Here is a 56216-nt window from a genome sequence, read left to right on the forward strand (position 1 = left end):
GTGTTCCCGTGGGCCGCATCGGGCCGCGCGATCGCGAACGGCCGCGACGAAGGCTTCACGAAGCTGATCTTCGACGAGGCAACCCATCGCGTGATCGGCGGCGGCATCGTCGGCCTGAACGCGGGCGACCTGATCAGCGAAGTGTGTCTCGCAGTCGAAATGGGCGCGGACGCGGAAGACATCGGCAAGACGATTCACCCGCACCCGACGCTCGGCGAATCGGTCGGCATGGCCGCCGAATTGTATGAAGGCGTCTGCACGGACTTGCCGCCGCAACGCAAGAAGTGACGCAGCCTTAACGACCGGCCTCGCGCCGGTCGCGAAAAAACGCCGCCGTCCGGTCGTACCGGGCGGCGGCGTTTTGTTTTGTTCTGTCTCGTGCGGGCGCAGCGTCACGCCAACGCCGAACGCGGGCACACGCGCGAATCCGCTGCCGAAAATGAAAAAGGCCGCGCACTGCGCGGCCTTTCCCGGAGCAGCTGACGCTTACGCGGCCGGCTTGCTCGAACGGCGCGATGCGGCGGCGGTCGCAGCCTTCGTCGCGACTGCAGCAGCGGCGTTGAAGTTCGTCTCGGCGATCTCGACGGCTTGCTTCGCAGCCTTCTGGACCGTTTCGTACGTGGTGTTCGCTGCGTTCAGCGCCGACTTCAGCGCGGCAACCGCGGTTTCCGAACCGGCCGGCGCGTTCTTCGCGACGTTGTCGACGAGCGCCTGGACCTTCTTGTTCTGCTCGTCGAATTGCGCTTCGGCAACCTTCGCGAACTCGGCTTGCGTAGCCGACGCGATTTCATACAGGTGACGGCTGTACGACAGCACCTTCTCGGCAACCGGCTGCGACAGGCTTGCCTGCAGCGCGATCAGCTCCTGCGCGTCCTTAACCGACAGCAGGCGCTGTGCGTTTTCCTGGCTTTCCGTCAGCGTCGACTTCACGACCTGCAGGTTCAGTTCGATCAGCTTTTCGACGCCTTCGAACGCCTTGGTCGTCAGACCGAACAGGCTTTCGAGATTGGCTTTCTGTGCGGCGGCGATTTGCTCGGGGGTCAGCAAGGACATGTCAAGCTCCTGAAAAGCGATCGCGTCGATCGCAGGGATAAAGGGCACTACGACGGGGAACTTCGTGTTGACGTGCTTTGTGCAACGCAACAATGAGTCCTATTTTAGGGCACAGAAAAGTCTTGTCAAGCACTTTTTGTGCATTGCACAATGGGGACAAATTATCTATAAAACAACGAGTTAACTCGCCCGTCCGGAACCGATTTCAGTCGCAATCCCACATGTTGCGCGGCCTGCCCCGGCAGCGCGCAGTGCACCATCGGCAAGCACAGGTAAACCTGACAGGCACCTGGAACGTTATGCTTCTGTTCCGGTCGAAAAGCGCGTCGTTTCGATGCGTACCATGGCGACGTGCCGCCGCCGTGGTTGAAACCGATGCCATTGGCCCGCCGAGCGCCGGATCCGTACTTTCCCCGCTTTAATTTGTCGCCAAAGTGACGTTATCTCAATTAACCGTGTGGTTATCGGGAGGCGGGTACTGTCGGGCAGCGCGGCCCATGAATTTTTTCGATGGGGGCGGGAGGATCGATCGACGCATCATGGTCGACCCTTACATTCCGGTTTAAAGACGATCGGTAAGTGCCTAATATTGCTCTTTTTTTCAGCTTTAACTACACTTGCGGAAACCTCCCGCCCGCTTTGTCCAGACCCCAATGAAAGCCGAATCGTTTTCACCGCGCAGATTGTTGCAGAGCATGACGCTCGGCACGGCTGTGTCGGTCGCCGTCGCGTTGCTCGCGACTGCCGCGACCGTCGCGCCCGCTGACGCCGTCGCCGCCACTGCGAAGACCCACCAGGCCGCCAAGAAAGCCGCTTCCGCTTCGTCCGCGAAGAAGAAGACGGTGAAGGCCGCCTCCGCCAAATCCGCGAACGTCGCGTCGGCCGAAGCGCCGCGCGCCACGCGCAAGCGGGCGACGCTCGCGGCCAACGTGCGCGGCCATCACGGCGCGGTGCGCAAGGTCGCGTTCCAGCCGCGCCGTCCGACGGTCGGCCAGGCATTCGGCCTGCACGACACGCCCGACGCGCTCGCGCTGCGCTCGAGCGTCGCGTACGTCGTCGACCAGAACACCGGCGAGCCGCTGTTCGACAAGAATTCGCACGCCGTCGTGCCGATCGCGTCGATCTCGAAGCTGATGACCGCGATGGTCGTGCTCGACTCGAAGGCGCCGATGACCGACCAGATCGAGGTCACCGACGAAGACCGCGACTACGAGAAGGGCACGGGCTCGCGCCTGTCGGTCGGCTCGGTCCTGTCGCGCGAGGACATGCTGCACATCGCGCTGATGGCATCGGAGAACCGTGCCGCCGCGGCGCTGTCGCGCTATTACCCGGGCGGCCGCCCGGCGTTCATCGCGGCGATGAACGCGAAGGCGAAGTCGCTCGGCATGAACGACACGCACTTCGAGAATTCGACGGGCCTGTCGAGCTCGAACGTGTCGAGCGCGCGCGACCTCGTCAAGATGGTCAACGCCGCGTACCAGTATCCGCTGATCCGCCAGTTCTCGACCGACCGTACGTACGACGTGAACACGGGCAAGCGCACGCTGGTCTACAACAGCACGAACGCGCTGATTCGCGGCAATGGCTCGTGGGACATCGGCCTGCAGAAGACGGGCTTCATCAACGAAGCCGGCGAGTGTCTGGTGATGCAGGCGACGATCCACGGCCGCCCGATGGTGATGGTGCTGCTCGATTCGTTCGGCAAGTATTCGCGCTTTGCCGACGCGTCGCGCCTGCGCAACTGGCTCGACGCCGGCGGCGGCGAGCGGCTCACGGCAGCCAATACGCCGAACGGCGGCACCTGATCGCGCTGCGGCGGCCGGCCCGCCGCACCGATGTCCCAACAACGAAAAAGCCCCGCGATGCAATCGCGGGGCTTTTTCGTTGCAGCCGTCGGCGCGGCGCGGATTACGCCTGCCGCTGCAGTCCTTCCGTCTCTTTCGCGGGCGCCGGGCGGTAGCCGAGCGCCTCGGAGATCGTCAGCGCGGTGCGGCTCAACTGGCCGAGCCACGCGTCCTGCAGGCGATCGGCCGGGGCCGACAGCGACAGGCCGGCCACCAGCTTGCCCGAGTCGTCGTAGATGCCCGCGGCGATGCAGCGCACGCCGAGTTCCAGCTCTTCGTTGTCGCGCGCGCACGATTGCTGGCGCACGATGGCCAGCTCGCGTTCGAGCTTCGCGATGTCGGTAATGCTGTTCTGCGTGTGGCCGGACAGCCCGGTGCGCGTCGCATAGGCGCGCACGCGCGCGGTTTCGTCGGCGGCGAGAAACAGCTTGCCGACCGACGTCAGGTGCAGCGGCGCGCGGCCGCCGATCGCGCGGACCACCTGCATCCCCGAGCGCTCCGAGTAGGCGCGCTCGATGTAGACGATTTCGTCGCCTTGGCGCACCGACAGGTTCACCGTCTGGCCGGTGAGGCGATGCAGCTCGCGCATCGGCATCAGCGCGGCGTCGCGTACCGACAGCCGCGCCTTCACCAGGTTGCCGAGCTCGAGCAGCCGCATGCCGAGCCGGTAGGTGCCGGGGTCGGAGCGGTCGACGAGGCGGCAGGTCACCATGTCGTTGAGAATGCGGTGCGCGGTCGACGGATGCAGTTCCGTGCGTTGCGCGAGTTCCTTCAGACTGACGGGGTCGCTGTGCGCGGCGAGCGCGTCCAGCAGCCGCATCATCCGTTCGATCACCTGGATCGAGGTTTTGGAATCCGGGGTGGGTTGGGTCATATCGGCGGAAAAATCGGCGGAGAATCGGTTGACGCATCAAGCGGGTTGCGTCGATTGTATCTCGTATCGTGAAAAAAGCGAACGCCGTTCGAGGAACCCCTCGTTTCCGGCGGGCCGGTTACGGCGTGCGCGCCGGCGTTGGTCTTGCCGGCCAAACGGCGGATAATGAGACCCGTTTTCTCGAAGGAGCACGTATGCGAGTCGGTTTGTTCGTGACCTGTCTGGTCGATCTGATGCGTCCGGAAGTCGGTTTTTCGGCGCTGAAACTGATTCGCGAAGCCGGCTACGAGGTGTTCGTGCCGCCTGCGCAAACCTGCTGCGGGCAGCCGGCGTACAACTCCGGCGACCGCGCGCTCGCGCGCGACCTCGCTGAGAAGACGCTGCGCGAGTTCGAGCAGTTCGATTACGTGGTCGCGCCGTCGGGTTCGTGCGGCGGAATGATCCGCGCGCATTACGGCGACCTGTTCCGCGACGATCCCGAACTGATGGCGCGCTACGGGCGACTCCAGCAGAAGGTCTACGAACTCACCGATTTTCTCGCGAACGTCGCGAAGGTCACGCTCGCGCCCGGCGAATTCACCGGCCCCGTCACCTATCACGACTCGTGCTCCGGCCTGCGCGAGCTCGGCGTCAAGGCGCAGCCGCGCGCGCTGCTCGCGCAGCGCGGCGTGGCGATCAACGAGATGAAGGACTGCGAGCACTGCTGCGGATTCGGCGGCACGTTCTCGGTCAAGTACGGCGACATTTCGGCGGCCATCGCGGACGAAAAATGCGCGAACGTGCGCGCGTCCGGCGCCGGCGCGGTCGTGCTCGGCGATCTCGGCTGCATGCTGAACATCGAAGGGCGGTTGCGCCGCACCGGCGACCGCGACACGCGCGTGCTGCACATCGCGCAAGTGCTGGCGGGCGACGTCTGACGCCCGGTTCCGCTCACTTTTTCCCGATCCCGCGATGCAAGTCCAATCGATGCATTTCAAGGCGCGCGCCGGCCAGAAACTCGCCGACCAGCGTCTGCAGCAGAACCTGAAGAAGCTGTCGACGAAATTCGTGTCGGCGCGCGCCGACGCGATGACCGCGATCGACTTCCCGGCCACGCGCGCCGCGCTGAAGGCGCGCCGCAACCGTGCGCTCGAGAATCTCGACGTGTGGCTCGAGGCGTTCGAGCGCGAGGCGACGCGGCGCGGCACGACGGTGCTGTACGCCGAAACGACCACGGACGCCGCGCGGCTCGTCGCCGACATCGCGCGCCGGCACGACGTCAAAAAGGTCATCAAGACGAAGTCGATGGTGTCCGAGGAGATGCGTCTGAACGCGGTGCTCGCCGAGATGGGCGTGCAGTCGATCGAGACGGATCTCGGCGAATACATCCTGCAGATCAACGACAACGAGCCGCCGAGCCACATCATCGCGCCCGTCGTGCACAAGGACAAGGACGAGATTGCCGACCTGTTCGCGCGCACGCACCAGCGCGAGCGGCTGACCGAGATCACCGACATGACGCGCGAGGCGCGCGACGTGCTGCGTCCGCATTTCATGTCGGCCGACATGGGCGTGACGGGCGGCAACTTCGTGATCGCCGAGACGGGTTCGGTCGCGGTCGTCACGAACGAAGGCAACGAAGGGATGTGTACGGTGATGCCGCGCGTGCACGTCGCGGTGACCGGCATCGAGAAGGTGCTCCCGACGCTCGAGGATCTCGCGACCGCGATGCGCCTGCTGCCGCGTTCGGCCACCGGGCAGAAGACCTCGAACTATTTCTCGCTGCTCACCGGCCCGCGCGGCCCCGGCGACGAGGACGGCCCCGAGCACAACTACGTGGTGCTCGTCGACGGCGGCCGCACGGGGCTGATCGGCGGCGAATTCCAGGAGATGCTGCGCTGCATCCGCTGCGGCGCGTGCATGAACCACTGTCCGGTCTACCAGAAGGTCGGCGGCCACGCGTACGGCTGGGTCTATCCGGGCCCGATGGGCTCGGTGCTGACGCCGAGCTACGTCGGCATCGATCGCGCGCTCGACCTGCCGCAGGCCGCGACGCTGTGCGGCGAATGCGACAGCGTGTGCCCGGCCGGCATCCCGCTGTCGCACCTGCTGCGCACGTTGCGCGAGAAGCAGGTGGAGCGCCATCTGCGGCCGTGGCGCGAGCGCGCGGGGCTCGCCGCGTGGGGCTTCTTCGCGCGGCGCCCGATGTTGTACGCGCTGACGACCAAGCTCGCGGTGCGCATCCTCGAGCGCCTGGGCGGCAGCGGCGGGACGCTGCGCCGCCTGCCGATGATGGGCGGCTGGATGGACACCCGCGACATGCCGACGCCGACCGGCCGCACGTTCCGCGAACTGTACGCCGCGTCGCAAAGCCATCTCGGCTGAGGACTGTTCATCGAGCGACAACAGTGCGTTCGCTATTCGCATATTTATCTTGATAGATGCGGTCTATAGAATCTTGCTTATCGTCACCGAAACCGGGTTTCGGGACATCAGGTCAAGGAGCCGCATCATGAGAAAGACAATATCGATGTACTGGCCGCTGGCAATCGTCGTTCCGCTCGCCGCGGCCGCCTATCTGCACGCAATGAGCGACGAACCGTCGCGGGGCCCGCTCGCCGTGCATCAGGCGTCGGCGGAACTCGCGCGCGCCGTGTCGTTCGGCCTGGTCGACGACGCCGCGAAGCCGATCTCGGGCGCGTCCGGCGACGCGATGCTCGCCGCGCCGAAGGCGCTGTAGGACAGGCGGCCGGCGCTTTGCGCCGCGGCGCGATTTCGTGCGCCTTTGTATAATGGCGCGTTCCTCTCCGACGCGGCTTGCCGCGGCTTTCCGATAGTGCGATGACCCGCGTTGCGATCTGTTTCGTTTGTCTGGGCAATATCTGCCGTTCGCCCACCGCGGAAGGCGTGATGCGTCATCAGATCGACGCGGCCGGGCTGGCCGATCGGATCGCGGTCGATTCGGCCGGCACCGGCGACTGGCACGTCGGCGAGCCGCCCGACACGCGCGCACAGGCGGCCGCCCGCACGCGCGGCTACGATCTTTCGGCATTGCGCGCGCGGCAGGTGAGCGCGGCCGACTTCGAAGCGTTCGACCTGCTGCTCGCGATGGACGAAGCCAATCTCGCGGAACTGCGCCGGCGCTGCCCGCCCCGGCATCGCGACAAGGTGCGGCTGCTGATGGAATTCGCGCCGGGCGCGACCGTCGCCGAAGTGGCCGATCCTTACTTCGGCGGCGCACACGGCTTCGAACAGGTGCTCGATCAGGTCGAACACGCCTGCGCGGGCCTGCTCGACACGCTGCGTCGCGACGTCGCACGCTGAAGCGCGACCCGTATTCAGCGTTCTGCGAATACCCTTTCGAAGACATGGATACTTGACTAAAAACGTCAAATATTTATACTTGACCAAAATCGTCAAGATTGCAGTCCCCTAGACACCATGAGACTCACCACCAAAGGCCGTTTCGCCGTCACGGCGATGATTGACTTGGCACTGCGCCAGGAGCAGGGCCCGGTGACGCTTGCAGGCATCAGCCAGCGCCAGCGGATTTCGCTCTCGTATCTCGAACAGCTGTTCGGCAAGCTGCGCAGGCATGAAATCGTCGAATCCGTGCGCGGCCCGGGCGGCGGCTACAACCTCGCGCGCCGCGCGCAGGACGTCACCGTCGCCGACATCATCATCGCGGTCGACGAACCGCTCGACGCGACGCAATGCGGCGGCAAGGGCGCGTGCGACGGCTCGAAGCAGCCCGACGGTCATTGCATGACGCACGAGCTGTGGTCGACGCTGAACCAGAAGATGGTCGAGTACCTCGATTCGGTTTCGCTGCAGGATCTCGTCGATCAGCAGCGCGCCCGCGAGGGCGCGCCGGCCGTGCTGCGTGACCGGCGTACGCCCGAGCCGGCCGCCGCGCCGGCCGAGCCGGTTCGCACGATGCCGCTCGGCCCGAATTCGGTGTTCAACATCGCGAGTTCGTGAGCGTCGTACACCACCGCGCACCCCGCACACCCATAACGCACATAGTCCCTGCACAGAATCCCCGGAGCGACAGATGACCCAACAGACCCTCCACCTGCCCATCTACATGGATTACAGCGCGACGACGCCGGTCGATCCGCGTGTGGTCGACAAGATGGTGCCGTACCTGCGCGAGCGGTTCGGCAACCCGGCGTCGCGCAGCCACGCCTACGGCTGGGACGCGGAGCACGCGGTCGAGGAAGCGCGCGAGCAGGTGGCTGCGCTCGTGAATGCGGACCCGCGCGAGATCATCTGGACGTCGGGCGCCACGGAGTCGGACAACCTCGCGATCAAGGGCGCCGCGCACTTCTACAAGGGCAAGGGCAAGCACATCATCACGGTGAAGACCGAGCACAAGGCCGTGCTCGACACCTGCCGCGAACTCGAGCGCGAGGGCTTCGAGGTCACCTATCTCGACGTGAAGGAAGACGGTCTGCTCGACCTCGACGTGTTCAAGGCCGCGCTGCGCCCGGACACGATCCTCGTGTCGGTGATGCACGTGAACAACGAGATCGGCGTGATCCAGGACATCGCGACGATCGGTGAGATCTGCCGCGAGAAGGGCATCGTGTTCCACGTCGACGCCGCGCAGTCGACCGGCAAGGTCGAGATCGACCTCGCGAAGCTGAAGGTCGACCTGATGTCGTTCTCGGCGCACAAGACCTACGGCCCGAAGGGCATCGGTGCGCTGTACGTGCGCCGCAAGCCGCGCGTGCGCATCGAAGCGCAGATGCACGGCGGCGGCCACGAGCGCGGCATGCGTTCGGGCACGCTGGCGACGCACCAGATCGTCGGCATGGGCGAAGCGTTCCGCATCGCGCGCGAAGAAATGGCGACCGAGAACGAGCGCATCCGGATGCTGCGCGACAAGCTGCTGCGCGGCCTGTCGCAGATCGAGGAAACCTACGTGAACGGCGACATGGAGCACCGTGTGCCGCACAACCTGAACATCAGCTTCAACTTCGTCGAAGGCGAGTCGCTGATCATGGCGATCAAGGACGTCGCGGTGTCGTCGGGCTCGGCGTGCACGTCGGCGTCGCTCGAGCCGTCGTACGTGCTGCGTGCGCTCGGCCGCAACGACGAACTCGCGCACAGCTCGATCCGCTTCACGGTCGGCCGCTTCACGACGGAAGAGGAAGTCGACTTCGTGATCGATCTGCTGAACGGCAAGATCGCGAAGCTGCGCGAGCTGTCGCCGCTCTGGGAAATGCACCAGGAAGGCATCGATCTGTCGACGATCGAATGGGCTGCACACTGAACACCGCATTGCATACATTCGCGCGCGGATTTACGCACGCAGACGTAACGAGTCAAGGAGTCTGAGTCATGTCATACAGCAACAAGGTTCTGGATCACTACGAAAACCCGCGTAACGTCGGTTCGTTCGCGAAAGACGACGACGCGGTCGGCACCGGCATGGTCGGCGCGCCCGCCTGCGGCGACGTGATGAAGCTGCAGATCCGCGTCGGCGCGGACGGCGTGATCGAAGACGCGAAGTTCAAGACCTACGGCTGCGGTTCGGCCATCGCATCGAGCTCGCTCGTGACCGAATGGGTGAAGGGCAAGACGCTCGACGAGGCGCTCTCGATCAAGAACACGCAGATCGCCGAAGAACTGGCGCTGCCGCCGGTGAAGATTCACTGCTCCATCCTCGCGGAAGACGCGATCAAGGCAGCCGTGGCCGACTACAAGAAGCGCCACGACACCAAGGAAGGCGATCAGGCAGCAGCCTGAGCGGCAACGAGCGGCTTGTGAAGGAACCGGGTGCGCGCTGGCCGCGCACCGCGGCAAGGACATCATGGCAATTACACTGACCGAAAAAGCAGCACAGCACGTCCAGAAATACCTCGTCCGGCGCGGCAAGGGTGTTGGCCTGCGGCTTGGCGTTCGCACGACCGGGTGCTCGGGGCTCGCGTACAAGCTCGAGTATGTCGACGAGCTGGCCCCCGAGGATCAGGTGTTCGAGAGCCATGGCGTGAAGGTCGTCGTCGATCCGAAGAGCCTCGCGTACATCGACGGCACCGAGCTCGACTTCGCGCGCGAAGGTCTGAACGAAGGGTTCAAGTTCAACAACCCGAACGTGAAGGACGAGTGCGGGTGCGGCGAATCGTTCCGCGTGTGACGACGCGGGTTTCCGCGCAATGCGGGCAAGAGGCGGCACGAGCCGCCTTTTTAATGTGCGGCGTTCGCCGCGCAACGAACCGGAATTGAACGCGACGATGGTTTCGCTGAAAGACAGCCACTTCGACCTGTTTCACCTGCCGGCGCAATTCGCGCTCGACGACGCGGCGCTCGACGACGCGTATCGCACGGTGCAGACGCAGGTGCATCCGGACCGCTTTGCAGCGGCGGGCGACGCGCAAAAGCGCATCGCGATGCAATGGGCGACCCGTGCGAACGAGGCGTACCGCACGCTGCGCGATCCGCTGCAGCGCGCGAGCTATCTGCTGTCGCTGCGCGGCGTCGACATCGGCGCGGAAAACAACACCGCGATGGAGCCCGCGTTCCTGATGCAGCAGATGGAATGGCGCGAAGGCATCGAGGATGCCGCGGCCGCGCGCAACGTCGACGCGCTCGACGCGCTGCTCGCCGAGCTGCGCGACGAAAAGCGCGTGCGCATCGAGCGCCTCGGCACGCTGCTCGACAGCGGCGCCGACCAGGCCGCCGCCGAGGCCGTGCGCCAGCTGATGTTCATCGAACGGGTCGCGTCGGAAGTCGGCGCGCAGATCGAGCGTCTCGAAACTTAACCGCGTGCCTCGCGGCACGCGCAGCAAACGGGCCGAGCGCCCGAACGAACCAAGATGGCTTTACTGCAAATTTCCGAACCGGGCATGGCGCCGGCGCCGCACCAGCGGCGGCTTGCCGTCGGCATCGATCTCGGCACGACGAATTCGCTCGTCGCCGCCGTGCGCAACAGCGTGCCCGAAGTGCTGCCGGACGAAGCGGGCCGCGTCCTGCTGCCGTCGGTGGTGCGCTACCTGGAGAAGGGCGGCCGCCGCATCGGCTACGAAGCGAAGGAGCAGGCCGCGACCGATCCGCGCAACACCATCGTGTCGGTCAAGCGCTTCATGGGCCGCGGCAAGGCCGAGGTCGAAGGCGGGGCGAACGCGCCGTATGAATTCGTCGACGCACCGGGGATGGTGCAGATCCGCACGATCGACGGCGTGAAGAGCCCGGTCGAAGTGTCGGCCGAGATTCTCGCGACGCTGCGCTACCGGGCCGAGGACACGCTCGGCGACGAGCTGGTCGGCGCGGTCATCACGGTGCCCGCGTATTTCGACGACGCGCAGCGCCAGGCGACCAAGGACGCCGCGCGCCTCGCCGGTCTGAACGTGCTGCGCCTGCTGAACGAACCGACCGCGGCCGCGATCGCCTACGGCCTCGACAATGGGTCGGAAGGCCTCTATGCGGTGTACGACCTGGGCGGCGGCACGTTCGACCTGTCGATCCTGAAGCTGACCAAGGGCGTGTTCGAAGTGCTCGCCGCGGGCGGCGATTCCGCGCTCGGCGGCGACGATTTCGATCACGCGCTGTTCGGCCACGTGCTCGCGCAGGCCGGCATCGACGCGCACACGCTCGCGCCCGAGGACGTGCGGCTGCTGCTCGATCGCGTGCGGGTGGTGAAGGAGGCGTTGTCGTCGGCGCCGCACGCGTCGCTCGATGTGACGCTGTCGAGCGGCGCGCATCTCGTGCAGACGATTTCGCACGACACGTTCGCCGCGCTGGTCGAGCCGCTGGTGCAGCGCACGCTGACGCCGACCCGCAAGGCGCTGCGCGACGCGCAGGTGAGCCCGGCCGACATCAAGGGCGTCGTGCTGGTCGGCGGCGCGACGCGCATGCCGGTGATCCGCGCGGCCGTGGAGCAGTTTTTCGGCCAGCCGCCGCTCGTCAACCTCGATCCCGATCAGGTCGTCGCGCTCGGCGCGGCGATTCAGGCCGATCTGCTGGCCGGCAATCGAGGCAACGGCGACGACTGGCTGCTGCTCGACGTGATCCCGCTGTCGCTCGGCGTCGAGACGATGGGCGGCCTCGTCGAGAAGATCATTCCGCGCAATTCGACGATTCCGATCGCGCGCGCGCAGGAATTCACGACCTTCAAGGACGGCCAGACCGCGATGGCGATCCACGTCGTGCAGGGCGAGCGCGAACTCGTCGCCGACTGCCGGTCGCTCGCGCGTTTCGAGCTGCGCGGCATCCCGCCGATGACGGCCGGTGCGGCGCGCATCCGCGTGACCTATCAGGTCGACGCGGACGGCCTGCTGTCGGTGTTCGCGCGCGAACAGCTGTCGGGCGTCGAGGCGTCGGTCGTCGTAAAGCCATCGTACGGCCTCGCCGACGACGATATCGCCAAGATGCTCGAGGACAGCTTCAAGACCGCCGAGATCGACATGCGTGCGCGCGCGCTGCGCGAAGCGCAGGTCGAGGCCGAGCGGATGATCGAGGCGACGCAGGCGGCGCTCGCGGCCGACGGCGAATTGCTCGACGCGGACGAGCGCGAGCAGGTCGACGCGCTCGTCGCGGCGCTGCGCACGATCGCCGCGGGCGACGACGCCCACGCGATCGAAACCGCGACCAAGGCGCTCGCCGACGGCACCGACGAATTCGCGGCGCGCCGCATGGACAAGAGCATCAAGCGTGCGCTGTCCGGCCGGCGGCTCGACGAGATCTGAACGAACCGCACCGGCCCGGCGACGGCCGGTGCGATATTGAACCGTGCGGCGCGAGCCGCCGCACCTTGACTGACGGAACCGACATGCCTCAACTGGTGGTGCTGCCTCACGTCGAACTGTGCCCGGACGGCGCGGTCATCGACGCGACGCCCGGCAAGAGTATTTGCGACAACCTGCTCGACAACGGGATCGAGATCGAGCATGCATGCGAGAAGTCGTGTGCATGCACGACCTGTCACGTGGTGATCCGCGAGGGCTTCAACGCGCTCGAGCCGTCCGACGAGGACGAGGACGACCTGCTCGACAAGGCCTGGGGCCTCGAGCCGACGTCGCGTCTGTCGTGCCAGGCGATCGTGACGGAAGATTCGGATCTGGTGGTCGAGATTCCGAAGTACTCGATCAACCACGCGAAGGAAAATCACTGACGCGTCGCCGCGGCAGCGCATACGGGAGGGCAGGCGATGAAATGGACCGATTCGCGCGAAATCGCAATCGCGCTGGCAGACAAGCATCCGGACGTCGATCCGCAGCGGATCAACTTCGTCGAGTTGCGCCAATGGGTGATCGAGCTCGACGGCTTCTCGGACGACCCGGCACACTCCGGCGAGAAGATTCTCGAAGCGATCCAGGCGCACTGGATCGACGAATCCGACTTCGACGACGAAGACTGAGTCGTTACACCGTAGCCCGCCCATGCAAAAAGGCTCGTGAATCCTCACGAGCCTTTTTTCGTTTCAGCGCGACGGCGCGGGTGACCGTGCCGCGTTACGTGCCGACGTTACGCGCCCACCAGCGTACCGTTCTCGATCCGCACGCGCTGGCCCTGGCCGAACGGCGGCGGGTTGTGGTACGTGAACGTGCGGGTCGCGCCGCTTTCCATCTGGACCTCGACCTGATAGTCGGTTTCCGCGCGCACCTGCTTCTCGACCTGGTTGCCGGCCAGGCCGCCGCCGAGCGCGCCGATGATGGTCATCGCGGTGCGGCCGTTGCCGCGGCCGAACTGGTTGCCGAGCAGGCCGCCGGCCGCTGCGCCGCCGACCGCGCCGATCCCCGAGCTCTGGCCCGGCGTACGCGTTTGCGTGATCGCGACGATCGTGCCGCAGCTCTGGCAATAGGCCGGCTGCGCGGGCGCGCCCGACTGCTGCGCATATTGCGGCGGCTGCGGCGCCGGGGCACGGCGGTGGTGCGTGGCCGCCGGGCGCGGAGCCGGCTTCGGCTCGGCCTGCGCGATGGCCTTTTGCTGCTCGGCCTTCTGCTGCGCCGCTTCCTGCTCGGCTTGCGCGGCACGCGCGGCGCTGGCCGCAGCGGCCGTGTCGACGGCCGGCTGCGACGCGATCAGCGCGGCCTGGGTCTGGCCGTTCTGCTCGTTGTTGCTGCTGGCCTTCGGGAAGATGCCCGTGATGGCGGCGGTGGCCGCCAGGCTGGCGACGATGACGGCGCCTGCGGCGGTCGCGATCAGCGGGTGCAGGCGTTGCTTTTGCGGCGTGGTCTGATTCTGGTTGTCCATTTTCTTCTCCGGTGTCGATTCGGCCGGCAATAGCGCGGCGGCCGGATCCCACGCTCGGGAGCGATCGGACGTGGCGTGCGATGCCGCGTTCCGGTCCCGTGGTCATGCGTGGTGACGCAACAGGAGTGTCGTCGACGCGCGCTGCGCGCACCGTATCAAGGTGTAACCAATTGAAGCAGCGCATTGGCGGCCGATCTCGGGAAAACCCGAGGCAAGCCGTCGCGGCGAGGAAATAAAACGGGGAGGGAGCGAATGCCGGCGAGCGCCGGCAGGCGGGATTTACGCGCGGTTACAAAGCCGCCGCGTGGGCACCGCGCGGCGTGCGGGCGCACACGCGGCGCGGCCGGTCAGTCTTCGCGGCGCAGATGGGGGAACAGCAGCACGTCGCGGATCGTCGGGCTGTCGGTCAGCAGCATCACGAGACGGTCGATGCCGATCCCGCAACCGCCGGTCGGCGGCATCCCGTGTTCGAGCGCGCGGATGTAGTCGGCGTCGAAGAACATTGCTTCCTCGTCGCCCGCGTCCTTTTGCTCGACCTGCTTCTTGAAGCGTGCAGCCTGATCTTCCGGATCGTTCAGCTCCGAGAAGCCGTTTGCGATCTCGCGGCCCGTCATGAACAGCTCGAAGCGCTCGGTGATGCCCGGCACCGTATCGGACGCGCGCGCGAGCGGCGACACTTCGACCGGGTAGTCGATGATGTAGGTCGGCTCCCACAGTTGCGACTCGGCGGTTTCCTCGAACAGCGCGAGCTGCAGCGCGCCGATGCCGGCGTTCAGGAAGGCCGGCTGCGACACGTCGACGCCGAGGCGCTTCAGTTCGGTGCGCAGGAATGCGTCGTCCGACAGCTGGCCGTCGGTGTACTGCGGCGCGTACTTCTGGATCGCCTGCGTGATCGTCAGACGATGGAACGGCTTCGCGAGATCGAGCTCGCGGCCTTGATACTGGATCGTCGCAGTGCCGAGCGCATCGATCGCCGCCTGGCGGATCAGCTGCTCGGTGAAGTCCATCAGCCAGCGGTAGTCGGTGTACGCGGCGTAGAACTCCATCATCGTGAATTCCGGGTTGTGGCGCGGCGACACACCTTCGTTCCGGAAGTTACGGTTGATCTCGAACACGCGCTCGAAGCCGCCGACGATCAGCCGCTTCAGATACAGCTCCGGCGCGATGCGCAGGAACATCTGCATGTCGAGCGCGTTGTGATGCGTGATGAACGGCTTGGCCGCCGCGCCGCCCGGGATCGGGTGCAGCATCGGCGTTTCGACTTCCATGAAGTCGGCGTTCTCCATGAAGCGGCGGATCGACGAGATCGTCTTGGTGCGCGCGCGGAACGTGTCGCGCGTCTCCGGCGTGACGATCAGGTCGACGTAGCGCTGGCGATAGCGCATTTCCTGGTCGGCGAGGCCGTGGAACTTGTCCGGCAGCGGGCGCAGCGCCTTCGCCAGCAAACGCAGCTCCTTGCACTGCACCGACAGCTCGCCCTTGTTGGTGCGGAACAGCACGCCGCGCGCGGCGACGATGTCGCCGAGGTCCCACTTCTTGAACGCGTCGTAGGTTTCCGCGCCGACGTCGTTCGGCGTCACGAAGAACTGGATCTGGCCCGAACCGTCCTGCACCGTCGCGAAGCTCGCCTTGCCCATCACGCGCTTGAGCATCATGCGGCCGGCGACCGACACCTCGACCGGGTTCGCTTCGAGCGCAGCCTTGTCCGAGTCGGCGTAGGTCGACTGGAGCTCGGCGGCGTGATGCGTCGGCCGGAAATCGTTCGGATACGCGACGCCTTGCTCGCGCAACGCGCGCAGCTTGTCGCGGCGCTCGGCAATGATCTGGTTTTCGTCCGCCGCGACGGCGGGCTGCGTTTGGGTCGGTTCGGTCATGATGGTCGGAATTCGGAATGGGTGCGGCAACGCAAACGGGAAGGGCGGCGCGACCGAGGGGCCGCGCCGCGGCGCTTACACGCCCTGTTTGAGGCTCGCGCTGATGAAGTCGTCGAGATCGCCATCGAGCACGGCTTTCGTGTTGCTCATTTCGACGTTCGTGCGGAGATCCTTCACGCGGCTTTGGTCGAGCACGTACGAACGGATCTGGTGGCCCCAGCCCACGTCGGTCTTGCTCGATTCGAGCTTGTCCTGCTCGGCCTGGCGCTTGCGCATCTCGGCTTCGTACAGGCGCGACTTCAGCATGGCCATCGCTTCGGCGCGGTTGCGGTGCTGCGAACGGTCGTTCTGGCACTGCACGACGATGCCGGTCGGCATGTGCGTGATCCGCACCGCGGAGTCGGTCTTGTTGATGTGCTGGCCGCCCGCGCCCGAGGCGCGGTAGGTGTCGATGCGCAGGTCGGCCGGGTTCACCTCGACTTCGATCGAGTCGTCGATTTCGGGATACACGAACACCGACGAGAACGACGTGTGGCGGCCGCCCGACGAGTCGAACGGCGACTTGCGCACGAGCCGGTGAATGCCGGTTTCGGTGCGCAGGAAGCCGTACGCGTATTCGCCCGACACCTTGATCGTCGCGTTCTTGATGCCGGCGACGTCGCCGTCGGATTCTTCGAGCACTTCGGCCTTGAAGCCCTTGCGCTCGCAGTAGCGCAGGTACTGGCGCAGCAGCATCGACGCCCAGTCGCACGCCTCGGTGCCGCCGGCGCCGGCCTGGATGTCGATGAAGCAGTTGTTCGGGTCGGCCGGGTTCGAGAACATCCGGCGGAATTCGATGTCGCCGACGCGCGCGGCGAGCTTGTTCGCGTCGTCTTCGGACGCGAGCAGCGTGTCTTCGTCGCCTTCTTCGCGGGCGAGCTCGAACAGGTCGAGCGCGTCGCGCAGGTCGCTATCGAGCGCGGTCAGCGTCGTGACGACGCCTTCGAGCAGCTTCTTCTCGCGGCCGAGCGCCTGGGCGTTCTTCGAATCGTTCCAGACGTTCGGGTCTTCCAGTTCCTTGTTGACTTCGGTCAGACGCGCAGCCTTGGCGTCGTAGTCAAAGATACCCCCGAAGCTCGCCCGCGCGGTTGCGCAGGTCGAGCAGGGAGCTTTCGATCGCGTTGAGACGTTCCGCTTCCATGATCGTTCGCTGTTTTTGCTTCGTAAAAAAGCGGAATTATAGCCGATCGGCGGGGTGTCCCGGTGACGCGGAGTGTGCTTGCATGCGTGCGGCGGCCCGTTGCCGCGCGCCGCACGCGCGGCCGGCGGGATGGCGCGCGGCCGCCGTTCAGCCGGCCGCGTGCTCGACGACGAGCTGCACGCGCGTTACGCCGTTCCACGTGTCGGCGACCAGCCGGTATGCGATCAGCGCGCTCGCCGGCAGCGGCTCGGTGTGGTTGAACCAGATCGCGTTGAAGCGCTGCCGGCCGCGCGCCAGCTGCAGCTTCAGGTGCTTTTCCTTCACGAGCGATTGCGACACGACGTCGAACTCGCCGGAGAAAAGCGGGGCCGGAAAGCCCTGGCCCCAGACGGCCTCGTCGAGCAGCCCGACGAACTGCGGCGTGAAATAGGCGTCCTCGAGCTCGCCGTCGGTCTCGATCACGCGCGCCAGCGCGTCGTCGGACAGCCACTCGCGTGCGACGGCCTCGAACGCGGCCGCGAAGCGCGGCACGTTGGCGGTGTCGAGCGTGAGGCCCGCGGCCATCGCATGACCGCCGAACGCGACGATCAGGTCGGGCTCGCGCTTCGAGACGAGGTCGAGCGCGTCGCGCAGATGGAAACCGGCAATCGACCGTCCCGAGCCCTTCACGCGCGTGCCGCTTTCGTCCGCATGCGCGAACGTGAACGACGGGCGGTGGAATTTCTCCTTGAGCCGCCCGGCGACGATGCCGATCACGCCCTGGTGCCATGCGGGGTTGAACAGCGTGATGGTGCACGCGTCGGCGGGATCGACGTCGGCGAGATCGGCGAGCGCCTGCTGCTGCATGCCGGCCTCGATTTCGCGGCGCTCGCGGTTCATCGCGTCGAGCTGCTGCGCGAGCTCCCATGCGCGGCCGATGTCGTCGGTGATCAGGCATTCGATCCCGAGCGACATGTCGGAGAGCCGTCCGGCCGCGTTCAGGCGCGGCCCGACGCCGAAGCCGAGATCGAAGCCCGACGCGGTGCGCGCGTCGCGGCCCGCGGCGCGGAACAGCGCGGCGATGCCCGGCTGCATGCGGCCGTTGCGGATCCGGTGCAGCCCCTGCGCGACCAGCACGCGGTTGTTGCCGTCGAGCCGCACCACGTCGGCGACGGTGCCGAGCGCGACCAGATCGAGCAGCCCGTCGAGGCGCGGCTCCGCGTCCTTGCTCGCGAACGCGCCGCGCCGGCGCAGCTCCGCGCGCAGCGCGAGCAGCACGTAGAACATCACGCCGACGCCGGCGATGTGCTTGCTCGGGAACGCACAGCCCGGCTGGTTCGGGTTGACGATCGCGCGTGCGGCGGGCAGCGCGTCGCCGGGCAGATGGTGGTCGGTCACGAGCACGTCGATGCCGCGCGCGTTCGCGGCTTCGACGCCGGCGACGCTCGCGATCCCGTTGTCGACGGTGATCAGCAGGTCCGGCTTGCGCGCCGCCGCCAGCTCGACGATCTCCGGCGTGAGCCCGTAGCCGTATTCGAAGCGGTTCGGCACGAGGTAGTCGATCTGCGCGCCGAACATGCGCAGGCCGCGCACCGCGACCGCGCAGGCGGTCGCGCCGTCGCAGTCGTAGTCGGCGACGACCAGCAGGCGTCGCCGCTCGGCGATCGCGTCGGCGAGCAGCGCGGCGGCGTCGGCGCAGCCTTTGAGGTCGGTGGGCGGGACGAGGCGTGCGAGCGCGGTCTCGATGTCGGTCGGCGACTGCACGCCGCGCGACGCGTACAGGCGCGCGAGTACGGGGTGCAGGCCGTGGCGCGCGAGCGCGGCGGCGTCGGCGGGGGCGACGGGGCGGGTAACGATGCGGGTCATACGGATGCGGTCATTCGAACAGGGACGCCAGCGCGCGGCGGCGCCAGAACTTGCGCAGGTCGCCGCGCGTCGCGTGCAGCGTGACGGAGCTCGTGTCGCCGCACAGCGTGAATTCGACGCCGGCCAGCTCGCCGTTCTGCAGCGCGGCGAGCGCCGGTGCGAACCAGTCGCGCTCGAGCACGGCGAGCGCGTCGTGCCAGCGTGCCCAGTCCTGTTCGATGTACGGCGCGGACAGCGACGGCAGCTCGACGAGCGTCGCACCGGCCGCGGCGGGCAGCGCGCCGAAGGCGCTCGGCACGGCGCCGGTCTCGGCCTGCGCGGCGCGCGCGAGGCCCAGTGCAGCGGGCGATGCCGACAGCACGCGCCCGAACGGCTTGCCGACCGGCTTGAGCGTGCCCTGCGCATGGAACCAGATCGAATTGACGGCCGGCAAGCCGCGCGCTTCGCGCGCTTCGTTGACCGGATGCTGGAACCACGCCATCTGGACTTCGTTCTGCAGCTTCATCCACATTCGCGACCGCTCGCCGGTGTGCGCCTCGTGCGGCAGCCAGATCTCGATGTTGCGGCCGCTCGCGCGCAGCGGCGCGGCGCCGGCAAGGCGCGCGAGCTGCTCGCTCGACAGATACCAGCGCGCCGGCTGCGGCGCTTCGAGTCGCACGCCGAGTTCCTCGATCAGCGGCCGCGCGACCGCCAGCAGGGCGGCCGCGTCGCCTTCGTCGAGCGCGAGGCTCGCCGGATCGACGAGCACCAGGTGATCGTGCGCGATTTCGACGTGCACGGGTTCGACGCACGCCCACGCGAGCGCGCCTGGGTCGCCGCCGTCGGCCAGCAGCATGTACGGGGCGAGCGGCGCCTCGTCGGCCGCGTTGCCGTGGGTCGCGCCGAAGCGGCGGGCGAGCCAGCGCTCGTGCGGCAGCGTGCGCTGGAAGTCCTCGCCGGCCACGCGCTCGACGACGCTCGCGCGGGCGAGCAACTTTTCGAGCGCGGGACTGTCCAGCGTGTGCAGGGACGAGGCCGCATCGGCCGCCGACGGCAGCGCGAACGGAACGAGAAAATGGAGGCGTCGGTCGTGCATGATGGTGCGCATTGTATGGCAAACTGCGCGCGTGATCGGGCCGGCTCAGGGTTCGAACCGAGGTTCGGGCCGGCGCGATCGGGCCCGATCGCGCGGCGGCTGCCGCCGCGGTCGCGCTTGCGGCGGCCAGCTGGCCGCCGCCGCAGCGCACCGCGCCGGATCGTTGCCCGTCCCCGCCGTCACCCGCAGAACCCGCCGTAACCAGCAGAAAGGATTCGCTTGAAACTTCCGTACGAATGGCAGATCGGCTGGCGCTACACGCGCGCCGGCAAACGCACGACCGGCAACGGCTTCATTTCCTTCATCGCGCTCGTATCGATGCTCGGGATCGCGCTTGGCGTCGCGGCGCTGATCGTCGTGCTGTCCGTGATGAACGGCTTCCAGAAGGAGGTGCGCGACCGCATGCTGTCGGTGCTCGCGCACGTCGAGGTGTTCTCGCCGACCGGCTCGATGCCGGACTGGCAACTCACGGCGCAGCAGGCGCGGCGCAATCCGTCGGTGATCGGCGCGGCGCCGTACGTCGACGCGCAGGCGCTGCTCACGCGCCAGGACGCGGTGAGCGGCGTGATGCTGCGCGGCGTCGAGCCGTCGCTCGAGCCGCAGGTGTCCGACATCGGCAAGGACATGAAGGCCGGCCGCCTCGACGCGCTGGTGCCCGGCCAGTTCGGCATCGTGCTCGGCGATGCGCTCGCCGGCAATCTGGGCGTGACGGTCGGTGACAAGGTCACGCTGGTCGCACCGGAGGGCACGATCACGCCGGCCGGGATGATGCCGCGGCTCAAGCAGTTCACGGTCGTCGGCGTGTTCGAATCGGGCCATTACGAATACGACAGCACGCTCGCGATGATCGACATCCGCGACGCCGAGGCGCTGTTCCGGATGAGCGCGCCGACCGGCGTGCGGCTGCGGCTCAGCGACATGCAGAAGGCGCCGCAGGTCGCGGTCGAGCTGTCGCACACGTTGTCGGGCAGCCTCTACATCCGCGACTGGACGCAGCAGAACAAGACCTGGTTCTCGGCCGTGCAGATCGAGAAGCGGATGATGTTCATCATCCTCACGCTGATCATCGCGGTGGCCGCGTTCAACCTCGTGTCGTCGCTCGTGATGACGGTGACCAACAAGCAGGCCGACATCGCGATCCTGCGCACGCTCGGCGCGCAGCCAGGCTCGATCATGAAGATCTTCGTCGTGCAGGGCGTGACGATCGGCTTCGTCGGCACCGCGTCGGGCGTCGCGCTCGGCTGCCTGATCGCATGGAGCATTCCGTGGCTGATCCCGATGATCGAGCATCTGTTCGGCGTGCAGTTCCTGCCGCCGTCGGTGTACTTCATCAGCGAGCTGCCGTCCGAACTCGTCGCCAGCGACGTGATCAAGATCGGGCTGATCGCGTTCGTGCTGTCGGCCGTCGCGACGCTGTACCCGAGCTGGCGCGGCGCGAAGGTGAAGCCGGCGGAGGCGCTGCGCTATGAATGACCGCGCGACCGCATTCGCGGATTCACGACAACCCATCAGACAGGATTCGGCTGGTATGCAGGAATACGTGCTTCAGGCGCGCGGGATCACGAAGGCGTTCGTGCAGGGCGGCTTCAACGTGCAGGTGCTCAACAACACCGAGCTGACGGTGCGGCGCGGCGAGAAGCTCGCGGTCGTGGGCGCGTCGGGCTCCGGCAAGAGCACGCTGCTGCACGTGCTGGGCGGCCTCGACGAGCCGAGCGCCGGCGAAGTGTCGCTGCTCGGCAAGCCGTTTACGCAGCTCGCCGAGCGCGAGCGCAACGACCTGCGCAATCGCGCGCTCGGGTTCGTCTACCAGTTCCACCATCTGCTGCCGGAGTTCACGGCGCTGGACAACGTCGCGATGCCGCTGCGCATTCGCCGGATGACCACCGAGGACGCGCGCGCGCAGGCACAGGCGATGCTCGAGCGCGTCGGGCTCGGCCCGCGTGCGAAGCATCGGCCGGGCGAGCTGTCCGGCGGCGAGCGGCAGCGTGTCGCGATCGCGCGCGCGCTGGTGACGAAGCCGGCCTGCGTACTCGCCGACGAACCGACCGGCAACCTCGACGGCGCGACGGCCGACACGGTGTTCAACCTGATGCTCGAATTGTCCGAGACGCTCGAAACCAGCTTCGTGATCGTCACGCACGATCCGGAGCTCGCCGCGCGTTGCGACCGCATCATGCGCTTGCGCGACGGCGTGCTGCACGAGGAGCCGGCGCAGCCGGCGTGAGCGCACGCTCGCGCCGCATGCGCGGCCGGGCGACGCATCGCGACGGAGGAGGGAAGCTAGCCATGTGGATCGATACGCATTGCCATCTCGATGCCGGCGAATTCGATGCCGATCGCGACGCCGTCGCGCAGGCGGCGTGCGCGGCCGGCGTGTCGCGCATCGTGATCCCGAGCGTCGGGCGCGACAATTTCACGACCGTGCGCGAGCTTGCGCAGCGCACGCCGGGCGCCGTCTATGCGCTCGGCATCCACCCGCTGTTCACGCCGCACGCGCGCGACGCGGATCTCGACCGGCTGCGCATGGAGATCGAGGCGAGCGTCGACGATCCGCGCTTCGTCGCGATCGGCGAGATCGGCCTCGACTACTTCGTGCCGGGGCTCGACGAAGAACGGCAGCAATTCTTCTATCAGGGGCAGCTCAGGCTCGCGCGCGAATTCGATCTGCCGGTGCTGTGCCACGTGCGCAAGTCGCAGGATCGCGTGCTGGCCGGGCTGCGCCGTTTCGGCGTGCGGCGCGGCATCGCGCATGCGTTCAACGGCAGCTTCCAGCAGGCCGATGCGTATCTCGCCCAGGGGCTGCATCTCGGTTTCGGCGGCAACGTGACATTCGGGCGCGCGTTGCAGATCCGCCGGCTCGCGGCGCAGCTGCCGCTCGATGCGATCGTCGTCGAGACCGACGCGCCCGACATCGCGCCCGAATGGGCGTACAAGTCGCGCAATACGCCCGACCAGGTGCCGCGCATCGGCGCCGTGCTCGCCGAACTGCGCGGCCTCGACCCCCACGCGCTGTCCCTATCCACAACGGCCAACGCGCTCGCCGCGCTGCCGCGCCTCGCACTTTCGTCCGCATAATCGTCGTCACGTGGTGCGCGCGCCGATGACGGCGGCGCCGGATGGACGAAGGAGGCGCGATGCGCGTGTGGTGGATCGCGTTCGCGCTCGGCGTCGTCGTGCTGCAGCGGCAGGCGGCGTTGCCGGGGGCGGGCGGCTGGGCCGGCGCGGCGATCATGGTGGTCGTATGCGGGGCGGCGTACGTCGGGTCGGCGCGGTGCGCTCGGAGCCGCCCGCTCGTCGCGCTCCGTTGGGTGCTTTGTGCGTGCATCGCGTCTGCAGTCGGCTTCGGCTATGCGGCCGCCCGCGCCGAATGGCGGCTGCGCGATGGGCTGCCCGTCGAGTGGGAAGGGCGGGACATCGTCGTCACGGGCGTGATCCGCGGCTTGCCGGCCATCGACGAAACCGGCGCGCGGCTGCTGCTCGCGGTCGAGTCGAACGATGCGGCGCTGGCCCGCTTCGCGCCGCTGATCCGCTTGTCGTGGCGCAGCTACGGTGAGCCCGCAGCGCGCGGCACGCTGCCCGCGTTGCACGGCGGGCAGCGCTGGCGGCTCGTCGCGCGCATGAAGCGGCCGCATGCGGAGGCCAATCCCGGTGTGCGCGACAGCGAGGCCGCGTGGCTTGCCGCCGGCATTCGCGCGATCGGCTACGTCGTCGCGCCCGAGCGCGCAATCTTGCTCGACGAGCGAGCATCGGGATGGCTTGCGTCGATTGACCGGACGCGCGACACGCTGCGCATGCGCATCGGCGATGCGCTCGGCGACGAAGCGCGCCATCGCGGCATCATTACCGCGCTCGCGGTCGGCGATCAAGCCGTGATCGGCGACGACGACTGGCGCGTGCTGCGCAATACCGGCACGAGTCATCTGGTCGCGATCTCGGGGCTGCACGTCGGCTTCGTCGGCGCGCTCGCGGGCGGGATCGCGTCGCTCGTGTGGCGGCGTCTGCGCTGGCGCCGGCGCGCCGTTACGCTGGCGGTGCCGGCGCCTTACGCGGCGTCGCTGGCATCGCTCGCGGCCGCCGGCGGCTATGCGGCGCTGGCCGGCTTCAACGTGCCCGCGCAGCGCGCCTGGTGGATGATCGTAACCGCAGCGGTGGCCTATCTCGCCGGGCGCAGCGCGCCGACATCCGCGGTGTTGTGCGCGGCCCTCGGCGGCGTGCTGCTGGTCGATCCATGGGCCGTGCTGTCGGCTGGCTTCTGGCTGTCGTTCGGAGCGGTCGCCGCGATCCTGCTGACCGTCGCGGGCTGGCGAGCGACGCCGGAAATCGAACGCGCTGACGACGGCGCTGGCGACGGCAGCAGCGACGCGACGCAGCAGCGCGTTGCGCAGGATCGCCGGCGCGTGCTTCACGCATGGTGCAAGCGTGCAGCGCAGCGGCTCGCGGACGCGACCCGCGTGCAGTACGCGGTGACGATCGGTCTCGCGCCGTTGACCGCCGCGTGGTTCGCGCAGATGTCGGTATCGGGGCCGTTCAGCAACGCATTCGCGATTCCGTGGGTGAGCTCCGTCGTGACGCCGCTCGTGCTGGCCGGCGTCGCGCTGCCGGCGCCGCTCGACGCGTACGCATTCCGGCTCGCGCATGCGGCGCTCGGACCGATGATGACGCTGCTCCGCCATCTCGCCGACTGGCCGGCCGGCGTGTTCTGGCTGCGCATACCCGACTGGCCGGTGCTCGCGCTCGCGTGCATGGGCGCAGCGTGGGCGCTGATGCCGCGCGGCTGGCCACTGCGCTGGGCCGCGCCGATCACATGGCTGCCGCTCGTCGCGCCGGCCCCCGATGCGCCGCCGCCCGGCGGCTTCCGACTGACCGTGCTCGACGTTGGGCAGGGCGAGTCGGTGCTGGTCGAGACCGCCCGGCGAACGCTGCTGTTCGATGCGGGGCCGGGGCCCGAGTCGACCCATGCCGGCACGCGGATCGTCTTGCCGGCATTGCGCGCACGCGGCATCCGCGTCGTCGATACGCTCGTCCTCAGTCATGGGGACGCCGATCATGCGGGCGGCGCGGCGGCCGTCTATGCCGGCACGGAGGTTCGCCAGCTGCTCGCCGGCATCGTGCCGCAACACCGGCTGTGGCGCGATGCGCAGGCGGCCGGCGTCACCGATCGCGTGCCCTGCGCGGCCGGCCAGCGGTGGACCTGGGACGGCGTCGTGTTCACGATGTTGTGGCCGTCCAGCATCGCATCGGGCCGGTCGAACGAGCAGTCATGCGTGCTGCGCATCGACGCGGCCGGCACGTCGGCGCTCTTGACCGGCGACCTCGACGCACGCGCCGAACGCCGGCTCGTCGCCGGCTCGCGCGACGCGCTCGCCGCGCAAATCCTCGTCGTTCCGCACCACGGCAGCCGCACATCGTCGGTCGAGCCTTTCCTCGATTCGGTCGAGCCGCGCGTCGCGGTATTTCCTGTAGGCTATCGCAATCGCTTCGGGCATCCGCACCGCTCGGTCCTTGCCCGCTACGAGGCGCGCGCAATCCCGCTGCCGCGCACCGATCGCGACGGCGCCGTGCGGTTCGACGTCGCGCCGTCGAACGGGGGTTTCACGTTCGAACGGTATCGCGACGCGCGGCGACGTTACTGGATGGATCGGTGAGCGCCGCACCGAAGCGTCGAGCAAAAACAGGCCGCGTCGGGTGCGCCAGCGCCGACGGCGCGGCAAGGGGCGCGATAACGGTGCGACGCGCGGCGCGTGCCGACACAGGAGACATCGGCATTTGAAGGACATCCTCCACTTCTCGCATGCGAACGGCTTTCCGGCATCGACGTACCGGACCATCTTCGCCGAGCTGGCAGACGATTACGAGCTGCGTTACATCGAGCGCATCGGTCATGACCGCCGCTATCCGGTGACGCGCGACTGGCCGCATCTGGTCGATCAGTTGCTCGACGACATCGGCCGCCGCTACGAGCGCCCGGTGTGGCTCGTCGGCCATTCGCTCGGCGGCTACCTGTCGCTGATGGCCGCGCTGAAGAAACCGCACTGGGTGCGCGGCGTCGTGATGATCGATTCGCCGATCATCGCGGGATGGCGCGCCGGTGCGCTGCGCGCGAGCCAATGGGCCGGGCTCGACGAGCGGCTGTCGCCGGCGGCCGCGACGCGCAAGCGGCGCACGCACTGGGCGAGCCGCGACGAAGCGTGGCGGCACTTTCGCGAGAAGCCCGCGTTCGCGCGCTGGGACGAGCGCATGCTGTCCGACTACATCGACTACGGCATTCCGCAGGCCGGCGCCGACGGCGCGCGCACGCTCGCGTTCGACCGCCAGGTCGAATACCTGATCTACCGCACGCTGCCGCACACGCTCGGTCCGCGGCTCGCGCACGGCGCGCCGGTGCCGGTCGGCTTTCTCGCCGGCACGCGCTCGCGCGAAGTGCGCCAGGTCGGCCTCGATGCGACGCACCGGGCCGCGCACGGGCGCATCGAGTGGCTCGAGGGCAGCCATCTGTTCCCGATGGAGCGGCCGATCGAGACGGCCCGCGCATTGCAGCGGATGCTGAATTCGCTGAAGGCAGCGGAGGGCGACGGGCCGCGCGATCGCGCGGCGCTCGTGCAGCGGGGCTGACGCGGCGTCCGCTGCGCCGCGCAGCGCAAGGCGCCGCCGCACCGGCCGGCCGGTCGTTTCGCCCGGCCGCGCACGGCTGGCGCGGCACTGCGCGAAAGGGCGCGATCATCACGTCAATTGCTGAGAGAAGGGCGGGCTTTACGGTATAATCCGTTTTTCCCGCGAGCATTCAGCGATGACCAAATATGTTTTCGTCACCGGCGGCGTAGTTTCTTCCCTCGGCAAGGGTATTGCCGCCGCCTCCCTCGCCGCGATCCTCGAATCGCGCGGTCTGAAAGTCACCCTCCTCAAACTCGATCCCTACATCAACGTCGACCCCGGCACGATGAGCCCGTTTCAGCACGGCGAAGTGTTCGTGACGGAAGACGGTGCGGAGACGGACCTCGACCTCGGCCACTATGAGCGCTTCATCAGCACGAAGATGCGCAAGGCCAACAACTTCACGACGGGCCAGATCTACGAATCGGTGATCCGCAAGGAGCGCCGTGGCGATTATCTCGGCAAGACCGTGCAGGTGATCCCGCACATCACGAACGAAATCCAGGCATTCATCGAGCGCGGCGCGGCATCGGCCACCTGCGGCGAGCCGGACGTCGCGATCGTCGAGATCGGCGGCACGGTCGGCGACATCGAATCGCTGCCGTTCCTCGAGGCCGCGCGCCAGATGAGCCTGCGCCTCGGCCGCAACAGCGCATGTTTCGTGCACCTGACGCTCGTGCCGTACGTCGCGACGGCCGGCGAGCTGAAGACGAAGCCGACCCAGCACAGCGTGCAGAAGCTGCGCGAGATCGGCATCCTGCCGCACGTGCTGCTGTGCCGTGCGGACCGCCGTATTCCCGACGACGAGTCGAAGAAGATCTCGATGTTCTCGAACGTGCCGGAAGACGCGGTGATTTCGGTGTGGGATGCCGACAGCATCTACAAGATTCCGCAGATGCTGCACGACCAGGGCCTCGACCGGATCATCTGCGACGAACTGAAGCTGTCGCCGAAGGAAGCCGACCTCAGCATGTGGTCGGAGCTCGTCGAGAAGCTCGAGCACCCGAAGCACGAAGTGACGATCGGCATGGTCGGCAAGTACGTCGATCTGACGGAGTCGTACAAGTCGCTGATCGAGGCGCTGCGCCACGCGTCGCTGCACACGTCGACGAAGGTCAACATCGAGTACATCGACTCCGAAGAGATCGAGTCGAACGGTGTCGACAGCCTGAAGCATCTCGACGCCGTGCTGGTGCCGGGCGGCTTCGGCCGTCGCGGCACGGAAGGCAAGATCGCGGCGATCCGCTATGCGCGCGAGGCGAAAGTGCCGTATCTCGGCATCTGCCTCGGCATGCAGCTCGCGGTGATCGAGTTCGCACGCGACGTCGTCGGCCTGAAACAGGCGAACAGCACGGAGTTCGATCCGGACACGCCGGAACGCGTGGTCGCGCTGATCACCGAGTGGTACGACCGCGAAGGCAAGGTCGAGACGCGCACCGAGTCGTCCGATCTCGGCGGCACGATGCGGCTCGGCTCGCAACGCTGCCCGATCAAGCCCGGCACGATGGCCGAAGAGATCTACGGCAAGGACGTGAACGAGCGCCATCGCCACCGTTATGAAGTCAATAACCGCTTCGTGCCCCAGCTCGAAGCCGGCGGCCTTATCATCAGCGCCCGTACCCCGAGCGAGGATCTGCCGGAGATGATGGAACTGCCGCGTTCGATGCACCCGTGGTTCGTCGGCGTCCAGTTCCACCCGGAATTCACGTCGACGCCGCGTGACGGTCATCCGCTGTTCAAGTCGTTCGTCGAAGCGGCGCTCGCCAACAAGCAAGCGCGCGGAGCAGAAGCATGAAGCTGTGCGATTTCGAGGTCGGCCTCGACCAGCCCTTCTTCCTGATCGCGGGTACCTGCGTCGTCGAATCGGAGCAGATGACGATCGACACCGCGGGCCGCCTGAAGGAAATCTGCGCGAAGCTGAACGTTCCGTTCATCTACAAGTCGTCCTACGACAAGGCGAACCGCAGCTCGGGCAAGTCGTTTCGCGGCCTCGGAATGGACGAGGGGCTGCGCATCCTCGGCGAGGTGAAGCGCCAGCTCGGCCTGCCGGTGCTGACCGACGTGCATTCGATCGACGAGATCGAGCAGGTCGCGTCGGTCGTCGACGTGCTGCAGACGCCCGCGTTCCTGTGCCGCCAGACCGACTTCATCCACGCGTGCGCGCGCTCGGGCAAGCCGGTCAACATCAAGAAAGGCCAGTTCCTCGCGCCGCACGACATGAAGAACGTGATCGACAAGGCGCGCGACGCCGCACGCGAAGCCGGTCTGTCGGAAGACCGCTTCATGGCGTGCGAGCGCGGCGTCTCGTTCGGCTACAACAACCTCGTGTCCGACATGCGCTCGCTCGCGATCATGCGCGAAACGAATGCGCCGGTCGTGTTCGACGCGACGCACTCGGTGCAGCTGCCGGGCGGGCAGGGCACGAGCTCGGGCGGTCAGCGCGAATTCGTGCCGGTGCTCGCGCGCGCCGCGGTCGCGACGGGTGTCGCCGGCCTGTTCATGGAAACGCATCCGAATCCGGCCGAAGCGAAGTCCGACGGCCCGAACGCGGTGCCGCTGCACCGGATGGGCGCGCTGCTCGAGACGCTCGTCACGCTCGACCAGGCGGTGAAGCGCAATCCGCTGCTGGAAAACGATTTCAACTAAGACCGAATGAACCTTGCGGCGGCTTCGCGCGTCTGTAGCGACAGCAGGTTCGGCACGCGTGCCGTCGCAGCTTGAAGAATCCATCGTCATTCTCAGAGGAAACCCATGAGTGCAATCGTAGATATCATCGGCCGCGAGATTCTGGATTCGCGCGGCAACCCCACCGTCGAATGCGACGTGCTGCTCGAATCGGGCACGATGGGCCGCGCGGCGGTGCCGTCGGGCGCGTCCACCGGCTCGCGCGAAGCGATCGAACTGCGTGACGGCGAAGCCGGCCGCTACAACGGCAAGGGCGTGCTGAAGGCAGTCGAGCACATCAACACCGAAATCTCCGAAGCCATCATGGGCCTCGACGCGTCGGAACAGGCGTTCCTCGACAAGACGCTGCTCGAGCTGGACGGCACCGACAACAAGTCGCGCCTCGGCGCGAACGCGATGCTGGCCGTGTCGATGGCCGTCGCGAAGGCAGCGGCCGAAGAAGCCGGCCTGCCGCTGTACCGCTACTTCGGCGGCTCGGGCGCGATGCAGCTGCCGGTGCCGATGATGAACATCGTGAACGGCGGCGCGCACGCGAACAACAGCCTGGACATCCAGGAATTCATGATCGTGCCGGTCAGCCAGCCGACGTTCCGCGAAGCGCTGCGTTGCGGCGCGGAAGTGTTCCACGCGCTGAAGAAGATCCTGAGCGACCGCGGCATGAGCACGGCAGTCGGCGACGAAGGCGGCTTCGCGCCGAACTTCGGCAGCAACGACGAGTGCCTGTCGACGATCCTGCAGGCGATCGAAAAGGCCGGCTACCGTGCGGGCGAAGACGTGCTGCTCGCGCTCGACTGCGCGGCATCGGAGTTCTACCACGACGGCAAGTACCAGCTCGCGGGCGAAGGCCTGCAACTGTCGTCGGCCGAATTCACCGACTACCTCGCGACGCTGGCCGACAAGTTCCCGATCGTGTCGATCGAGGACGGCATGCACGAAGGCGACTGGGACGGCTGGAAGCTGCTGACCGAGCGCCTCGGCAAGAAGGTCCAGCTGGTCGGCGACGACCTGTTCGTCACGAACACGCGCATCCTGAAGGAAGGCATCGAGAAGGGCATCGCGAACTCGATCCTCATCAAGATCAACCAGATCGGTACGCTGACCGAAACGTTCGCGGCGATCGAAATGGCGAAGCGCGCGGGCTATACGGCCGTGATTTCGCACCGCTCGGGCGAAACGGAAGACTCGACGATCGCGGACATCGCGGTCGGCCTGAACGCCGGTCAGATCAAGACGGGTTCGCTGTCGCGCAGCGATCGCATCTCGAAGTACAACCAGCTGCTGCGTATCGAGGAAGACCTCGGCGACATCGCCAGCTACCCGGGCAAATCGGCTTTCTATAACCTGCGCTAACGCGCTACTATCGGGTTCGTCATCTCGACGCCGCTCTGTGCACATGCGCTGAGCGGCGCTTCTTATATCTGCGTCTCTTACATGCGGCTTGTCACTGTCGTCCTGATTGCCTTGCTGGCGCTCATTCAGTACCCCCTATGGTGGGGACACGGCGGCTGGCTGCGGGTGCACGAACTGCGCCAGCAGCTCGGCGACCAGCTGCAGAAGAACGCGGACGAGAAGCTGCGCAACGAGCGGATCGCCGGTGAGGTGCAGGATCTGCAGAGCGGCACCGCGGCCATCGAGGAGCGTGCGCGCTACGAGATGGGGATGGTGAAGGACGGCGAGGTGTTCGTGCAGTTCGTGTCGCCGAACGCGCCGGCCTTGCCGCTCAACAACACGCCGTCGAGCACGTCGACGCGCGGCGCGGTGTCCTCGGCGCCGGTGCGCGTCGTACCGAATCCGCAGTCGATCGCGCGGCCGTCACGACATCACGGTGGCGAGAAGAAGGGCGCTCATCACTGAGCGCTGCGGGCAGCCGAATCATTGAAAAAGCGCGGGAAATACCGCGCTTTTTTATTTCCCGACGGTTTTCAATCGAAGCCGCCGCCGCGCTCGGGTGTCACCACCACCAGCCCGGATAGCCGTAGGTCACGCCGGTGCCCCACCGGTTTCCCCAGCCGCCGCTCGAATAGCCGCCGTAGAAGTTCACCGGCGGCGGCGTGTAATTCGCCCACGCACGCGCCGCGGCTTCGGCCGCCATCGCTTCGTGCTGTTCGCGCATCGCCTGCCGATCGATCTCGTCGTAGCGCTTGCGCTCGGCGCTCGACAAGGTCGGCGGCTGGCCGCCGGCTGCGCCCGGTTCGGGCAGACGGCTCAGGATCGTCGACGTAGGCGGCTGCACCGCGCAGCCGGCGAGTGCCAGGGTGCCGGCGGCGATGCCGGTCAGAAGGAGCGTGCGGAAGGTTTGATGCATGGGTTTCTCCAGCGGCGCGCCGGACGCGGGCAAGGCCCGCGGCAAGCGGCTTGTGACTGAGGCCGGGCCGGTGATGCGTCGGCGCCGGCCCTGTGTTGCGAGTGCCTCCATTATGCGCCCGCGCCGACGTCGCACTCGCGAGTCGGGACGCGAGGCTGCAGGCTCAGTGGCGCTGTTCGGTCGCGGGCGTGATGCCCGTCCCGAGTTCCGGCGCGGCGAACAGCTGCGCGACGTCGACCGGATCGAATTCGTAGCGCTGGTTGCAGAACTCGCAGTGGATTTCGACGTGGCCGCGCTCGACGATCACGCTGTCGACTTCGTCGCGGCCCAGCATGCGCAGCATCGCACCGACCTTTTCGCGCGAACACGTGCACTGGAAGCGCGTGCCGGCCGGCTCGAAGTGCTGCACGTTCTCCTGCCAGAAGAGGCGCCGGAACACGACCTCCGGCTCGACTTCGAGCAGCTCCTTCGCCGACATCGTGCCGCCGAGCGTACAGACGCGCTCCCACGTGTCGGCGTCGGTCTCGGCATTGCGCGGCACGATGCCGCCGTCGCCCGGCAGCTTCTGCAGCAGCATGCCGACCGCGCGGTCGCGATCGGCCGCGAGCCACAGGCGCGTGTCGAGCTGCTCCGAATGGTGCATGTAGTGCTCGAGCACCTGCGACACCGATTCGAGCGGGCCGTCGACGCCGTTCAGCGGCACGATGCCCTGGTACGGCTGCTGGCCCGGCAGCTTGTCGGCCGGGTCGAGCGTGATCACGCAACGGCCATGGCCGCTCGCGTTGACGAGCGATGCGAACGCCAGGTCGTCGCCGATCGTACTGGCTTCGCCGGCGAACTTGGCCGTGGCGCGCATCGACAGGTCCGAACTGCACTGGACGACCAGCATCTGGACCGGCCCGTCGCCGAAGATCTGCATGATCAGGGTGCCGTGAAATTTCAGGTTCGCGGACAGCAGCGCACACGCGGCCATCATCTCGCCGAGCACCGTGCGCACCGGGGCGGGGTAGTCACGGCGGGTCAGCACCTCCTGCCAGGTGTTGCGCAGCGACACGATCTCGCCGCGCACGGGTGCCGAATTGAACATGAATTTCTGTAACTGGTCGCTCACTCTGGTTCCTTGAAATCCGCGCGGATCATCCGATCCGCACGAGTTGCTCCTTGAAATGCGCACGGCGCTCGACGTACGTCTTCGCATTGGCGCGCAACCGCGCGATGTCGTCTGCCGACAGCTCGCGTACGACTTTCGCCGGCGCGCCGAGAATCAGCGAGTTGTCCGGGAACGTCTTGCCTTCCGTCACGACCGCGCCGGCACCGACCAGACAGTTGCGGCCGATCACCGCGCCATTCAAGACCACCGCCTGAATCCCGATCAGCGAACCTTCGCCGACCGTGCAGCCGTGCAGCATCGCCTGATGTCCGATCGTCACGTTCTCGGCGATCGTCAGCGGAAAACCGGGGTCCGTATGCAGGACCGCACCTTCCTGGACATTGCTGCCGGCGCCGACGGTGATCGTCTCGTTGTCGCCGCGAATCGTCGCGCCGAACCACACGCTCGCGTTCTGCTCGAGCACGACCTTGCCGATGATGGCCGCCGTATCGGCGACGAACACGCTTTCGTGGATCGTCGGGGCCGTATCGCCCAGTTTGTAGATCGTCACGGAGTCTCCTGGTCTCTTCGATGATGGGCGCCGGTAGAATGACGCGTCTGGCGTGCCGGGCGCGACGCGATGGATGCGGCGCGGCACAAACCTCTATTGTAAACCGTCGCGTGCCGGCGCTCTCGCGCCGTGCACGGACGCTCCCCGTTCGATGAGCATCGAGTCTTCCCAATCCGCCACGGCGCCGGTCTGCGTGCGCCGCGCCGCGCTCGACGCGCTGCGCGTATGCGAGCCGGTCGCGAAAGCCGCGCAAGTCGGCGAGCTGCAGCGGGCCTGGCTTGCCGGCCTGGCCGCGATCGCGCCGGCGCTCCGCTTCGACGAACCGGCCGGGCTGCCGGGCCGGCCGGCGCGCCCGCCGCTGGTCGAGCCGCGTCAGCTCGAGCGGCGCAGCATGCGTTCGCCGGCGGGGCGCGCGGTGCTGCTGCACGCGCTCGCCCACATCGAGTTCAATGCGATCAACCTCGCGCTCGACGCCGTATGGCGCTTCGCCGCGATGCCGCAGGCGTTCTACGCGGACTGGCTGAAGGTCGCCGCGGAAGAGGCCCATCATTTCACGCTGCTGTGCGGGCGGCTCGCCGAGTTCGGTCACGCATACGGCGATTTTCCTGCACACAACGGCCTGTGGGAAATGTGCGAGCGGACCCGCGACGACGTGCTCGCGCGGATGGCGCTGGTGCCGCGCACGCTCGAGGCGCGCGGGCTCGACGCGTCGCCGCCGATCCGCGCGCGGCTCGTGCAGGCAGGCGACGATGCGTCCGCCGCGATCCTCGACGTGATCCTGCGCGACGAAATCGGTCACGTCGCGATCGGCAATCGCTGGTTTCGGCACCTGTGCGACGAAGCCGGCCGCGATCCGGTCAGCGCGTACCGCGAACTCGCCGTGCAGTACCACGCGCCGCGGCTGCGCGGCCCGTTCAATTTCGAGGCGCGCCGCACGGCGGGCTTCGAGCAGGCGGAACTCGACGAACTGGCCGCACACGACGCGGCAAGCGGCAGCGCAGCGGGTTAGCCGGGCCGCGCGGTCGATGCGTGCTGCGAACGCTACGAAAAATCGCCGTGATGTCCTTGAGGCCAGCACGCGTCGTCACGACACGCGGCGCGTTCCGTCCCGCGCGGCGGTGCCCGGCGCGGTCGATGCGCCGGGCGCGCCTCTCAGCCCATGCGGCCGCACCGCTAGAGCGCCGCCTCGACGGCGCCCCGGACAGCGGCACGCCGGAAAATTGGCGCCCTCGCTATAATCGAACGATCATTCTTTTTTGGCGGTTGCAATGGGTATGTCGAGTTCTGTTTCCGATTTCATCACGGTGCGCGGCGTCAAGCTGCATGTGCGGCGCTGGGGCCGGCCCGATGCGCCGACGCTGTTCATGCTGCACGGCTGGATGGACGTCGCGGCGTCGTTCCAGTTCGTCGTCGAGGCGCTGGCGGGCGACTGGCAGGTGATCGCGCCCGATGCGCGCGGCTTCGGCCTGTCCGACTGGCCGGTCGCACGGCAGGGCGGTGGCCATTACTGGTACCACGACTACCTGGGCGACCTCGATGCGCTCGTCGATCACTACGCGCCGACCGGCGAAGTGAATCTGGTCGGGCACAGCATGGGCGCGAACGTCGTCTGCATGTATGCGGGCGTGCGGCCCGAGCGCGTCCGGCGCGTGGTCGACCTCGAAGGCTTCGGGCTCGCGCCGGCGCGCGCCGAACAGGCGCCGCGCCGCCTGCGCAACTGGCTCGACGAGCTGCGCGAGCCGCCGGTCCTGCGTCCTTACGCGTCGCTCGACGACGTGGCGGCCCGGCTGATCAAGACGAATCCGCGCCTCGATCCGCGTCGCGCCGCGTTTCTTGCCGCGCACTGGTCGAAGCGCGGCGACGATGGCCAGTACCACCTGCTGGCCGATCCCGCCCACAAGATGGTCGGCCCGCAGCTGTACCGGCTCGACGAGGTAATGGCGATCTGGAAGCAGGTGCGCGCGAAGGTGCTGCACGTCGAGGCCGTCAATTCGCCGACGCTCGCGTATCTCGCCGGCGACATTCCGCTGCCGGAGTTCAAGGCGCGCTTCGCCGCGTTCGCCGACTGGCGCGAGAAGCTCGTGGAAGATGCCGGCCACATGGTCCATCACGACCAGCCGGCGCAGATCGCGGCGCTGATCGAGGCGTTCTGCGCGTGAGCCGGCGGCGTCGGCGGCAGGGCAGGCGGCCAGCGCAATTGCCGCATTGCAGTAGAATGAAGCTTCACCTGCCATACCGACAATGAACGCTGATCTCCACTGCCATTCGAATGTTTCCGACGGGTTGCTGTCGCCTGCCGACGTCGCGCGCCGCGCCCATGCGGGCGGCGTGACCCTGTGGGCGCTGACCGACCACGACGAGCTCGGCGGTCAGGCGGCGGCGCGTTGCGAAGCGGAAGCGCTGGGCATGCGTTACCTGAGCGGCGTCGAGATTTCGGTCACGTGGGCGTCGCGCACGGTGCACATCGTCGGGCTGAACATCGATCCGTCGAACCAGGCGCTCATCGACGGCCTCTATCAAACCCGCCACGGCCGCGCGGCGCGCGCGCGGGCGATCGGCGCGCAGCTCGAGACGCTCGGCATCCCGGGCGCCTACGAAGGCGCGCTGAAGTACGTATCGAACCCCGATCTGATCTCGCGCACCCATTTCGCGCGCTTCCTGGTCGAGAACGGCCACGCCGAATCGCTGACGGACGTGTTCGACCGCCTGCTCGGCGACGGCAAGCCGGGCTTCGTCGCGCATCGCTGGGCCACGCTGTCCGACGCGGTCGCGTGGATTCGCGCGGCCGGCGGCGAGGCCGTGATCGCGCATCCGGGGCGCTACCGCTACACGCCGGTCGAGTTCGACGCCTTCTTCGCGGAATTCATCGATCTCGGCGGCCGCGCGATCGAAGTCATTACGGGCAGCCACACGCCCGATCAATATCGCGAATACGCGGACGTCGCGCGCCGCTTCGGCTTCGAGGCGTCGAGCGGGTCGGATTTCCACGCACCGGGCGAAGGTCGCGTCGAGCTCGGCAGCCTGCCGCCGTTGCCGTCCGACCTGAAACCGGTCTGGGAGCGCTGGCTCTGACGCGGCGCGGCCGCGCGCCGCGCGCCGTTCGCGCGGCCGCCCGGGCGCGCTCCGACTCCTTCCTCTTTACGTGCCTCCATGTCCCAGTTCTTCAGGATTCATCCCGATAATCCGCAGCCGCGCCTCGTCAAGCAGGCCGCCGACATCGTCAGCAAGGGCGGCGTGATCGCGATGCCGACCGATTCGAGCTACGCGCTCGCGTGCCACCTCGACGACAAGGACGCGGTCGAGCGCGTGCGCCGGATTCGCGGCCTCGACGAGAAGCAGCATCTGTCGCTGCTCGTGCGCGACCTGTCGGAGCTGGCCAATTTCGCGATGGTCGACAACCGCCAGTACCGGCTGATCAAGTCGGTGACGCCGGGCCCTTACGTGTTCATCCTGCAGGCGACGAAGGAGGTGCCGCGCCGGCTGTCGCACCCGTCGCGCAAGACGATCGGGCTGCGCGTGCCGGATCACGCGATCACGCTCGCGCTGCTCGAATCGCTCGGCCAGCCGCTGCTCGGCACGACGCTGATCCTGCCGCCCGACGACGAGCCGCTCAACGATCCGGAGGACATCCGCGCGCGGCTCGAGAAGCAGGTCGATCTGGTGATCGACGGCGGCGCGTGCCCGCGCGAACCGTCGACCGTGATCGACCTGACGGACGACGCGCCGCAGCTCGTGCGCGCCGGGCGCGGCGCGCTCGAACCGTTCGGGTTGTCGGCCGCGTAAGTGCCATTCATTTTTGCGCGAGCGCGCTTGTTACAATAACGCGATATGGATGCTTCCCTGATACAGACCATCGCCGTCTACGCGCTGCCCGTGATCTTCGCGATCACGCTGCACGAGGCCGCGCACGGCTATGCCGCGCGGCTGCTCGGCGACAACACCGCGTACGTGATGGGGCGCGTGTCGTTCAATCCGATGCGGCACATCGATCCGCTCGGCACGATCGCGATCCCGCTCGCGATGTACGTGCTGACCGGCGGCGCGTTCCTGTTCGGCTATGCGAAGCCGGTGCCGGTATCGTTCGGCAATCTGCGCAATCCGCGCTGGGGCAGCCTGTGGGTGTCGCTCGCGGGGCCGGCCTGCAATTTCGTGCAGGCGCTGCTGTGGGGCATGCTGACCGTCGTGCTGGCCGCCGCCGGCATCGACGAGCCGTTCTTCACGCGGATGACCTATGCGGGCGTCAGCGCGAACCTGGTGCTCGGCGTGCTGAACCTCTTTCCGCTGCCGCCGCTCGACGGCGGCCGCATCCTGGCGGCGCTGCTGCCGCCGAAGCAGTCGATCGCGCTGTCGCGCATCGAGCCGTACGGTTTCATCATCGTGCTGCTGCTGGTCATGACCGGCGTGCTGACGAACTTCTGGCTGCGTCCGCTCGTGAATGCCGCAGCCGGCGTGCTGAGCGCCATCCTGTCCCCCTTCGCCTCGCTTTTCTAACGACAACCATGTTCCCAGATCGTATTTTCTCCGGCATGCGACCCACCGGGTCGCTGCACCTCGGCCACTACCACGGCGTGCTGAAAAACTGGGTGAAGCTGCAGTCCGAGTACCCGTGCTTCTTCTGCGTGGTCGACTGGCATGCGCTGACGACGCACTACGAAACGCCCGAGGTCATCGAGAAGAACGTGTGGGACGTGCTGATCGACTGGCTCGCGTCCGGCATCGATCCGACCCAGGCGACGCTGTTCATCCAGAGCAAGGTCCCCGAGCATGCCGAGCTCGCGCTGCTGCTCGGCATGAGCACGCCGCTCGGCTGGCTCGAACGCGTGCCGACCTACAAGGAGCAGATGGAGAAGCTGAAGGACAAGGATCTGTCGACCTACGGCTTCCTCGGTTACCCGGTGCTGATGGCGGCCGACATCCTGCTGTATCGCGGCTCGCTGGTGCCGGTCGGCGAAGACCAGGTGCCGCACGTCGAGATGACGCGCGAGATCGCACGCCGCTTCAATTACCTGTACGGCCGCGAGCCGGGCTTCGAGGAGAAGGCGCTCGAGGCGGCGAAGAAGCTGGGCGGCAAGCGTGCGAAGCTCTATCACGAGCTGCGCAACGCATACCAGCAGGAAGGCGACGACGAGGCGCTCGAGCAGGCGCGCGCGATGTTGCAGGAATCGCAGAGCCTGTCGATGAGCGACCGCGAGCGGCTGTTCGGCTATCTCGAAGGCGCGCGCAAGATCATTCTCGTCGAGCCGCAGGCGCTGCTGACCGAAGCATCGCGGATGCCTGGCCTCGACGGCCAGAAGATGTCGAAGTCGTACGGCAACACGATCGGCCTGCGCGAGGATGCGGAGACCATCACCAAGAAGGTCCGCACGATGCCGACCGATCCGGCGCGCGTGCGCCGCACCGATCCGGGCGATCCCGACAAGTGCCCGGTGTGGCAACTGCATCAGGTCTATACCGACGCCACCACGCACGAGTGGGTGCAGAACGGCTGCCGTTCGGCCGGCATCGGCTGTCTCGACTGCAAGCAGCCGGTCGTCGAAGGCATCCTGCGCGAACAGCAGCCGATGCTCGAGCGTGCGCAGAAGTACATGGACGATCCGTCGCTGCTGCGCGCAATCGTCGCGGACGGTTGCGACAAGGCGCGCAAGCACGCGGTCGAGACGATGCGCGACGTGCGCGAGGCAATGGGCCTGTCGTACACCTGAGTCGAGCGCATGCGCGAACCCATCATCGCGGCCGCCGGCTGCCACGTCGCCGCGACCGAGCCGTCAGGCTGGGTCGCGCGCTGGTCGCATCTGGCGCCGGCGGGCGGCGCGGTGCTCGACGTCGCCGCGGGCGGCGGCCGCCACGCGCGCTGGTTCGCGTCGCGCGGGCACGCCGTCGTCGCGCTCGATCGCGATCCGGCCGCGCTCGCGGCGCTGCGCACGATTCCCGGCGTGGACGTGCGCGAAGCCGATCTCGAAGGCGCGCCGTGGCCGTTGCCGGCCGGCGCGTCGTTTGCCGCGGTGGTCGTCACCCATTACCTGCATCGGCCGCTCTGGCCCCATCTGGTCGATGCGGTGGCGCCGGGCGGCGTGCTGATCTACGAAACCTTCGCGCAAGGAAACGAAACGGTCGGCAAGCCGTCCAATCCGGCATTCCTGCTCGCGCCGGGCGAGTTGCTGGACGTCGTGCGCGGGCATCTGCGGGTGGTCGCGTACGAGGACGGATTCGTCGCCGGGCCGCGCGCCGCGTTCGTTCAGCGCATCTGCGCGGTGCGCGAGTGCGCACCCGCGACGGCAGGGGCGGGAATTCCACGTTACGAACTGCGCGGCTAATCCGCTACAATCTCAACGTTTACCGGTACATCAATCAATCGCGTTTCATGGCTAACGGCACCCAAGACGGCATTCAAATCCGCGGCAGCATCCCCGCGATCGTCACCCCGATGCTCGAAGACGGCAGTCTCGATCTGCCGGCGTTCCGCAAACTGATCGACTGGCACATCGAGGAAGGCACCGATGCGCTGGTCGTGGTCGGCACGAGCGGCGAGTCGGCAACGCTCAACGTCGAAGAACACGTGCTGATGATCCGCACGGCGGTCGAGCATGCGGCCAAACGCATCCCGATCATCGCGGGCGCGGGCGGCAATTCGACCGCGGAGGCGATCGAGCTGACCAAGCAGGCGAAGGCGGTCGGCGCCGACGCGACGCTGCAGGTCGTGCCGTACTACAACAAGCCGACGCAGGAAGGGATGTACCGGCACTTCAAGGCGATCGCCGAAGCGGTCGACCTGCCGGTGATCCTGTACAACGTGCCGGGCCGCACGGTCGCGGACATGGCGCACGACACGACGCTGCGCCTCGCGCAGGTGCCCGGCATCATCGGCATCAAGGAAGCGACGGGCAACATCGACCGTGCCGCCCACCTGATCAAGGCCGCGCCGAAGGATTTCGCGATCTACAGCGGCGACGACCCGACCGCGATCGCGCTGATGCTGCTCGGCGGCCACGGCAACATCTCGGTGACGGCGAACGTCGCGCCGCGTGCGATGAGCGACCTGTGCCGCGCGGCGCTGGCCGGCGACGTGGCGACGGCGCGCACGCTGCACATGAAGCTGCTGTCGCTGCACAAGAACCTGTTCATCGAAGCGAACCCGATTCCGGTGAAATGGGCGCTGCAGGCGATGGGCAAGATGCAGGGCGGCATCCGCCTGCCGCTCACGCCGCTCGACGAGCGCTGCCACGACGCCGTGCGTTCGGCCCTCGTCGAGGCCGGCATCCTCGCCTGATGCGCGGGCGGCCGCGTCCTGCGGCCGCCGGCTCGACCCCTCATCAACCCGCACCGGCCGGCTCCGTCCGGCGCCGCTCCTGACGAGCGTTCTAGCAAGACGAAGGATTTCATGAAACGTTTCGCCTTTTCCTCACGCGCCATCCAGGTCTCGGTGATGACGCTGGCGCTGGGTGCGCTCGCCGGCTGCGATACGCTGAACGATTATCTGGCTCCCGACCGGGTCAACTACAAGAACACGGGCTCGGCGCCGCCGCTCGCGGTACCGAGCGACCTGAAGCCGGTGCCGACCACGCAGCAGTTCGTCGCGCCGCCGAGCAATGCGGGCCTCGGCACGCTGCCGCCGCGGGCGCAGACGGCTGCCGGCAATGCGACCGACGGCGTTCCGAGCGCGCAGGACCCGCTCGGCATGCACATCGAGCGCGACGGCGATCGCCGCTGGCTTGTCGTCGACGGCCGCACGCCCGAGCAGCTGTGGCCGATCCTGAAGGAGTTCTGGCAGGAGAACGGCTTCTCGCTGAAGACCGACGCGCCGTCGACGGGCATCATGGCCACCGACTGGGCAGAGAATCGCGCGAACATCCCGGACGACTGGTTCCGCCGCACGATCGGCAAGGTCATCGACTTCGCATATTCGTCGGGCACGCGCGATCGCTTCCGCACGCTCGTGAACCGCACGCCGGACGGCAACACCGACATCTCGATCACGCACAGCGCGATGGAAGAAATGATGGTCGGCCCGCAGGGCGGCACGTCGTCGCGCTGGGAAGAGCGGCCGCGCAATCCGGTGCTCGAGGCCGTGTTCCTGTCGAAGCTGATGCAGAAGTTCGGCCTCACCGACGCGCAGGCGAAGCAGCTGCTCGCCGACGCGCATCCGGCCACCGCGCCGGCTCAGGTCCGCGACACGAGCGGCGGCGCCGCGACGCTGCAACTCGCCGAATCGTTCGATCGCGCATGGCTGCGCGTGGGTCTGGCACTCGACCGGACCAACTTCGCCGTCGACAACCGCGACCGCGAGAAGGGCCTGTACACGGTTCGTTACGCGAACACGATGGAAGAGCTGAAGCGCGACGGCCTGTTCGGCAAGCTGTTCTACGGCGGCCCGTCGGCAGCCAAGCCCGGCAAGGAATATCTGGTCAACGTGCGTGCGCAGGGCAACGGCGGCACGCAGGTCGCGGTGGTCGACGCGAACGGCCAGATCGACAATTCGTCGGACGCGCAGCGGATCATTTCGCTGTTGCACGCGCAACTGAACTAAGCGCGTGCGCTTCGCGAGCCTTGGTAGCGGCAGCGAAGGCAACGCGCTGGTCGTCGAAGTCGCGAGCGGCACGACGACCACGCGCGTGCTGCTCGACTGCGGTTTTTCTGCGAAGGAGGTCGAGCGCCGCCTCGGCCGCCTGAATCTCGGCGTCGACGATCTCGATGCGATTCTGATCACCCACGAGCACAGCGACCACGTCGGCAGCGCGTTGACGCTGGCGCGGCGCGCTTCGCTGCCGCTCTACATGAGCTGGGGCACGGCGCGCGCGGTGGGCGCGGACGAGGCCGATGTCGATCTGCACGTGCTGTGGGGCGACGAGACGGCCGCCATCCGCGATCTGGCCGTGATCCCCTATACTGTGCCGCACGACGCGCGCGAGCCGCTCCAGTTCGTCTTTATGGACGGTAGCCGCCGGCTCGGCGTGCTGACCGACGTCGGGATGGCCACGCCGCACATCACGACCGTGCTGAGCGGCTGCGACGCGCTGGTGCTCGAATCGAACCACGATACGGCGATGCTCGCCGGAAGCCGCTATCCGCAGTCGCTGAAGGCGCGGATCGGCGGCAGTCACGGCCATCTGAGCAACGATGCGGCGGCCGGCATTCTCGCCTCGCTCGAACGTAGCCGGCTGCGGCATCTGGTGGCCGCGCATCTGAGCCAGCAGAACAACCGTCCCGAACTGGCCCGCCAGGCGTTTGCGGGCGTGCTGGGCACCGATGGCGACGAGGTGGTCGTGGCGACGCAGGACGCGGGTTTCGACTGGCTGGCGCTCGACTGAGCGAGCGGGGGATAGCGCAAGGCGGCGGAGCGGGAGAGCAGAAGCGGCGCGCGTCAGCGCCCGGGCCGAATGGCCTTCGATGCGGTGCGCGATGCGCGCAAACCGCAGGCATAAAAAAACCGGCCCATCGGGCCGGTTTTTTTTCAGCTGACGCTGAGGCTTACTGGCTTGCGCCCGAAGCCGGAGCTGCCGAAGCAGCCGATGCCGGCGCAGCAGCAGCTGCGTCGCTTGCAGCAGCCGAAGCCGACGAAGCTGCAGCCGAAGCGTCGCTCGCAGCACCAGCAACTGCCGAAGCAGCCGACGAAGCAGCAGCAGCGGCGTCGCTAGCAGCCGACGAAGCAGCTTGATCAGCGCTCTTGTTGCAAGCAGCCAGTGCAACAGCAGCCAACAGGGAAGCTACGAGGAGGGATTTCTTCATGATCACGTCCTTTTATGGTTAAAGGTAAGCAACAGCGCGAAACAATACCGGTAATGTGCTCCAACACCGACCTGGGCCGCTGGTGGAGACGCACTTCTAGAGCGTGAATCTTCCCTACGGCTTGGGCGGAAATTATATGCACTTTCCTATCGACCGTCGACAAATGCGGGGTCAATACGTTGTCTTTCCCATACAAAATTTGATCTGCATGGGCATACGGGGTAGTCCACTAAATCCGGCTTCCGACCCGTATCCAGCCCGCACAATACCACTCGTGCAGTAAGGCTGTCATTGAGGGAACCCGGGATAGTGTTACAAACCGTTTCGCCTCCATGTGGCGCAGATTGGCCAGTTCGGGCAGCCATTCGCCGGCTTGCTCGAGCGGTTCCTCTTCGCCATTAATGAAGTACGAGCGCGCGTTATACATCAATGTGGCCCTTCTGTCGAGAGATACGCCGCGACGGGCAGCCTGCTTGACGAATGCCGCCTCCGACAGCGGGCGTGCCGGCGGCTCGAATACCACGTTGGATTTGGGCTCGCTCAGATAGCAGCCGAGGAATTCGGCGACGTCGCGCTTGCGCCAGCGAATCGCGTCGACGATCTCGGCGACGCGTTCGACCATCGCGGGCGGCAGCTCGGCCGGCGTGTCCACGGCCGGTTGCTTCGGGTCGCGGTACAGTTCGTCGCCGCGCGCGTCGCGCAGGCCGCCGCGTTCGGCGAGGTAGTACAGGAATTGCGCGCCGAGTTCGCCGGCCGACGGTGCCCGGAATCCGATCGAGCAGGTCATGCATTCGCCTTCGGCCACGCCGTCGTGTGCGATGTGCGGCGGCAGGTACAGCATGTCGCCCGGCTCCAACACCCATTCGTCGCTCGGCTCGAAATGCTCGAGGATCTTCAGCGGCACGTCCGGCAGCAGCGACAGGTCCTTCTGCGCGCCGATGCGCCAGCGGCGTCGGCCTTCGACCTGCAGCAGGAACACGTCGTACGAGTCGAAGTGCGGGCCGACACCGCCGCCGTCCGTCGCGTACGAAATCATCAGGTCGTCGAGCCGGGCGTCCGGAATGAAACGGAAGCGGTCGAGCAGGGCGCGCGCTGCGTCGACGTGCAGGTCGAGCCCCTGCACGAGCAGCGACCACGCCTTGCGCGATACGGCAGGCAGCGCGCCCGGTTCGAACGGCCCGTGCGCGAGTTGCCACTTGTTACGAAAATGCGTGATCAGACGCGATTCGGCGTCATAGTCTGCAGCCAGGTCGAACAGCGCATCGCGCGTGAGCGGCGGCTTCACGCCGGGAATCGCCTGGCGGATCAGCAGCGGTTTTTTCTGCCAGTAGCGGCGCATGAACTGCGCCGGCGTGAGACCGCCGAGCAGCGGTGTGGGAAGATCGGAAGGCGGCGCGCCGAATGGGGCGGCAGCGGCTTCCCGCGGTTCGGCTGGAGACCGGTTGCGCATCGTATAATGACAGTTGTAATTGGGAGAATTGGATGAAAATCGCAAAAAACACCGTCGTGTCGGTCGCTTACAAGCTGTCGGATGCGCAAGGCAATCTGATCGAGGAAAGCGACGAGCCGATGGTCTATCTGCACGGCGGCTATGATGGCACGTTCCCCAAGATCGAGGAACAGCTCGACGGCCAGGAGCCCGGCTACCAGGCGCAGGTTCAGCTCGAGCCGCAGGACGCGTTCGGCGACTACGATCCCGAACTCGTGAAGGTCGAGCCGCGCGATCGTTTTCCCGAACCGCTCGAAATCGGCATGCAGTTTGAAGGCACGCCGGAGGACGCCGACGAGGAAGTGGATTCGCTGATCTACACGGTCACCGACATCGCCGAAGACAAGGTCGTGCTCGACGGCAATCATCCGCTCGCCGGCATGGCGCTGCGCTTCGCACTCACCGTCAAGGACGTTCGCGAAGCGACCGAGGACGAGATCGAGCATGAGCACGCGCATGGCGCGGAAGGCCTCGAGATCGTCGACGAAGACGAGGACGAAGAGGAAGACGGCGACACGCCGTCAGGGCGCACCCTGCACTGAGCTGGCAGGCTGGCCGGACGCCGGCCCTGAAGCAGGGGGCGGCACCGGCCACGACGCGCCGGCCGGCGTCGTGCCGTCGCCCTGCAGCGGCGGCGCGACCGACGACGCATCGGGCAATGCCGGCAACGCGGGAATCTCGGGCATCTGCGGCAGCGGCACGTCGTTGCGCGGTGCGGCCGGCAGTGCAGGCGGAACCGGCACGTCTTTCGGCACGTCCTGCAGGCTCACGCTGAAGACGGTCTGCCGGGCCGGCGACACATTGACCTTCACCCACTGATGCGCCGGATGGCGCGGGCCGAACGCGACGCGCGTCACGTTGCCGATCAGTGCGCCATCGTCCGCATGCAGCGGGCGATCGATCAGAAAACCGTTCGCGAGCGGCTCGCCGCTCGCGTGCATCACGAGGATCGGGCCGCGGAATGTCGCGGCCGCCTTCACCAGCGCCCGTTTCAGTTCCCGAAAGCCGTCGCGTGCGCGCGGCCGGTTGAAGCGCAGCCACGCAAAGCGTTCGGCGCGTTCATAGCGATCGAACTGCGGGTCGCCTTCGAAGATCACCACCATCGCGCGCGCTTCGCGCCGCTTCGCGAATTCGGCCGCATGGTCGAGCCAGAAACCGTTCGCGATCACACGATCCTCGAATTCGCCGTTGCGGCCGCCGGCCGTCAGGAAATGGTTGTTCGGCGCCGGCGCGTTCAGCGCGACGTAGACGACGTCGTCGCGGATCCAGCGCGCGTTTTCGCGATATGGCCGGAACCGTGCGACTTCGCTTTCGCGCGTGATCGGCAGCGCGCCGGGATCGGGCAGCGCGGTGTCGGCAAGCAAGGTCTGCCGCAGGAAATCCAGCCGTTCGACGGGATCGTAACCGCCGCCGGCCGCGGTGCCGCACGTGACCCAGTCGTGGTTGCCGGGAATGAACACCAGAGGCACGCGCGTCGCGCTCAGGATTGCACCGCGCTGCGCATACAGCGAATCGCGGCACGCTTCCTTCGCGCCCTTGATGTCGCCCGCATAGACTACGAACGCGACGCTGCGTTCGCGTGCGATCGCTTCGAACAGCCGTTGCGCGGCCGGTTCGTCGGCCGGCACGTCGATCACGCTCGACACGACCGCGAACGAGTAGGGCGCCGCACCGCGTTTGGGCGTGGCCGCCAACGCGCCGGCCGTGGCGAGCGTGAGCGCCGCCACAGTCAGCGCGGCGGCAAGGCCGGCGCGCCGGCCCCGTGCAACGCGTTTATGCGTGCCCGTCGGCATCGTGCGAGCGGACGAGCGTCCGCAGTTCATACAGCAAGTCGAGCGCTTCGCGCGGCTTCAGGTCGTCGGGATCGATGTCGCGCAGCCGGTCGAGCGCCGGATGCGTGGCGTCGGACGGCGCCGGCGCGTCGGCGCATTCGACATCGTCGGCCGCCGCGGGCGGGGCGCTGAACAGGTCGAGCTGCGGCGTATGCTGGGCGGCCGACTGCTGCTCGAGATACGCGAGATGCTTGCGGGCCGCGCGGATCACCGGCGCCGGCACGCCCGCGAGCTGGGCGACCTGCAGCCCGTAGCTCTGGTTCGCCGGCCCCTCGTTGACCGCATGCAGGAACACGATGCCGTGGCCGTGCTCGACGGCCGACAGGTGGACGTTCGCCGCCTGCGGGAATTCGCTCGGCAGTTGCGTCAGCTCGAAGTAGTGCGTCGCGAACAGCGTGTAGCAGCCGTTCTGCGCCAGCAGATGACGCGCGATCGCCCATGCGAGTGCGAGGCCGTCGAACGTCGACGTGCCGCGCCCGATTTCATCCATCAGCACGAGACTTTGCGGCGTCGCGTCGTTGAGGATCGCCGCGGCTTCGGTCATCTCGACCATGAACGTCGAGCGGCCGCCCGCGAGGTCGTCGGCCGCGCCGATCCGCGTGAAGATGCGGTCGATCGGCCCGAAGCACGCCGACTTCGCCGGCACGTAGCTGCCGACGTACGCCATCAGCGCGATCAGCGCCGTCTGCCGCATGAACGTCGACTTACCGCCCATGTTCGGGCCGGTGATCAGCAGCAGCTTGCGATCGGCGCCGAACCGGCAGTCGTTCGCGATGAATTGCTCGACCTGCGCTTCGACGACCGGATGGCGGCCCTGCTCGATCTCGATGCCGATGTCGTCGGTGAAGGTGGGCGCAACCCAGTCGAGCGTGCGCGCACGTTCGGCGAAGGCCGCGAGCACGTCGAGCTCCGCGAGCGCCGACGCGACGCGCTGGCATTCGGGGATGAACGGCAGCAGCGCCTGCAGCACGCCGTCGTACAGCGCGCGCTCGCGAGCCAGCGCGCGCTCCTGCGCGGACAGCGCCTTGTCTTCGAAGGTCTTCAGCTCGGGCGTGATGTAGCGCTCGGCGTTCTTCAGCGTCTGGCGGCGGCGATAGTCGTCGGGCACCTTGTCGGTCTGGCCGCGCGTGACCTCGATGTAGAAGCCGTGCACCTTGTTGTATTCGACGCGCAGGTTCGCGATGCCCGTGCGTGCGCGCTCGCGCGCTTCGAGGTCGATCAGGAACTGACCGCAGTTCTCGGAGATGTCGCGCAGTTCGTCGAGCTCCGCATCGTAGCCGCGCGCGATCACGCCGCCGTCGCGCACCATCGCGGCCGGCTCGGGCGCGATCGCGCTCGTCAGCAGGTCGAGGCATTCGGCGGGCGGCGCGAGCGCCGCGTCGACACGGGTGAGCGCATCGGCGTTCGCGACGATCGCGCTGATGCGCTCGCGCAGTGCCGGCAGGGCGGCGAACGTGTCGCGCAGGCTCGACAGATCACGCGGCCGTGCGGACAACAGCGCGAGACGCCCGGTGATCCGTTCGACGTCGGCGATCTGGCGCAGCGCGCTGCGCAGTGCGTCGAGGTTTGCGTCGGCGGGCGCATCGAGCAGCGCGCCGATCGCTTGCTGGCGTGACTGCGCGGCGACCGATGCGCGCGGCGGGTGGTGCAGCCAGTGACGCAGCAGGCGGCTGCCCATCGTCGTGCAGCAGGTGTCGAGCAGCGAATACAGCGTCGGCGATTCGGTGCCGCGCAGCGTTTCGGTCAGCTCGAGGTTGCGGCGCGTCGCCGGATCGAGGCCGATGTATTCGGTTTCGCTTTCGACCTTCAGGCTGCGCACGTGCCGTAGCTGCTGGCCCTGCGTAGCTGCCGCATACAGCAGCAGCGCGCCGGCTGCGCCGCATGCGCTCGTCAGCGAATGGGCGCCGAAGCCGTCGAGGCCGGCAACGTCGAGCTGGTCGCACAGGCGCTGCGTGCCCGACGCGATGTCGAAGTGCCACGCCGGCACGCGCTTGACCGCGCCTGCGCCGGCCGGCACGGCGTCGGTCGCGCCGTCTGCGGTGAGAATTTCGGCCGGGCGGATGCGCTCGAGTGCCGCGCCGAGCTGGTCGGGTTCGATTTCGGCGAGCCGCAGCGCACCGCTGGCGAGATTCAGCCACGCGAGGCCGATATTGACCGCGACGCCGCGCTTGTTGTGGCCGGTGCACATCGCCAGCAAATAGACGTCGTTCTTGTCCGACAGCAGCGCCGCGTCGGTCAGCGTGCCGGGCGTGACGACGCGCACGACCTTGCGCTCGACCGGGCCCTTCGACGTGGCCGGATCGCCGATCTGCTCGCAGATCGCGACCGATTCGCCCATCTTCACGAGCTTCGCCAGATACTGTTCGACCGCGTGGTGCGGGACGCCGGCCATCTTGATCGGGTTGCCCGCCGATGCGCCGCGCTGGGTAAGCGTCAGGTCGAGCAGACGCGCGGCTTTCTCGGCGTCTTCGAAGAACAGCTCGTAGAAGTCGCCCATCCGGTAGAAGACGAGCGTGTCCGGGTGGTCGGCCTTGATGCGTAAGTACTGCTGCATCATCGGGGTGTGGCCAGCAAAGGCCTCGGGCGACAGCGTGGTCATAGATCCGGCGTAAAATTGTTGCTTGGGTTGCCCGAGTTTACCAGCGGCCCCGACCGACAAGCGCGAAGTTCGCCGTTCGACCAGTTGCGCGCGTTCAGAGCGGGACGCTTCCGGTCTGTCGACACCGCGCCCGATCGCATACGATTCCGCGACGTGAACAACCGGGGAGGAGATCGGCGATGGAAGTCTTTTGGACGTTGAAGAGCATCCCCGAACTGGCGAATCTGCCTGCGCGCGACAGGCGCGTCAACTGGCGACGCGCGTATTTTCGTAGCTGGCGCCATTGGCAGACATGGGCCGGTTTGCTCGCGTGCGCTCTATGCGCGGCACTTGGGGCCGGGCTCGGTGCAAGGGCGGGGCACCCGTTCGTGGGAGCGGTTGTCGGAGGCGCCGCGGGGCGGATTCGTCTTCGGGCAAGCTGTGGTCCGTGTCGCGCGCGCCCATTACAGAAACGTGCTGCTCGGTCTTGACGATTAGCAGGATGACCGCTGCGGTGGCTTCTTTACGTGAGGTCGCCGGCGATCGCCGTAACGACGCCCGCATGACCGTTCGCTTGCCGCTTGACCGAGTGTCGTGCGTATCGATCGATGATGGCCGACCGTCGAAAGCGCGAGCGCGGCGGTTCGCGTAACCGGCGCACGACGCACTCTCACGGAACGCGAACGTTCCGCTGGATCATTGGAGCAGGCCGCGACGGCATGACGATCGGCTCGGCGCCGCAGCCATCGCGCGCCGAACCTGCCGCCGACGTCAGGACGCCTGCTTCGACATCAGATCGAGCGCCAGCGCCTGCGCGACTTCGATCCCGTCGATGGCCGCCGAGTAGATGCCGCCCGCATACCCGGCGCCTTCGCCGGCCGGATACAGACCTTCGACGTTCACGCTCTGGTAATCGTCCTTGCGCCGAATGCGGATCGGCGACGACGTGCGCGTCTCCACGCCGGTGAGCACCGCATCGTGCATCGCGAAGCCGGCGATCTTTTTGTCGATCTGCGGCAGCGCTTCCCGAATCGCTTCGATCACGTAGTCGGGCAGCGCAGTGCTGAGATCGGTCGGCCGCACGCCCGGCTTGTACGACGGCGCGACGGAGCCGAGCGACGTCGACGGCCGGCCCGCGATGAAATCGCCGACCAGCTGGCCCGGTGCGCTGTAATCGCCGCCGCCGAGCTCGAACGCGCGTTCCTCCCATTTGCGCTGGAACGCGATGCCCGCGAGCGGGCCGCCCGGATAGTCTTCCGGCGTGATGCCGACGACGATCCCCGCGTTCGCGTTGCGCTCGGCGCGCGAATACTGGCTCATGCCGTTGGTGACCACGCGGCCGGGCTCGGAGGTCGCCGCGACGACCGTGCCGCCCGGGCACATGCAGAAGCTGTACACCGCGCGCCCGTTGCTGCAGTGGTGGACCACCTTGTAATCCGCCGCGCCGAGCTGCTTGTGGCCCGCGAACTTGCCGAACCGGCTGCGGTCGATCAAGCCCTGCGGATGCTCGATCCGGAAGCCGAGCGAGAACGGCTTCGCCTCGATGAACACGCCGCGATCGTGCAGCATCTGGAACGTGTCGCGCGCGCTGTGGCCGACGGCCAGCACCACGTGATCGCAGCGCAGCGTTTCGCCGTTCGACAGCTTCAGCGCGCGAACCTTGCCCTGCTCGATGTCGATGTCCTCGACGCGGGTTTCGAAGCGCACTTCGCCGCCGAGCGCGTGGATCGTCGCGCGCATCTTTTCCACCATGCTGACGAGGCGGAACGTGCCGATGTGCGGCCGGCTCAGATACAGGATGTCCTCCGGCGCGCCGGCCTTGACGAACTCGTCGAGCACCTTGCGGCCGTAGTGATGCGGGTCCTTGATCTGGCTGTACAGCTTGCCATCGGAGAACGTGCCGGCGCCGCCTTCGCCGAACTGCACGTTGGACTCGGGATTGAGGACGCTCTTGCGCCACAGTCCGAACGTGTCCTTGGTGCGCTCGCGCACGGCTTTGCCGCGTTCGAGGATGATCGGGCGAAAGCCCATCTGCGCGAGGATCAGCCCGGCAAAGAGCCCGCACGGCCCCATGCCGATCACGACCGGGCGCAGGAAGTTGCCGTGCTCGGGCGCCTTCGTCACGAAGCGGTACGTCATGTCGGGCGTGACGCCGCAATGCGGCGTGCCGGCGAGTCGCGGCAGCACGGCCGCTTCGTCCTTGACCTCGACATCGACGATGTAGGTGAGCTTGATGTCGGCGCGCTTGCGCGCATCGTGCGCACGGCGGAACACCGTGTAGCGCAGAAGCCCGTCTGCCGGCACGCCGAGCTCGTCGAGGCGCGCGCGGATGGCGGCCTCGAGAGCGCTCTCGGGGTGGTCGAGCGGGAGTTTGATTTCGCTTAGCCGTAACATGAGTATTCGGATACGGTCGCCACGAAGCCGTGGCGGTGTTGAAACAGGCGAGAGCCGGCGCGCAGGCGAGGCGGTGGCGCGAAAAGCCGCGCCGTGCGGGCGCGGCCCGAGCTTACTCCGCTGCCGGGTGCATGCGGCTGTAGCGGTTCAGGATCGGGATCATCTGCGCGTAGATCTTCGGGTTCGCGGCGACGATCTCGTGGCGATGCAGGAAGTCCGCGTCGCCCGTGTAGTTGCCCACGAGACCGCCGGCCTCGGTGATCAGCAGGCTGCCCGCCGCCATGTCCCACACGTTGATGCCCTGCTCGAAGAACGCGTCGAGACGGCCGGCTGCGACGTTCGCGAGGTCGAGTGCGGCTGCGCCCGGGCGGCGCAGGCCCGTGCACGCTTGCGTCATTTCGGTGAACAGGCGCGCATACGCGTCGAGGCCGTCCTTCTCGCGGAACGGGAAGCCCGTGCCGACCAGCGCGTCGGCGAGGCGGTCACGACGGCCGACGCGAATGCGGCGGTCGTTCAGGTACGCGCCGCGGCCGCGGGTGGCCGTGAACAGGTCGTTGCGGTTCGGATCGTAGACGACGGCCTGCGTGACGACGCCCTTGTGCTCGAGCGCGATCGACACGCAGTAGTACGGGAAGCCGTGGATGAAGTTGGTGGTGCCGTCGAGCGGATCGATGATCCACTTGAACTCGGATTCGTTCTCCGATTCGCCCGATTCTTCCGCGAGGATCGCGTGGTCGGGGTAGGCGGTCTTCAGCGTCTCGATGATCGCCTCTTCGGCGGCCTTGTCCACTTCGGTGACGAAGTCGTTCTGCTGTTTCTTGCGGATCTCGATGAGGTCGAGATCGAGGGACGCACGATTGATGATCTGTCCGGCGCGGCGCGCAGCCTTGACAGCAATGTTGAGCATGGGATGCATGAGCCTGGATCCTGTAGCCGGCGGCACGGGCCGCCACGAAGTGGAACACACCGCCCGGAGCGGCGCAAACGTGCCGGGCGACATGAGACGCAAATTGACAAAGAGCGGGGTACGACCGCGGCGCACCGGATGCGACGCGTAAGCGCATGATTTTAGCCGATTTTCGCGCATTTCGGTGCGCCGCGATGCGGGGAAACCCCCACTAGCCATCCGGACGAGTGGGTTTGCCGGGGCGATGGCGATACCATACGGCCATTCCGATGAACCGAGTCGTATCGAGTGGAAACTCCGCAGAACCCCGCCATGCCGTCCGAACCGGACGCAGCCTCGTCCCTGCCGCCGTCCGGCGGTTTCACCTCCACCCGCTTCGTGCTCGTCGAGCCGAGCCATCCCGGCAACGTCGGGGCGGCCGCCCGCGCGCTGAAGACGATGGGTTTCTCGCGGCTCGTGCTGGTCGCGCCGCGCGTGCCGCACGTCCAGAGCGACCCCGAAGCGATCGCGATGGCGAGCGGCGCGGACGACGTCCTCGCCGGCGCGCACGTGGTGCCTACGCTCGGCGACGCGTTGTCGGGCGTGCACTGGTCGATCGCGCTGACCGCCCGCACGCGCGAGTACGGCCCGCCGCGGCTCGCGCCGCGCGCGGCGGCCGCGCAAGCGCGCGCGCAGGTCGGCGCCGGCGACATCGCGCTCGTATTCGGCAACGAGCGCACCGGCCTCGCCAACGAGCACGTCGAGCAGTGCAGCGCGCTCGCGCACATCCCGGCGAATCCGGCCTACAGCTCGCTGAATCTCGCGCAGGCGATCCAGGTGCTCGCCTATGAACTGCGCGTCGCGTTCCTGGAGCACGGCGGCGCGCAGTCGCAGCCGGTGCAGGCCGAGGTCGGCACGCTCGCGCAGAGCGACGAGATCGAACGAATGTATGGCCACCTCGAGCGCGCGCTGATCGCGCTCGATTTTCTCGATCCGCGCAATCCGAAGAAGCTGATGCCGCGGTTGCGACGCCTGTTCGCGCGCACCGGTCTCGAGCGCGAGGAGGTCAACATTCTGCGCGGCGTCGCGAAGCATATCCTGCTGAAGACGGGCGCACCGGACGGCGATGCGTGAGCCGCCGTCGCACGCGCCGCGCACGAATACCCGTGCCGGCGGCGGGGTGAACGCGCGCCCGCGTGCGACCGCATGCGAGTGGCCCTACAATCGCCGAACGTCATAAGCAAAGAACCCGGCGCGATAACGGCCGGGCATGGCCGGCGGGCGCGCCGGCCGTTCCAGCCCACACCAGATCATGTTCACTAGACTGCGCGAAGACGTTGCGACGATTCGCGAGCGGGATCCCGCCGCTCGCAGTGCCTGGGAAGTGCTCACCTGTTATCCGGGGCTGCACGCGCTCGTGCTGCATCGGTTCGCGCATGCCTGCTGGCGCGCGAAACGCTACTGGCTCGCGCGGTTCGCGTCGCAGCTCGGACGCTTCTTGACGGGGATCGAAATCCATCCGGGCGCGACGCTCGGCCGGCGCGTCTTCATCGATCACGGGATGGGCGTCGTGATCGGCGAGACCGCGATCGTCGGCGACGACTGCACGATCTATCAGGGCGTGACGCTCGGCGGCACGTCGCTCACGCGCGGCGCGAAGCGCCATCCGACGCTCGAGGCCGGCGTGATCGTCGGCGCGGGGGCGAAGGTGCTCGGCGGGTTCACGGTCGGTGCGGGCGCGAAGATCGGTTCGAACGCGGTCGTCGTGAAGCCGGTGCCGGCGGGCGGCACCGCGGTCGGCAACCCGGCGCGCATCGTGATGCCGGCGCAACCGAAGCCGCAGCCCGAACGCGCGGCGTTCTGCGCGTACGGGATCACGCCGAACGCGGACGACCCGATGTCGCTCGCGATACACGGGCTGATCGATCATGCGGCGAAGGAAAGCCGGCGCGTCGACGAGATCGTCGCTGCGCTCGAGCAGCTCGGCACGCATCTGGAAACGCTACAGGGCGCGGACGCAGCGCGTCTCGATCTGCGCCGCTTGTCGGCCGTGCTGGAGGGGAAATCGGTCGAGCGTCAAACGTGACGCGACCCGCGCGGGCGGCGAGCCCGCGATAGCCGTATCGCTTGGCCGGTCGATCGGTCAGCGGAGGTCAGCGGAGGTCAGTCGAGCGGCATCGCGTGGATGCCTTCGGCATCCACGCGCAGATAGCCGCCGCGCGGCATGCCGTGATCGAGATCCCAGTCGGGCAGCACCCAGCGAATCCCGCCGGGCTCGGCGTGACGCGCGGGGCGATGCGTGTGGCCGTGAATGATCACGCTCGCGCGGCCTTTGCGGAACAGCGCGGCCACGCCGTCACGCGTGACGTCGTAGGCGGCCGAGACGGGGCGCATCCGGCCCGCTTCGCTGTTCGAGCGCATTCGTTGCGCGAGCGCGCGGCGCCAGCGAAACGGCCACGCGAGGAACAGCGCTTGCGCGACGCGATTGCGCGCGAAGCGCCTGAAGATCTGATAACGACGGTCGGCCGTGCATTGCGCGTCGCCGTGGGCCAGCACGATGCGTTGACCGAACGCCGTGATCAGCGCTGGGTCGGGCAGCAGCATCGCGCCGGCCGCCTTCATGAAGCGCCGGCCGAGCAGGAAATCGCGGTTGCCGTGCATCACGTAGAGCGCGATGCCGCGCTCGGAGAACGTGTGCATCAGTGCGGCCATGCGCGCCGCGAACGGATCGTCGTCGAGCACGTCGTCGCCGATCCAGTATTCGAACAGGTCGCCGAGGATGAACACCGAGTCGGCGCTGTCGGCGGTGTATTTCACGAAATGCTCGAACGCGGCGACCGTCTTCGGGATCGCGTCGCTCAGGTGCAGATCGGACAGGAACAGGAACGGGCGTGCGGCGTGCGCGTATTCGCGCTCACCCGGCACGCCCGCGGAGACGCTTCGCGGCGGACTCTCCTGCAGCATCGAAGTGCCTCCGTAGCAACCGTGCGTCAGACCACCACGGCCTTTTCGATCACGACGTCGTCGGCCGGCACGTCCTGGTGGAAGCCAGCGTTGCCCGTCTTCACGGCCTTGATCTTGTCGACCACGTCCTGGCCTTCGACGACCTTGCCGAACACCGCGTAGCCCCAGCCCTGCGGCGTCGGCGACGAGTGGTTCAGGAAGTCGTTGTCGTTCACGTTGATGAAGAACTGCGCGGTGGCCGAATGCGGATCGTTGGTGCGCGCCATCGCGATCGTGTACGTGTCGTTCTTCAGGCCGTTGTTCGCTTCGTTGTCGATCGGCGCGTCGGTCGGCTTTTGCTTCAGGCCCGGCTCGAAGCCGCCGCCCTGGATCATGAAGCCGTTGATCACGCGGTGGAACACCGTGCCGTCATAGTGGCCCTTCTTCACGTAGTTCAGGAAGTTCTCGACCGTCTTCGGTGCCTTCGCGGCGTCCAGCTCGAGCTTGATCACGCCGTGGTTCGTATGCAGTTCAACCATGATGAATTCCTTCGGTATGGCGGTTTAAATGGCACGCGGCCGGTCGTGCGACGCGGCCGCGTGTGGCGCCGGACGTGCCGGCAGGTGCTTATTTCGAGACGACGCTGGCCGATTCGATCACGACCGGCTGGGCCGGCACGTCCTGCATCGGGCCGCGCGAGGTCGTGGCCACGCCTTCGATCTTCTTCACGACGTCGAGGCCGGACACGACCTTGCCGAACACCGCATAGCCGTTGCCGTCCGGGTTCGGGTAGTCGAGGCCGCTGTTGTCGACGGTATTGATGAAGAACTGCGCGGTGGCCGAATTCGGATCGCTGGTGCGCGCCATCGCGATCGTGCCCGTCAGGTTCTTCAGACCATTGCGGCTTTCCAGCGGGATCGGCGCACGCGTCGGCTTTTCCTCGAAGTTGGTCTTGTAGCCGCCGCCCTGGATCATGAAGCCCTTGATCACGCGATGGAAGATCGTGCCGTTGTATTGGCCGGCCTTCACGTAATCGAGGAAGTTGGCGACCGTTTTCGGCGCCTTCTCCGGGTAGAGCTCGACGCGAATGTCGCCCTGCGAGGTCTTCAGCTGCACGACGGGGTGCGCGGTAGCCGATTGCGCAAAAG

Annotated in this window: 55 protein-coding genes and 1 pseudogene (1 of these 56 running past the window's edge); 37 read left to right on the forward strand and 19 right to left on the reverse strand. The window is 67.4% G+C overall.

What is annotated here, in order from left to right; all coding sequences use genetic code 11:
- A pseudogene (locus EX20_RS00005) lies at positions 1-288 on the forward strand (dihydrolipoyl dehydrogenase); the annotation flags it as partial.
- A 198-nt stretch (positions 289-486) separates the two neighbouring features.
- Here the strand turns inward: EX20_RS00005 and EX20_RS00010 are convergent.
- Entirely contained in the window at positions 487-1053 is a 567-nt protein-coding gene (locus EX20_RS00010) for a phasin family protein (RefSeq protein WP_011885423.1), read from the reverse strand.
- A gap of 653 nt (positions 1054-1706) precedes the next feature.
- Between EX20_RS00010 and pbpG the strand changes: the two genes are divergently transcribed.
- A complete protein-coding gene (gene pbpG, locus EX20_RS00015) occupies positions 1707-2858 on the forward strand; it encodes a D-alanyl-D-alanine endopeptidase (protein WP_011885421.1) in 1152 nt (383 codons plus the stop codon).
- A gap of 103 nt (positions 2859-2961) precedes the next feature.
- Here pbpG and EX20_RS00020 read toward each other — a convergent pair whose 3' ends face one another.
- Positions 2962-3771 (reverse strand): IclR family transcriptional regulator, encoded by an 810-nt coding sequence (locus tag EX20_RS00020; RefSeq protein ID WP_011885420.1) that lies wholly within the window; start codon positions 3769-3771, stop codon positions 2962-2964.
- A 194-nt stretch (positions 3772-3965) separates the two neighbouring features.
- Here EX20_RS00020 and EX20_RS00025 point away from each other — a divergent pair, with 194 nt between their 5' ends.
- The 12 genes from EX20_RS00025 (at position 3966) to iscX (ending at position 13111) form a co-directional block, all read left to right on the forward strand.
- The gene (locus EX20_RS00025; protein ID WP_034192426.1) at positions 3966-4688 is read left to right on the forward strand and encodes a (Fe-S)-binding protein; all 723 of its coding nucleotides are present in this window, start codon (positions 3966-3968) and stop codon (positions 4686-4688) included.
- Between the two features lie 34 nt (positions 4689-4722).
- Positions 4723-6135, forward strand: coding sequence for a lactate utilization protein B (locus EX20_RS00030; RefSeq protein WP_034192427.1), 1413 nt, complete (start codon positions 4723-4725; stop codon positions 6133-6135).
- Between the two features lie 127 nt (positions 6136-6262).
- On the forward strand, positions 6263-6490 hold the full coding sequence (locus EX20_RS00035) for a hypothetical protein (RefSeq protein ID WP_014723283.1): 228 nt from the start codon (positions 6263-6265) through the stop codon (positions 6488-6490).
- Positions 6491-6591: 101 nt separating this feature from the next.
- A complete protein-coding gene (locus EX20_RS00040) occupies positions 6592-7074 on the forward strand; it encodes a low molecular weight protein-tyrosine-phosphatase (protein WP_034192428.1) in 483 nt (160 codons plus the stop codon).
- 117 nt (positions 7075-7191) lie between these two features.
- Positions 7192-7731 carry a Fe-S cluster assembly transcriptional regulator IscR gene (iscR, locus tag EX20_RS00045; protein ID WP_011885415.1) on the forward strand — a complete coding sequence of 180 codons (540 nt, stop codon included), beginning with the start codon at positions 7192-7194 and terminating at the stop codon, positions 7729-7731.
- A gap of 73 nt (positions 7732-7804) precedes the next feature.
- The gene (locus tag EX20_RS00050) at positions 7805-9028 is read left to right on the forward strand and encodes an IscS subfamily cysteine desulfurase (protein ID WP_034192429.1); all 1224 of its coding nucleotides are present in this window, start codon (positions 7805-7807) and stop codon (positions 9026-9028) included.
- Between the two features lie 68 nt (positions 9029-9096).
- Positions 9097-9504 (forward strand): Fe-S cluster assembly scaffold IscU, encoded by a 408-nt coding sequence (iscU, locus tag EX20_RS00055; RefSeq protein ID WP_009691729.1) that lies wholly within the window; start codon positions 9097-9099, stop codon positions 9502-9504.
- Between the two features lie 64 nt (positions 9505-9568).
- Positions 9569-9892, forward strand: a complete 324-nt coding sequence (gene iscA, locus EX20_RS00060) for an iron-sulfur cluster assembly protein IscA (protein WP_011885413.1) — start codon at positions 9569-9571, stop codon at positions 9890-9892.
- A gap of 97 nt (positions 9893-9989) precedes the next feature.
- Positions 9990-10517, forward strand: a complete 528-nt coding sequence (gene hscB, locus EX20_RS00065; RefSeq protein ID WP_011885412.1) for a Fe-S protein assembly co-chaperone HscB — start codon at positions 9990-9992, stop codon at positions 10515-10517.
- Between the two features lie 54 nt (positions 10518-10571).
- Entirely contained in the window at positions 10572-12440 is a 1869-nt protein-coding gene (hscA, locus tag EX20_RS00070) for a Fe-S protein assembly chaperone HscA (RefSeq protein WP_011885411.1), read from the forward strand.
- Between the two features lie 83 nt (positions 12441-12523).
- Positions 12524-12865, forward strand: coding sequence for an ISC system 2Fe-2S type ferredoxin (gene fdx / locus EX20_RS00075; protein ID WP_011885410.1), 342 nt, complete (start codon positions 12524-12526; stop codon positions 12863-12865).
- Positions 12866-12901: 36 nt separating this feature from the next.
- A complete protein-coding gene (gene iscX / locus EX20_RS00080; protein WP_011885409.1) occupies positions 12902-13111 on the forward strand; it encodes a Fe-S cluster assembly protein IscX in 210 nt (69 codons plus the stop codon).
- A 107-nt stretch (positions 13112-13218) separates the two neighbouring features.
- On the opposite strand, the gene EX20_RS00085 is transcribed toward iscX, so the two are convergent.
- From EX20_RS00085 to EX20_RS00110, 5 genes are all read right to left on the reverse strand, one after another.
- Positions 13219-13947: a glycine zipper 2TM domain-containing protein gene (locus EX20_RS00085; protein ID WP_014723279.1), complete on the reverse strand. Its 729-nt coding sequence runs from the start codon at positions 13945-13947 to the stop codon at positions 13219-13221.
- A 347-nt stretch (positions 13948-14294) separates the two neighbouring features.
- The gene (lysS, locus tag EX20_RS00090) at positions 14295-15821 is read right to left on the reverse strand and encodes a lysine--tRNA ligase (protein ID WP_011885407.1); all 1527 of its coding nucleotides are present in this window, start codon (positions 15819-15821) and stop codon (positions 14295-14297) included.
- A gap of 75 nt (positions 15822-15896) precedes the next feature.
- A protein-coding gene (gene prfB, locus EX20_RS00095; protein WP_106919330.1) for a peptide chain release factor 2 occupies positions 15897-17001 on the reverse strand; the annotation gives its coding sequence in 2 pieces (ribosomal slippage) (positions 15897-16919 and positions 16921-17001; 1104 coding nt in all).
- A 147-nt stretch (positions 17002-17148) separates the two neighbouring features.
- Positions 17149-18846 (reverse strand): single-stranded-DNA-specific exonuclease RecJ, encoded by a 1698-nt coding sequence (gene recJ / locus EX20_RS00105; RefSeq protein WP_011885405.1) that lies wholly within the window; start codon positions 18844-18846, stop codon positions 17149-17151.
- A 10-nt stretch (positions 18847-18856) separates the two neighbouring features.
- On the reverse strand, positions 18857-19933 hold the full coding sequence (locus EX20_RS00110) for a hypothetical protein (RefSeq protein WP_034192430.1): 1077 nt from the start codon (positions 19931-19933) through the stop codon (positions 18857-18859).
- A gap of 207 nt (positions 19934-20140) precedes the next feature.
- On the opposite strand from EX20_RS00110, the gene EX20_RS00115 reads away from it, so the two are divergent.
- The 9 genes from EX20_RS00115 to ftsB all read left to right on the forward strand — a co-directional run bounded on the left by EX20_RS00115 (position 20141) and on the right by ftsB (position 31111).
- Positions 20141-21394: a lipoprotein-releasing ABC transporter permease subunit gene (locus tag EX20_RS00115; RefSeq protein WP_034192431.1), complete on the forward strand. Its 1254-nt coding sequence runs from the start codon at positions 20141-20143 to the stop codon at positions 21392-21394.
- The gene (gene lolD, locus EX20_RS00120; protein WP_011885402.1) at positions 21387-22145 is read left to right on the forward strand and encodes a lipoprotein-releasing ABC transporter ATP-binding protein LolD; all 759 of its coding nucleotides are present in this window, start codon (positions 21387-21389) and stop codon (positions 22143-22145) included. Before EX20_RS00115 ends, lolD begins: the two co-directional genes overlap by 8 nt.
- Before the next feature lie 62 nt (positions 22146-22207).
- Positions 22208-22996: a TatD family hydrolase gene (locus tag EX20_RS00125; protein WP_014723275.1), complete on the forward strand. Its 789-nt coding sequence runs from the start codon at positions 22208-22210 to the stop codon at positions 22994-22996.
- A 59-nt stretch (positions 22997-23055) separates the two neighbouring features.
- Positions 23056-25566 carry a DNA internalization-related competence protein ComEC/Rec2 gene (locus EX20_RS00130; RefSeq protein WP_034192570.1) on the forward strand — a complete coding sequence of 837 codons (2511 nt, stop codon included), beginning with the start codon at positions 23056-23058 and terminating at the stop codon, positions 25564-25566.
- Between the two features lie 121 nt (positions 25567-25687).
- On the forward strand, positions 25688-26533 hold the full coding sequence (locus EX20_RS00135) for an alpha/beta fold hydrolase (RefSeq protein ID WP_011885399.1): 846 nt from the start codon (positions 25688-25690) through the stop codon (positions 26531-26533).
- 175 nt (positions 26534-26708) lie between these two features.
- The gene (locus tag EX20_RS00140; protein ID WP_011885398.1) at positions 26709-28367 is read left to right on the forward strand and encodes a CTP synthase; all 1659 of its coding nucleotides are present in this window, start codon (positions 26709-26711) and stop codon (positions 28365-28367) included.
- Positions 28364-29218 (forward strand): 3-deoxy-8-phosphooctulonate synthase, encoded by an 855-nt coding sequence (gene kdsA / locus EX20_RS00145; protein ID WP_011885397.1) that lies wholly within the window; start codon positions 28364-28366, stop codon positions 29216-29218. Before EX20_RS00140 ends, kdsA begins: the two co-directional genes overlap by 4 nt.
- A gap of 105 nt (positions 29219-29323) precedes the next feature.
- On the forward strand, positions 29324-30607 hold the full coding sequence (gene eno / locus EX20_RS00150; protein WP_011885396.1) for a phosphopyruvate hydratase: 1284 nt from the start codon (positions 29324-29326) through the stop codon (positions 30605-30607).
- Positions 30608-30688: 81 nt separating this feature from the next.
- Positions 30689-31111, forward strand: coding sequence for a cell division protein FtsB (ftsB, locus tag EX20_RS00155; protein ID WP_011885395.1), 423 nt, complete (start codon positions 30689-30691; stop codon positions 31109-31111).
- 97 nt (positions 31112-31208) lie between these two features.
- On the opposite strand, the gene EX20_RS00160 is transcribed toward ftsB, so the two are convergent.
- The 3 genes from EX20_RS00160 to EX20_RS00170 form a co-directional block, all read right to left on the reverse strand.
- Positions 31209-31562: a hypothetical protein gene (locus tag EX20_RS00160; protein WP_034192432.1), complete on the reverse strand. Its 354-nt coding sequence runs from the start codon at positions 31560-31562 to the stop codon at positions 31209-31211.
- A 163-nt stretch (positions 31563-31725) separates the two neighbouring features.
- Positions 31726-32673 (reverse strand): Hsp33 family molecular chaperone HslO, encoded by a 948-nt coding sequence (gene hslO, locus EX20_RS00165; protein WP_014723272.1) that lies wholly within the window; start codon positions 32671-32673, stop codon positions 31726-31728.
- 25 nt (positions 32674-32698) lie between these two features.
- Entirely contained in the window at positions 32699-33223 is a 525-nt protein-coding gene (locus EX20_RS00170) for a gamma carbonic anhydrase family protein (protein ID WP_011885392.1), read from the reverse strand.
- Positions 33224-33374: 151 nt separating this feature from the next.
- On the opposite strand from EX20_RS00170, the gene EX20_RS00175 reads away from it, so the two are divergent.
- From EX20_RS00175 to EX20_RS32390, 11 genes are all read left to right on the forward strand, one after another.
- Positions 33375-34232 carry a ferritin-like domain-containing protein gene (locus EX20_RS00175; protein ID WP_034192433.1) on the forward strand — a complete coding sequence of 286 codons (858 nt, stop codon included), beginning with the start codon at positions 33375-33377 and terminating at the stop codon, positions 34230-34232.
- Between the two features lie 259 nt (positions 34233-34491).
- Entirely contained in the window at positions 34492-35382 is an 891-nt protein-coding gene (locus EX20_RS00180) for an alpha/beta fold hydrolase (RefSeq protein ID WP_011885390.1), read from the forward strand.
- Positions 35383-35464: 82 nt separating this feature from the next.
- Positions 35465-36295, forward strand: coding sequence for a 3',5'-nucleoside bisphosphate phosphatase (locus EX20_RS00185; RefSeq protein WP_034192434.1), 831 nt, complete (start codon positions 35465-35467; stop codon positions 36293-36295).
- Positions 36296-36373: 78 nt separating this feature from the next.
- Positions 36374-37006: an L-threonylcarbamoyladenylate synthase gene (locus tag EX20_RS00190; RefSeq protein WP_034192435.1), complete on the forward strand. Its 633-nt coding sequence runs from the start codon at positions 36374-36376 to the stop codon at positions 37004-37006.
- A 45-nt stretch (positions 37007-37051) separates the two neighbouring features.
- Positions 37052-37714 carry a site-2 protease family protein gene (locus tag EX20_RS00195; protein WP_011885387.1) on the forward strand — a complete coding sequence of 221 codons (663 nt, stop codon included), beginning with the start codon at positions 37052-37054 and terminating at the stop codon, positions 37712-37714.
- 8 nt (positions 37715-37722) lie between these two features.
- On the forward strand, positions 37723-38925 hold the full coding sequence (locus EX20_RS00200; RefSeq protein ID WP_011885386.1) for a tryptophan--tRNA ligase: 1203 nt from the start codon (positions 37723-37725) through the stop codon (positions 38923-38925).
- Positions 38926-38934: 9 nt separating this feature from the next.
- Positions 38935-39537, forward strand: coding sequence for a class I SAM-dependent methyltransferase (locus EX20_RS00205; protein WP_034192436.1), 603 nt, complete (start codon positions 38935-38937; stop codon positions 39535-39537).
- Positions 39538-39584: 47 nt separating this feature from the next.
- On the forward strand, positions 39585-40490 hold the full coding sequence (dapA, locus tag EX20_RS00210) for a 4-hydroxy-tetrahydrodipicolinate synthase (RefSeq protein WP_011885384.1): 906 nt from the start codon (positions 39585-39587) through the stop codon (positions 40488-40490).
- 111 nt (positions 40491-40601) lie between these two features.
- On the forward strand, positions 40602-41747 hold the full coding sequence (bamC, locus tag EX20_RS00215; RefSeq protein ID WP_011885383.1) for an outer membrane protein assembly factor BamC: 1146 nt from the start codon (positions 40602-40604) through the stop codon (positions 41745-41747).
- A gap of 4 nt (positions 41748-41751) precedes the next feature.
- Positions 41752-42528, forward strand: a complete 777-nt coding sequence (locus EX20_RS00220; protein ID WP_011885382.1) for an MBL fold metallo-hydrolase — start codon at positions 41752-41754, stop codon at positions 42526-42528.
- Between the two features lie 168 nt (positions 42529-42696).
- Positions 42697-42855, forward strand: coding sequence for a hypothetical protein (locus EX20_RS32390; protein ID WP_014723266.1), 159 nt, complete (start codon positions 42697-42699; stop codon positions 42853-42855).
- 20 nt (positions 42856-42875) lie between these two features.
- On the opposite strand, the gene EX20_RS33290 is transcribed toward EX20_RS32390, so the two are convergent.
- Positions 42876-43121 (reverse strand): hypothetical protein, encoded by a 246-nt coding sequence (locus EX20_RS33290; RefSeq protein WP_011657350.1) that lies wholly within the window; start codon positions 43119-43121, stop codon positions 42876-42878.
- Between the two features lie 54 nt (positions 43122-43175).
- Complete coding sequence (locus tag EX20_RS00225; protein ID WP_034192437.1) at positions 43176-44396, reverse strand: cupin domain-containing protein; 1221 nt, start codon at positions 44394-44396, stop codon at positions 43176-43178.
- 32 nt (positions 44397-44428) lie between these two features.
- Here EX20_RS00225 and EX20_RS00230 point away from each other — a divergent pair, with 32 nt between their 5' ends.
- On the forward strand, positions 44429-44977 hold the full coding sequence (locus EX20_RS00230) for an FKBP-type peptidyl-prolyl cis-trans isomerase (RefSeq protein ID WP_011885380.1): 549 nt from the start codon (positions 44429-44431) through the stop codon (positions 44975-44977).
- Here EX20_RS00230 and EX20_RS00235 read toward each other — a convergent pair.
- From EX20_RS00235 to EX20_RS00250, 4 genes are all read right to left on the reverse strand, one after another.
- Complete coding sequence (locus EX20_RS00235; RefSeq protein WP_034192438.1) at positions 44957-46228, reverse strand: metallophosphoesterase; 1272 nt, start codon at positions 46226-46228, stop codon at positions 44957-44959. The genes EX20_RS00230 and EX20_RS00235 overlap by 21 nt on opposite strands.
- Positions 46209-48866, reverse strand: coding sequence for a DNA mismatch repair protein MutS (mutS, locus tag EX20_RS00240; RefSeq protein ID WP_034192439.1), 2658 nt, complete (start codon positions 48864-48866; stop codon positions 46209-46211). The genes EX20_RS00235 and mutS overlap by 20 nt, the downstream gene beginning before the upstream one ends.
- Before the next feature lie 750 nt (positions 48867-49616).
- Positions 49617-51239, reverse strand: coding sequence for an NAD(P)/FAD-dependent oxidoreductase (locus EX20_RS00245; protein WP_034192440.1), 1623 nt, complete (start codon positions 51237-51239; stop codon positions 49617-49619).
- Positions 51240-51351: 112 nt separating this feature from the next.
- Entirely contained in the window at positions 51352-52155 is an 804-nt protein-coding gene (locus tag EX20_RS00250; protein ID WP_011885205.1) for an inositol monophosphatase family protein, read from the reverse strand.
- A 279-nt stretch (positions 52156-52434) separates the two neighbouring features.
- On the opposite strand from EX20_RS00250, the gene EX20_RS00255 reads away from it, so the two are divergent.
- Positions 52435-53259, forward strand: a complete 825-nt coding sequence (locus tag EX20_RS00255; RefSeq protein ID WP_014723261.1) for an RNA methyltransferase — start codon at positions 52435-52437, stop codon at positions 53257-53259.
- A gap of 178 nt (positions 53260-53437) precedes the next feature.
- Complete coding sequence (cysE, locus tag EX20_RS00260) at positions 53438-54211, forward strand: serine O-acetyltransferase (RefSeq protein WP_011885203.1); 774 nt, start codon at positions 53438-53440, stop codon at positions 54209-54211.
- A 77-nt stretch (positions 54212-54288) separates the two neighbouring features.
- Here the strand turns inward: cysE and EX20_RS00265 are convergent, their stop codons facing one another.
- The 3 genes from EX20_RS00265 to EX20_RS00275 all read right to left on the reverse strand — a co-directional run.
- Complete coding sequence (locus tag EX20_RS00265) at positions 54289-55089, reverse strand: UDP-2,3-diacylglucosamine diphosphatase (RefSeq protein ID WP_011885202.1); 801 nt, start codon at positions 55087-55089, stop codon at positions 54289-54291.
- A 26-nt stretch (positions 55090-55115) separates the two neighbouring features.
- Entirely contained in the window at positions 55116-55607 is a 492-nt protein-coding gene (locus EX20_RS00270) for a peptidylprolyl isomerase (RefSeq protein ID WP_011885201.1), read from the reverse strand.
- A gap of 88 nt (positions 55608-55695) precedes the next feature.
- On the reverse strand, positions 55696-56216 hold the 3' portion of the coding sequence (locus tag EX20_RS00275; RefSeq protein WP_014723258.1) for a peptidylprolyl isomerase. It continues 55 nt past the right edge of the window; the window shows 521 of its 576 coding nt (coding positions 56-576); its start codon lies beyond the right edge, outside the window; it ends in the stop codon at positions 55696-55698.

The organism is Burkholderia sp. WP42, assembly GCF_000745665.1.
Classification (GTDB): domain Bacteria; phylum Pseudomonadota; class Gammaproteobacteria; order Burkholderiales; family Burkholderiaceae; genus Burkholderia; species Burkholderia vietnamiensis.

Bases quoted from the DNA above. Each gene is read 5' to 3' on its own strand.
- EX20_RS00010 (WP_011885423.1), bottom strand. From the start codon at position 1,053: ATGTCCTTGCTGACCCCCGAGCAAATCGCCGCCGCACAGAAAGCCAAT.
- lolD (WP_011885402.1), top strand. From the start codon at position 21,387: ATGAATGACCGCGCGACCGCATTCGCGGATTCACGACAACCCATCAGA.
- EX20_RS00265 (WP_011885202.1), bottom strand. From the start codon at position 55,089: ATGCTGCAGGAGAGTCCGCCGCGAAGCGTCTCCGCGGGCGTGCCGGGT.
- EX20_RS00235 (WP_034192438.1), bottom strand. From the start codon at position 46,228: ATGCCGACGGGCACGCATAAACGCGTTGCACGGGGCCGGCGCGCCGGC.
- EX20_RS00205 (WP_034192436.1), top strand. From the start codon at position 38,935: ATGCGCGAACCCATCATCGCGGCCGCCGGCTGCCACGTCGCCGCGACC.
- EX20_RS00180 (WP_011885390.1), top strand. From the start codon at position 34,492: ATGGGTATGTCGAGTTCTGTTTCCGATTTCATCACGGTGCGCGGCGTC.
- EX20_RS00250 (WP_011885205.1), bottom strand. From the start codon at position 52,155: ATGCATCCCATGCTCAACATTGCTGTCAAGGCTGCGCGCCGCGCCGGA.
- recJ (WP_011885405.1), bottom strand. From the start codon at position 18,846: ATGACCCGCATCGTTACCCGCCCCGTCGCCCCCGCCGACGCCGCCGCG.
- kdsA (WP_011885397.1), top strand. From the start codon at position 28,364: ATGAAGCTGTGCGATTTCGAGGTCGGCCTCGACCAGCCCTTCTTCCTG.
- iscU (WP_009691729.1), top strand. From the start codon at position 9,097: ATGTCATACAGCAACAAGGTTCTGGATCACTACGAAAACCCGCGTAAC.
- EX20_RS00160 (WP_034192432.1), bottom strand. From the start codon at position 31,562: ATGCATCAAACCTTCCGCACGCTCCTTCTGACCGGCATCGCCGCCGGC.
- bamC (WP_011885383.1), top strand. From the start codon at position 40,602: ATGAAACGTTTCGCCTTTTCCTCACGCGCCATCCAGGTCTCGGTGATG.
- EX20_RS00230 (WP_011885380.1), top strand. From the start codon at position 44,429: ATGAAAATCGCAAAAAACACCGTCGTGTCGGTCGCTTACAAGCTGTCG.
- hscB (WP_011885412.1), top strand. From the start codon at position 9,990: ATGGTTTCGCTGAAAGACAGCCACTTCGACCTGTTTCACCTGCCGGCG.
- ftsB (WP_011885395.1), top strand. From the start codon at position 30,689: ATGCGGCTTGTCACTGTCGTCCTGATTGCCTTGCTGGCGCTCATTCAG.
- EX20_RS00175 (WP_034192433.1), top strand. From the start codon at position 33,375: ATGAGCATCGAGTCTTCCCAATCCGCCACGGCGCCGGTCTGCGTGCGC.
- EX20_RS00185 (WP_034192434.1), top strand. From the start codon at position 35,465: ATGAACGCTGATCTCCACTGCCATTCGAATGTTTCCGACGGGTTGCTG.
- EX20_RS00025 (WP_034192426.1), top strand. From the start codon at position 3,966: ATGCGAGTCGGTTTGTTCGTGACCTGTCTGGTCGATCTGATGCGTCCG.
- EX20_RS00190 (WP_034192435.1), top strand. From the start codon at position 36,374: ATGTCCCAGTTCTTCAGGATTCATCCCGATAATCCGCAGCCGCGCCTC.
- EX20_RS00130 (WP_034192570.1), top strand. From the start codon at position 23,056: ATGCGCGTGTGGTGGATCGCGTTCGCGCTCGGCGTCGTCGTGCTGCAG.
- lysS (WP_011885407.1), bottom strand. From the start codon at position 15,821: ATGACCGAACCGACCCAAACGCAGCCCGCCGTCGCGGCGGACGAAAAC.
- EX20_RS00040 (WP_034192428.1), top strand. From the start codon at position 6,592: ATGACCCGCGTTGCGATCTGTTTCGTTTGTCTGGGCAATATCTGCCGT.
- EX20_RS00030 (WP_034192427.1), top strand. From the start codon at position 4,723: ATGCAAGTCCAATCGATGCATTTCAAGGCGCGCGCCGGCCAGAAACTC.
- fdx (WP_011885410.1), top strand. From the start codon at position 12,524: ATGCCTCAACTGGTGGTGCTGCCTCACGTCGAACTGTGCCCGGACGGC.
- EX20_RS00245 (WP_034192440.1), bottom strand. From the start codon at position 51,239: ATGTTACGGCTAAGCGAAATCAAACTCCCGCTCGACCACCCCGAGAGC.
- EX20_RS00270 (WP_011885201.1), bottom strand. From the start codon at position 55,607: ATGGTTGAACTGCATACGAACCACGGCGTGATCAAGCTCGAGCTGGAC.
- EX20_RS00140 (WP_011885398.1), top strand. From the start codon at position 26,709: ATGACCAAATATGTTTTCGTCACCGGCGGCGTAGTTTCTTCCCTCGGC.
- hscA (WP_011885411.1), top strand. From the start codon at position 10,572: ATGGCTTTACTGCAAATTTCCGAACCGGGCATGGCGCCGGCGCCGCAC.
- EX20_RS00200 (WP_011885386.1), top strand. From the start codon at position 37,723: ATGTTCCCAGATCGTATTTTCTCCGGCATGCGACCCACCGGGTCGCTG.
- cysE (WP_011885203.1), top strand. From the start codon at position 53,438: ATGTTCACTAGACTGCGCGAAGACGTTGCGACGATTCGCGAGCGGGAT.
- EX20_RS00020 (WP_011885420.1), bottom strand. From the start codon at position 3,771: ATGACCCAACCCACCCCGGATTCCAAAACCTCGATCCAGGTGATCGAA.
- EX20_RS00125 (WP_014723275.1), top strand. From the start codon at position 22,208: ATGTGGATCGATACGCATTGCCATCTCGATGCCGGCGAATTCGATGCC.
- eno (WP_011885396.1), top strand. From the start codon at position 29,324: ATGAGTGCAATCGTAGATATCATCGGCCGCGAGATTCTGGATTCGCGC.
- iscX (WP_011885409.1), top strand. From the start codon at position 12,902: ATGAAATGGACCGATTCGCGCGAAATCGCAATCGCGCTGGCAGACAAG.
- EX20_RS00050 (WP_034192429.1), top strand. From the start codon at position 7,805: ATGACCCAACAGACCCTCCACCTGCCCATCTACATGGATTACAGCGCG.
- EX20_RS00195 (WP_011885387.1), top strand. From the start codon at position 37,052: ATGGATGCTTCCCTGATACAGACCATCGCCGTCTACGCGCTGCCCGTG.
- iscR (WP_011885415.1), top strand. From the start codon at position 7,192: ATGAGACTCACCACCAAAGGCCGTTTCGCCGTCACGGCGATGATTGAC.
- mutS (WP_034192439.1), bottom strand. From the start codon at position 48,866: ATGACCACGCTGTCGCCCGAGGCCTTTGCTGGCCACACCCCGATGATG.
- EX20_RS00110 (WP_034192430.1), bottom strand. From the start codon at position 19,933: ATGCGCACCATCATGCACGACCGACGCCTCCATTTTCTCGTTCCGTTC.
- EX20_RS00225 (WP_034192437.1), bottom strand. From the start codon at position 44,396: ATGCGCAACCGGTCTCCAGCCGAACCGCGGGAAGCCGCTGCCGCCCCA.
- EX20_RS00035 (WP_014723283.1), top strand. From the start codon at position 6,263: ATGAGAAAGACAATATCGATGTACTGGCCGCTGGCAATCGTCGTTCCG.
- iscA (WP_011885413.1), top strand. From the start codon at position 9,569: ATGGCAATTACACTGACCGAAAAAGCAGCACAGCACGTCCAGAAATAC.
- EX20_RS00085 (WP_014723279.1), bottom strand. From the start codon at position 13,947: ATGGACAACCAGAATCAGACCACGCCGCAAAAGCAACGCCTGCACCCG.
- pbpG (WP_011885421.1), top strand. From the start codon at position 1,707: ATGAAAGCCGAATCGTTTTCACCGCGCAGATTGTTGCAGAGCATGACG.
- dapA (WP_011885384.1), top strand. From the start codon at position 39,585: ATGGCTAACGGCACCCAAGACGGCATTCAAATCCGCGGCAGCATCCCC.